Source organism: uncultured Prevotella sp., from assembly GCF_946407605.1.
Taxonomy (GTDB): Bacteria; Bacteroidota; Bacteroidia; order Bacteroidales; family Bacteroidaceae; genus Prevotella.
On the sequence record NZ_CAMJOS010000010.1, the window covers coordinates 1 to 57,671 of the forward strand.

Here is a 57,671-nt window from a genome sequence, read left to right on the forward strand (position 1 = left end):
ATTTCTGTGATTTCCGTGATTTCTGTGTGACATAAATTATCTGTGTTATCTGTGATATCTGTGTGAGATAAAATTTTCTATGATTTCCGTGATTTCTGTGTGACCTTTATGATAAAAGAAATAACCTCTCTGTGTGACCCAGGCGTGGAGGTCTTCGGCCAGCTAACCGAAGCACAACTGCGAAACACCCTCGCCCCCGAGAAAGGACTCTTCATCGCCGAGAGCCCCAAGGTCATCCGTGTGGCCCTCGATGCTGGCTACGAGCCGGTGTCCCTGCTCTGCGAACGACGACATATCACCGGCGATGCGGCCGATATCATCGACCGCTACCCTGATATCCCCGTCTATACAGGCGACCGCGACCTCCTGGCGCAGCTCACGGGTTACACCCTGACGAGGGGCGTGCTCTGTGCCATGCGCCGACCCAAGGAACGGCCTCTCGCCTACGTCCTTGAGGGAGCTCGTCGTGTGGTGGTCATCGATGGTGTGGTCGACACCACCAATATCGGAGCCATCTTCCGCTCGGCGGCAGCCCTGGGCATCGATGCCGTGCTGCTCACCCGTCAGTCGTGCGACCCGCTCAACCGACGGGCCGTAAGGGTGTCTATGGGCTCGGTGTTCCTGGTGCCCTGGACATGGCTCGACAGCTACTCGTCTCTCTCCGACCTAGGCTTTAAGACGGTGGCGATGGCCCTCACCGACAAGTCCATACCCCTCGACGACCCCATCCTGACTACCGAGCCGCGCCTCGCCATCATCATGGGCACCGAGGGCGACGGTCTTCCTACGTCCACCATCGCCTCTGCCGACTATGTCGTCCGCATCCCCATGGCCCATGGCGTCGACTCCCTCAATGTCGCTGCCGCTGCCGCCGTCGCCTTCTGGCAACTGCGGCCCTAACCGTGCCCGCCGCTCCTGCGGTTATCGTGCACTTCCCGCATGCAGTTCTCGTGCACTTCCCGCAGGTTCTCCTGCAGTTCTCGTGCACTTCCCGCATGCAGTTCTCGTGCACTTCCCGCAGGTTCTCCTGCGGGCAATAATAAAAACAATATACAAATGAAAAAACTAGCTTTTTATTCCCTCTTGTTGCTGACCACCACTGTCTCAGCCCAAGACACCACCTTTGTAGTAAAGGAATTCAATCTCTCCGGCCCCTTCGCCGTAACTACCCCCTTCGGCACCGATACCGTCGATGTCAATGGCAAGAAGTTCGACGAGAAAAGCCTCTTGTCCAACCTGCCCCTCACCTCCGAGTCCACCACCACCTTCAGCGGCCGGGTGCTCCCCTCGCTGAAGGACAGCAAGAGCGTCGGCCTCCTGTCGTTCTACCTCAACAACAGCGACTACCTCAAAGGTAAGATAGAAGTGAAAGGTCCCAAGAACTATAAGCTCTTTATCGATGGCCAGGAGGCCGGCTCCGACCTGGCCCTCGCCCCCGAGCACCACACCTTCGCCATCAAGTTCCTCGCTGAGCCCAGCGACACGGATAGCATCAGCGTGACGCTCAATTCTCACCTTTCTTGCGTCCCTTCGGTAGCAAGCGAGCAAAGCTCGAGCGCACCTTTCACCTCTCACCTTTCACCTTTCACCTCTCAATTCTCACCTTTCACCTTTCACCTTTCACCTCTCAAATCCCACCCCTACATGGTCCACGACCTCACCGATGGCAAGCGGGTGCGTGGCGTCTCGCTCTCGGCCGATGGCAAGTTCATCATCGTGAGCTATCAGACCACCGAGCGTGGTGGCAAGAGCCTCTGGACCTATGAGCTGCGAGAGGTGAAGAACCTGCGACTGCTGCAGCACCTCAACGGCAACAAGACCTGGATGCCTCGCTCCATTGCCTATATCGACGAGGAGTGGCAGGGCGACAAGCGCGTGCTTTATAAGGTGGACCCGCTCACTGGAGAGCGCACCCGCTGGGCTTATGACATCCCCCGTGAGAGCTATACCATCAGTCCCACCGAGGACTACCTCATCTTCTTCTGCTCAGAAGAAGGTCCTAAAGAGGATGCCGATGTCTATCAGGTTCTTGAGATGGACGATCGTCAGCCAGGCTGGCGCTCACGCTCTTATCTGAAGCGCTATGACATCAAGAGCGGCCTCTGCCAGCGCATCACCTTTGGCAGCAAGGGCGAGTATCTCTTGGACATCTCTACCGACGGTCGTCAGCTGCTTGTCGCCTCCACCCATTCCCGCTTGGAGCGCCGTCCCACCGATGTCAACAATTACTATATCATCGATGCCCAGACGCTCCGTACCGACACCGTCCTCCTCGATGCAGAATTTCTGGGCGGTGCCGGTTTCTCGCCCGATGCCCGTCAGCTCCTCTTCGTAGGCACCCCCGAGGCCTTCAACCGTATTGGTTGTCAGCTGCCTGCTAACGTCACCCCCAGCATGACCGAGAACGAGCTGTTCCTCTATGACCTCGCCACCCGTAAGGTCACGCCCCTCACCAAGGACTTCGACCCTAACATCGACGGCGAAGTGGTCTGGTCACAGGCCGACGGCATGATCTATTTCCGTGCCGAGTGTCGCGACTACGTCTACCTCTATCAGCTGAATCCCACGACGGGAAAGATTACCCAGCTGCCCATTGCTGGCGACGATATCTACCGTTTCGATATGGCCAACCACGCCACCACCCTCAGCTATCTGGCCTATAACACCATGGCTCCCGCCTCTGCTTACGTCCTGACACTCAACTCAAAGGCGAATTCAAAGGCGGTAGCAAACTCTCACCTTTCACCTTTCACCTCTCACCTTATTTTTGATGGCCGAAGTGCCCTCAAAGATGTCGAACTCGGCACCTGCCAGGACTGGAACTTCACCAACAGCAAGGGCGACACCGTCTATGGTCGTCTCTACCTGCCCAAGGACTATGACGCGTCGAAGAAATACCCCATGATAGTATATTATTATGGTGGTTGCTCGCCCGTGAGCCGTTATTTCGAGTCTCCCTACGCTCCGCAGCTGTGGAACTCCCTCGGTTATGTCGCTTATATCATAGAACCCAGCGGCGCCACCGGTTTTGGCCAGGAGTGGGCCTCCCGCCATGTTAACACCGCAGGTCGTGGACCGGCGGATGATATCATCGAAGGCGTGAAGAAGATCTGCGATGCTCATCCCTTCATCAACCGCGAGAAGATTGGTTGTATGGGTGCCTCCTACGGCGGCTTCATGACCCAGTATCTGCAGACCGTCACCGACATCTTCGCCTGTGCCGTCAGTCATGCCGGCATAGCCAACCATACCAGCTACTGGGGACATGGCTACTGGGGTTATAACTATAGCGAGGTGTCGATGGCCAACAGCTATCCCTGGAGCCATCGCCAGCTCTATGTGGACCAGTCGCCCCTGTTCAATGCCGACAAGATTCACACGCCCCTGCTCCTGCTGCATGGCGATGCCGACACCAACGTGCCGCTCGTTGAGAGCCTGCAGATGTTCACCGCCCTGAAGCTCCTCGGCCGCGAGGTAGCCCTCGTTCAGGTCAAGGGCGAGAACCATCATATCCTCGACTACGGCAAGCGTGAAAAATGGCTCGCCACACAGATGGCGTGGTTCGCCCGCTGGCTTAAGGACGACCCCACGTGGTGGGACGCCCTTTATCCCAAGAAGAATCTTTAATTCAAAAGCGGAAGCCCTTCGGCCTCCGCTTTTCTTTTCTCCATCCTCTTTTTCTTGCAGGGTAAACCCTGCTGTTTCTCATCATCCCTTAGTCCCTTCTTACCGTAAGAAGGGATCTCGACCTACCCCCGGCCCCCTCCCTCTCCAGGGAGGGCATCCAGCTGACTTCGTCAGTTTTTTTGGTATGGCTCACAAAGCTTTCGCCCTACGGGTGAGCCATGTCTCTTTTATCGGCTACCGCTTAATTATTATTTATGAGTAATTCATGGTCATTCGTGTTTAGACGTCTACGGAGCCTAGGAGTCTAAGAGTGCGGTAGCCGATAAAAAGACACCCCGGACCTGTGATGGTCCGAGGGTACCTTAGTGTAAGAGCGCTAGGGGCGCGGTTGGATTCCTCCCCTGGAGAGGGGAGGAGCCGAGGAGGGGTTGAAGCCCCTTCTTATGAAGAAGGGGTTGGGGTTGATGGGAAATATGCAGGACTTTGCCTGCAAAAAAGGGGCTCAGGGGGAAGCCCCCTGAAAAAAAACAAGGGACTGCACTTGGTGCAGCCCCCTCTTTGGTGTTTTAAATGGGAAAGGATTATTCGTAATATTCTATGGTGCGGGTCTGTTCCATGTCCTGACCCATCATATTCGTCTTGCGGCTAATCCAGTTGCCTTTGGCATCATACTTATAATCAGTATACTGCATAACCATCTCCTGGCCACCGAAGTTCATCGACTGTGAGGCGATGGCACCCTTGTCATTATAGGTATAGGTGGTGGTGATGTCGTTGCCCATCATGTTCATGCTCTGGCTCACTACCTTGCCGTCCTTCCACTTATAGGTGACGGTGGTCTCCTGACCGCGCATCGACATCTTTGCCGACTGCAGATAGCCTTCTGCGTCATACTTAGCGTCGGTCATGCCCTCGCGCTGCATCTTACCGTCCTCGCTGAAGGTGGTAACCTGCTGGCGACCCATCATGTCCTGGCTAATCTTCTTGACTGCGCCCTGAGCCTCGCTGAGCTCTGCATCGTGGAACTTTGTCTGTGCCTGCATGGCAAACGGAAGTGCCAGCATGGCAATCATCATTAATACTTTTTTCATTGCATTTGGTTTTTAATTGTTATTAATGTAAGATAATTATCACCTCTTAGACGTATCACATCTCAAAAGGATTAATCCTTTATAACTTTTTTTCATCATTTCTTTATTTCATGAAGAAAGGGGATGATTGCTCACCCCCTTTCCACTCTTGACATTCGGTCTAGTCTGCTCTCGCTCGGCATAGCTCAAACAATTTCTTGCGTCCCTTCGGTAGCAAGCGGTATAACCGAGCGGGCTCTACTCTCGCTTACTCGCAGCCTTCACCTTTCACTTTTCACCTTTCACCTTTCACTTTTCAGTCTCCGCTTGGCGGCGTTGCAGCCGCTTGCGTCACCTTGATGGTCTTTGTATCGCCAGCACCAGTGATGGTGATGGTAGCGGTGCGAGGCGTAGTAGCAGTGTTGGCCTCTGCCGTCACTGTGACGGTAGCGCTTGCTCCTTCACCCTTGCCGCTGACAGGTGTGACGGTGAGCCACTTAGCATTACTGAATACTTCCCAATTAGTATCAGTAGTGACGGTGAACGTCTTACTGCTACCAGCTTTTTCGAAGCTCATGGTTTCTGGAGCGCCAGTACTGAACGACACACCCACATTCACTTCCGTGTCTTGGTTCACAGGACCGGAGTCACCACCACCGAAGACGTTACCCTTGACATCGGCACCGTTCTTGATGTTCACCTCTGTCCATACAGTATTCGAGAATTTCTCTCCCAATTCCGCATTACCACGGCTAGCGCCATAGACCTCACCACCGTAGTGGGCTTGGTAGTCTGTAGGTGTACCGACGGTTCCTGCGATGTTCACACGGTTGAGCGACTCATAGCCTACGCCTCTTGAGCCGGTGGCACCTTTTCGGTCAGGATCGTCTGTTCGAGTAACAGGAATCTTTGGTGCACCCACCGTAGAGAGTGAACCACCACCATAGACGTTACGATGGATGATACCGCCATTGATGTTCACCGTGGTGAAGCGGGTCACAGAACCGGCAGAGGTACTGTGGTCTTCTTCCTTCAGCGTTGATGTCCTTGGATTTGTGCCAGGAGTTGTATAGTTAACTTCATCTCCAAAGTCACCATCATAGTTGATGTCGTACTTGTACATACCGATACCAGAACCAGCACCATAGACATTACCACGAGCCAGCCACTGCAGGTTGTCAAGATCCTCGGTGATGCTTGCGGCCTGTTCCTCCGTGGTTCCAGCAGCTATGGTCTTTAACTTATTCAATCTGTTATCGTAAGTAAATGGCAATCCAATCTCACCGCTAAAGACTGTCACAGCAGCATCACGGCGGATGTGACCATCCTGACCGCCACCATAAACAGAACCCAAGATGAGCGGAGCCTTACTAGCCATACCAGCATTCTCGTTGCTTTGTCCTGAGGTACCGATGATGACTTCCGTCTCGTTGGCATAACCCACGAAGAACTCAGGGCAGTAGAGATAACGTGGCGACTCTAAGACGTTAGGAGCAGACTCACCGCGACAACCGCCGAATACGCTACCGTATGGCAGACTTGCAGATGAATTCCTCGGATACATGCTATTCGAAGGATTGGTTACATCGATATAGCCCACGGTACCGCCAGTAATCTTCACTGTACACTTACCGCTGTTCAAGAAGGCCTGGCTGAAGTAATTACCACCATCCCAGAGTTTGTTGTCGCCAGTCAGTTTCTCACCATAGCCTGCAGTAGAGTAGTCATCAGGACCGCCGGCATAGTTACCCTTACCTACAGAACCCATGTTACCACCACCATAGACATTACGTATCACATAACCGCCATCCATCTCGACAGACGTGTTGCCGAATACCTTACCGGCTGTGATACTATAGCAGGTGGCTTTATACTGATCATCTTTCTTTTCCGGGGCCGTGCCTGAACCGGTATTCGTATCGATTGTTCTCCTTTCTTCAGGTATCATGGTCAGCCAGGTAGAGAACTGTCCCTTACCGCTACCACCTCCATAGAGAGAGTGACCAATCAGACCGTTGGTGAGTGTCACCTTTGTGTCGCCCATCACGTGTCCGTTCTCAGCACCGCCATACACGGCACCGGCAACACAGTCAACCATAGGATTAGTATCTGAGCTACTTGTCGGATTCAGGTAGTTTGTCGGAGTTGCAGTGTTATTTGCCGGATAGTTGATAGTAACCTCCGAAGAGCCAACGTTTGCGCAGAAGAAATAGTCATTGTAGTCACCGGCAATACCCTTACCGCCGCCATATACATCACCATTGTCTTTATCAGCAAATGGGTTGTTCTCATCTTCTGCACTCGTGAGTCCTATACGTCCGCCGGTAATGGTTATGTTGGTCTTGCCTTCATAGCCAGGGAAAAACTCGTACTTATACGGCCAGCTTAGGGCAAAGCTGTTGTTCTCATCGTCGTGCTTGACGATTGTGGCGTAAGCAGCATACTCATTGGTCTTGGGGTTCTTGAATACCACGTTACCGTCAGCCTCTGCAGCTTCCTTGGTGCCACGCCATGCTTTAAGCGTATAGTTGATGATACCTACCGATGCCATCTCACCACCGCCATAGACACTCTTCTTTACTCTACCGCCGTTGATGTTCACATTGGTTTCCTGACCAACTATACCAGCCCATTTCATGGGGCTGTAACCGAAGAATACTGTCGTGTTGTCCGGGCCAGCAGATTCAATAGTAGCGTTGTAGCCTTCATCTGTGATACTACTACCATAGCCACCGCCATAGACATCACGGTTCACGGTGCCACCGCTAATGTTGATGTTAGTCTTGTCACGCATTATACCCATCTCGCCACCACCATAGACATTACTCTTAATCAAGGCAGTTCCGCTGATGTTCACGGTAGCAGTCTTTGCCTGACCCAGCTGCGGCCACAACGGGTTAGGAGTTGTTCCGTCCAGCAGCTCGAGTCGTCCCATGCTACCGCCATAGACGTTACCACCCTTGGTGTGGCTGTTGCTCTCATTAGTAAGAACTTCAATATCATTACCGATGGTACCGCCATTGATGTTAACTGTGATGTGACCGTAGGTCTTGGTCTCATCCACATCGGTTGTCGCAGGATTATCCTTAACATCTTCCGTGAACTGACCATAGTTAGAACTTGTCTCAGCGTTGAAGCCGATACCCACAGAAGCCAGTCGGCCACCACCATAGACAGAGCCCAGCATGGTACCGCCCGAGATGTTCACCTCCACGTTGCCGCCAATGGAACCTGCGGTAATGGCATCACCAGTGAATCCTCGACCAGCACCGAAGACGTTACCATCGACGTATGATGTACCGGTGGTACCAATCAACGTCTGAGTTTTGGTGTTATCGGCAGTGTAGTCAGACTCGTTGATGTTCACCGTTACATTTTCCAACACGTGACCATCCTCACCGCCGCCGAATACGGAACCATAGATACGGCCACCGGTGATGTTCACTTCGGCTTCTCTAATGTTCGTCCAGGTGTTGAAGAAGGTACGTGTGTCACCCTTACCAGCACCAAAGAGGTAACAGGTCACGGGGTGAGCGGCAATCTGTTCCAAGGTACGAGGCACACCGAGTGTTGCCGTACCACCGAAGTTGACGGTACACAAACCTCCAGACTTAGGTATCGTCGGCTCGTTATAGATGTCCTTGTCGTACATACCCACATCGGTATGTTCATTACCACCATAGATACTAGTCAGGATGTGACCGCCGGTAATATCCAATACGGTATTACCTCGTACCACACCTGCTGCACGGTGCCATTTACCAGGAGCGTATGGAATAACACCACTACCGCCACCAAATACGTTGCCGTAGTAGGTGTGACCATCCTTAGCAATACTTGAACCTCCTCTAGCAGAAGCAGATTCCTGATAGCTATCATCATAATAATACTTGTCCTTGCCTTCAACCGTTTGCTTGTATGTTGCATACGGGTCGTGAGGTGCACCGCTGTCCTTGTCATAATCCCAGTGAGCACATTCCAAATCATAATAGACAGCATCAGAACCAGAGCCTGACTTAATAGGAGGCGTATTTGATTCAAAGATATTTAACTCTTTATAGCGCGTGGTTATTTCTTGACCTTGACCAATCTGGCAGTCACCTTCAATCGTTACATGCGTGTTGTACTGTACAATACCATTCAAGCTACCGCCATAGACCGAACCCTTCACAAATGCATTATCGCTGATGGTCACGTCAGTCTTGGATGACAAGGCCAGCGTCTCGATAAATCCGAGATAATCAGCTTCATTAGTATAATACTCCCACGTATTACCAGCAACCATATGCTTGGGCAAATGCATGTCTTTTTCTGAAGTATCCGAATCGTCATAACCTGTTGTAGCATAGTCATAAACCTTTGGCAACACACCCTTACCGGCACCAAACACGTGGCCAGTGTCGTCAGGACCGTTAGCTGCAGTCATCCTCATGTTGTCAGGGCCAATTTCTGCATTGCCTCTGATGATGACCTTACAGTTGCCACTGGTCTTATTGGCCAAAGCAACAGGCACACTGCCAACGACCTTATATCTGGCCACGGAAGCAATCTCACCGCCACCATATACACTACCAAGAACCTTGGAATTGCTTTGGACGATGACTGTTGGATTACCACGTACCAGTGCCGAGTAACCATGAGTTTCAACGCCCTGGCCGGCACCAAATACATCACCATAGATAACGGGCGCGTCATTTGCCTCGACACCGATGGTTACCATAGTGTTCTTCTCTACACGACCAATCATACCGCCGCCATACACGTTACCTGTTCCCGCTTTCAGTTTTCCGTCTTCAAGGGTTCCTACAGTACCGTTGGCAATGGTGACATTTGTACCACCATCAGGATTCGCAATGCCATCGCCATCTACACCCACCATGGCTTTCTCACACTGGAAGGTGTCGGCCTTACCCTTACCGCCGCCGAACACATTACCGGTAATGGTAGCTGCGTTGCGGGCTGGGGTAGGAGTGGATGTCTGCGCAACATCATCCTTGTACCAAGTCCAAGCAGTAGGTGTCTTAACGTCGCTTGTAGAGATATGACCATTCAATGTAGCGATATAGGCTGCTGCATCTTCCATATTGATTGTTGCACCTGCAGCATAGGTACTACCAATGGCTTCATTCACGGCAACGGCTTGCTTAGCTGTAAGCGCTGTAGCGCAGGCAATATAACCAGTGATAGTTTTATTATGCTCATTACATTCAGCCTGAGTGTAGTAAACAGCAGGCGTCTTGACGTCACCTATTTGTTTACCAGTAGGTATTTCGTCACCTTCTTGATATAATACTTCAGGTGTCTTAACAGTAGCAGTAGACCAATAACCAGTTAGTGTTGCATTATACAGGGCTGCATCTTCAGTGTAAATCACGCTGTTTTCTACATAAACGTTTTCACCAGTTAATTTTAAGGTAGTATTAACGGCACTAGCCTGCTCAGCCGTAAGCTTTACACCACTGGGAATATAACCTCTTAACTCAGCATTCTGCTTACTACATTCTGCCTGAGTATAATTAACGGCATTTCCTGTTTGCTTACTTGTGTACTTATGGCCGCTTGCATCTGTGGTCTCCCATACAGGATTACCTTGGGCATCCCATGTCAGCCACTTACCCGTACCAATTTCCACATAAGTATCACCTACGATGTCTGCCAAGTTACCGCCACCATAGATATTGCCAATCTCACCGACAGGAAGTTCTACCCAATACCTCGTTTTTACTAAGGTATGTTTGTAGAGTGCACCCAGAGCATCTTTATATACGTATGTGTTACCACCTTCTGTTTCTTCATAATCGGTAGTAGGCTCTGGAATTACGTCACTATTAGTCTTTTCAACTCTCGTTACTTCCTTTCTCTCGTCGTTAACGATGACATAGTATGTGGTCGTTCTTTCAGAAGAATTGTATTGGGTTCCATTGGCATCTTGCCAGTCATGAGTATCACCAGTTCCCTTGTCTTCAACCTCCACTTTACCATTTGTCATGTTGATATTGACATGCGGGTTGCCGACTACCTTAGCACGATAACCACCACCATAGATGTTGCCAATACTCGTTGCAGAGATTACATTGATGCGTGGGTCCTTCTTGGGATAAGAATTGAGAATAGCATCGAAGGCATTAATCTCTAATTGGATATTCGCTTTCTCCTCCTCAGATAGACTAGAATCTTTTAATTTCTCTTCATCTGCCGCTTTTAGGGTCAGAATATTGGTTTTATATGCCTCATACGATTCCTTAGTATGTGGAATGCGTTGTGCAATGGTTCCGATATCACCACCGTAATCTATGTTCTCAGTCTCATAGACACCATAACCACCCATAGGATAGCCATAGACAGAGTAGGGGGCGAGATAGCCACCGGCATACAGTTCACCGATTCTAATAGGCTCACATCCGCCTTCCTCAATGTTTACGGTGATAGAACCTGCGATGGCACCACTGGTGTTGTTACCACCGAACACACGTTCCAGTGAAGAGCCGTTGGTGATGGTCAGGTTAATGTCACTATTGACGTCAGCATTCTTAGCACCGCCGAACATCTCCTTCACACCATGGGCACATTCCATCTTTAAGTCAACATTACCGTCGATAGGAGCATCCTTACCGCCACCGTATGATTCATCCACGTCGATAGGACAGTCATCATACATACTTTCGTACATTGACAATGCAGTGGTACTAATGTTACCCTTCTTGTTACTACCACCATAAACGTTGTGAATCTTACCACCCTTAATCTCAGTAGTGGCAATACCTGAACCGTAACTATAGTTCTGTTGTCTCAACTCCTTGGTAGCAGCATCTGTGTTTTCAACAGCTGGATATGCCTTGGCTTTTGTAGATCCATCATGTCCTTCGGTAGTTGTACTGACAGTGGTATAATTATAGTAACCCACATTGGCACCTGGGTTCTGATACCATTTGTCATCAAATTCGTATTCATCGGCACCATTACCGCCGCCAAATGCTTCATCAATCTCGTAGGTACCATTTACCTCGAGATACGATGCCGGAACAGGGGCTGCATTACCACCGCCATACACCTGTTTGATGCTGGTCAGTTGACATCCGTCGATGATAACCTCGGTTCTTTCTGTGGTAGCCTTATAGTCAGCTGGCGTATCATCTTTAGCAGGGCCATAGGGCTTGTAAGGAGCCAGGTTGCCACCGCCATACACTGCTATCACATCATACCTCAAAGCCTTGATTTTTGCAATCTTCTCATCAGTATCTGCGTTAGTCTTGATATCAGAAGAGATACCAGTGATAGCAGTCTTTAGAGCCTCTACAGCACTTGCGTTGTCATAGACAGACTGATAACTACTTACATTCATGCTGATGGCTTGTGCCACCTTTATCTTGTCTGCAAGAATCTTTTTAAGATCATCTGTCGTATTAACGCTTGACAGATTCACGTCGTCTAATGCAAACTTGTCTGCAATGGTCGCCTTGCTGGCATCTTTATTCTGCGTAGCATAGACATGCACTAAGACGTGACCCTTCGGTGTACCCTTGTAGTCGTTACAGCCGAAGATACGATTCACGATACAGCCTTTATCTGTAGGATTCAATTCTTTGTTCAGTTCCACAGTGGTGTTACCATTTACATTGGCATCAATGTACTTCGTACCCTTACCGCCGCCGTAGGCATCGTTTGTAATGGTACCGCCAGTGAGGCTGACCTCGGTGTCATGCTTCACAATACCACCTTCGCCGCCGCCATATACGGAACCACTAACAGTACCGCCAGTGACATTCACGAAAGACCAGATGTCGGTAGCGTACTTCGTGGCATCGTATTCTCCGTCGGTAGTGTCAAAATGTGGATTACTATCAAGGTACGAATCACCAGGACCGCGGCTGGCACCATACACGTTGCCACCAATGTTGCCACCCTTGATGTCGACCTTCGTGTAAGTATAGGATTTATGACTGCCTGATGCTGCCTTTAACTCGTCGTCCGTCTGTGCTGGTGTCTTTGGAGGACCAACAGATGCCAAGGCACCACCGCCATAGATGTTACCATGAACACTACCGTTGTTAACTTCAACAGTTGCGGTGCAAGTTACAGAGCCTGAAGAGTTGTTCACCTTGTCAAGGTTACCGTCCTTATAGGTACCGATACCTGAGCCAGCACCAAAGACATGGCCGCTACGGCCTGCGGGATCGTTTTCTGCCGACTGACCAGTGATATTACCATTGAAGATATGCACCTCGGTACTGTTGCGCACATGTCCGTCCTGACCGCCGCCATAGATAGAACCCTTGATAGTGGGGCTATTGGTAGAAATGTCGTCAGTCGAGGTACCACCAACATTGATAATGGTCTTATTGACATAGCCCATGAAGAAGTCGGGCACATACCTGTAGCGTGGCGAAATCCTACAACTTGCAGCGGCCTTACCACGGCTGCCGCCAAACACAGAGCCATAGGGCACGCCATCAGCATCTATAAAGGCATCAGCACCTTGGTCTTCATCAAGTCCAGTGCCAATAGTACCGCCCAGAATATTCACCGTAGTAGTACCGCTGTTCAGGAAGTGCCATGGCAAATCCTTGGTTTCACTTGAGGCAGTAGATGTTGTCCATAGATTACCATCGGCAGAAGGCAGCTCACCATAACCCGCTTTAGAATAATCATCAACACCGCCAGAGTAGTTACCCTTACCCACAGAAGCCATATTACCACCGCCATAGACGAACCAACCCACGTTGCCGTTGTTGATTGTAACTTTGGTGTTGCCATAGACCTTACCGGCCGTCCAGCTATGAACATCTTCTACAAGGTCCTTCGAAGAATCATTGGGATCTTTCTTGTTATGACCTTCGTTTTTAGCATCCCACAGTGTAGATTTGAAAGTGCTAGTACCCTTACCGCCACCGAAGACCGTACGGTTAATCGTACCGCCATGGATAGTGACTTGGGCATCCTCCATGACGTGTCCGTCCTCACCGCCGCCATAGACGGTACGGATAGTGGGCTTCGAATGGTCTTTCTGATTTTCCGTGCCGATAACGACCTTGGACATTCTGACATTGGCATACTTCGCTTCCTCATAACGGTGCTCGGTAATATCGCTAACACCAAATTCGACTTTACCTCTGGCTCCGCCAAATACATAATTGTCAATCTGGGCTGTACCATTGATCGTGACATTGGCTGTACCTGTATTACTGCCATACGTAATCTCCAGAGGCCAGCTGAGGCCGAAGTCATACAATGTCGTTGCCTGCTTAAGATCCGCTTTATCTGCACTTCTGTGCTGGAATGTAGTACCGTCGATGTCATTGGTAATCGTTCCCACAGATCCCATGGAGCCACCGCCATAGACATTATTCGTCACTCTGCCACCACTGACGGTAACATAGGTATTGCCAGTTACAATACCAGCCCATAAGTTATTATGCTCCTCTCCGGCATCAACTACTTCATCGTTATCAGCATCATCCCAATAGGTGTCTGTACCACAGCCGGCACCATATACATTACCACGGGTAATAGTGGCTTTTTCCTTCACTTCGTCATTTGTAAAGGTGTACCAAGGATCTGAACTGTCAGCAATACCAATAGTACCGCTATAAACGGTTACATAAGCATCTCCGGCATTGTGACCATTCTCACCACCACCATAAACAGAACCCTTGATGATGGGACCCGAGCTTGAACCATCGGTGCCAATAGTAACCCTGGATTCTTTAATCCATGCCACCTTGTCGTAGGGGTCTTTATCTATGGTGGTTGATGGATTACCCATCTTAGCCTCTACAGGCTTAGCCACGTCACCTCGTGAAGATCCGTTCACCATACCATTGTCGCGACCGCTGATACCGATGGTACCGCCAGTGATGGTCACATAGGCTGTACCTCCACTGGTCCATGGGGTAAGGGGTACACCGTCAGGGATATAGGCGACTTTGTCGGCCAAAGTGAATGTGCCCACAGAACCAAGGGCGCCACCACCATATACATTATGGTAGATGCTACCACCGCTGATAGTCACATGCGTATCGCCCTTGACCAGACCAGCAAGCGTATGGTCAACATGGCCTTTACCGCCTCCATAGACATTACCCATTGTGGCACCGCCAAACATCACGTAGCCTTCATCCTCCGATCCGTCTTTAGCATGAACCTCGTTGCGACCAATCTCACCGTTGCTCACTGTCACGTAAGTGCTTTCATCCACGACAGCCATCTCACCGCCGCCATAGACACTGGCACGCACCTTGGTGTTAGCACCACTGATGCTGACAGAGGTGTTGCTGGTCACGCTTCCACCATGGTTGTCATTGTCATCGTGCTCTTCCACACCCATGCCACCGCCATAAATACTACCGAAGGTGTACTTCACACTACTGTTACCATTATCAGGAACAGAGACGGTTTCCTTCACTGGTGTTGCTCCGGTAATCTCCGTACCGATGGTACCACCCGTAACGATAATCTCTGTGCCTACAGTCCTGCTCTCGGCAGAGGTATGACTGCCTGTCACTGCACCGAACTCGCCGCCACCATAGACATTACCCATAATCCAGGTATTGTCGCCGCTGATGGTCAGCTTCGTACTCTTCACATTACCTAACTTCGTCCAGTTTGTAATGTCAGTTACATTATCCAACTTCTTGCGGCGTCCCATACCGCCGGCAAAGACGTTACCGCCCTTGGTATGCTTCAGCCGGTTGTTGCTTTCAAGCAAGGTATTCGGCATATTGGCGGTGGCTGTTGTCAGAGCAGCACCCGTTACGTCTGGAGCAATATATTTGTATTCATTCGTATTACCAATCGTACCACCAGTAATGTTGATGGTAACATGTCCGTAACTCGCTGATTCGTTTACATCTTGGGTTGACTCATCGTCCGCCACATCAGCCTTCATGGTTCCATTTGTATTCAATCCTACAGAACCCAGACGTCCGCCACCATAGATACTGCCCATCATCGTACCGCCGCTGATAGTCATGGTGACATTTCCGCCCACATTACCGGCCAGCACATTCTCACCAGAGAATCCACGACCACCGCCGAAGACGTTACCGTCCACATAGGAGGTACCCCAGGTACCGATTACGGCTCCAGGCTTGATCTGCACATCAACATCACCCACCACGTGACCATCCTCGGCACCGCCGAAGACCGAACCGTAGATAATACCGCCAGAGACTTCCACATTCACGCTGCCCACATTCGTCATACCATTGAAGTGTGAACGCGGGTCACCCTTACCGGCTCCAAAGAGATAGCAGGTGAGCGGGTGAGCGGCAATCTGTTCAACGGTACGGGGCACGCCGAGTGTTCCGCCCGACATCTTCACAGTGCAAGAGCCAAGCACGTCAGTGTACTCATTACCACCATAAACGTTAGTCAGGATATGACCACCGGAAATGAGCACTTTCGTATTGCCTTCCACGGCACCTGCTGAGGGAAGCCAATCGTAGTCCGTAACTTTTCCTCCGGATGTTGCTTTCACATAGGGATAATAGCCGGAACCGCCACCGAACACACAACCATAATAGGTCTTACCGTCGCTCGGGTGCGCAGAGCTTCCACCAGGATAGAGAGAAGGTGCATCGTCAGCATACGGGTCATAAGTTTCATACACCCAATTGGGAGATTCGCTTGTACCTGTATTTCTTCCGTAGTCCCAGTGTGAACATTCGGCCAGTGCATTACCAACAGCTACTGGAGTTGTAGTCGGATCAATGAACTGATTCTCGTTGTATGGCTTGGCTTTGCCGTTGTCTAATGATAGATTACCGCAACCAATCTGTCCGCCCTCAATCTTCACAAGCGTATTGCCACGAACACGTCCGTTCTCACCGCCACCATAGACAGAAGCCATGATGAGAGCTGTGCCCTTGATGGTCACCTCGGTTTCATTGACGTAAGTGTGGAAATCAACATCGGGGTCAACGGCAGGATTCTCTACGTCACCTCGACCGGCACCGAACACGAAGCCTACGTCTACGATTTCATTGGCCGTCATACCATTATTTGCTGCAGCATCGGGGCCAATCTGGCCACCACTGACTACGACGGTACACTTACCGGTATTTGCTTTAAATGTCTTAGGCTTACCACCAAGACAACCATCATGGGTAGGATGTCCTGTTGGAAGTGTTTCTCTTGCAGTTACCGTACCTACCGAACCCATGAGACCGCCGCCATACACGCCGTCTTCCACATAGCCATCGAGCATCGTCACATATGTGTTACCCTTTACGTCGGCCTCACAGCCACCGCCATACACACTTTGGTTCACGTTGCCGCCACCTTGATGGATATAGGTTTCGCCTTCAACAATACCCAGATTACCACCTCCGAAGACACCATGTCGTTCAGTACCTTCAATGGTGACACCTACAGCACCAGATGCTAACGTGACACTCTCATATTCATGTGTTGTAGTGTTCTCCTTCGCACAGATGTTCACATAGGTTTTTTCTGTTACATTAGCATTGTTACCACCACCATAGACGTTTCCTGTGATGTTAGCTCCGAGAACAGGGGTAGAAGTATAGGCAATATCGGCATAGGTATAGCCAGATATAAGTTTGCCATCGTTATCAAAGATGGGAATATATACCGGGCTTTCTGCTGTACCATTATTCTTAACAGGTACACCATCACTATTATGCTGCATGATGGCAACTGATGATTCTGTACCGATGTTTACCGTTGTCGTACCGTTTACAGCAGCCTCATCGCCGCCGCCATATACATTACCGATGGTTCCTAATTCATTCTTAACCTTGCATTTAATAGTATACTTCTCTCTGTCAAATGTTGCATTGGTAAGGTCTACCACCTCAATGTTAGGTATTTCTGCTTCAATGGCATTTTTTATTTGTTCATTAGTCTTGCCATCAAAATCCGCTTTATCTCTAGAAAGAACAAATGGAACGTTGTTCTTGTCAGTGGCCCAGAGACCTTTCGTCATGTTGAGGTTCACTTGAGTTGTTCCATTCACGGTTGCTTCACCTCCAAATCCACCTCCAAAGATATTGCCAATATGGGTACATGATTTGACGTTTATGGTGATAGAGCCGTTTGTCGAACCAGTACCTGGATAGGCTGCTTTGTTACCGCCACCATAAAGATTACCTATAATAATGGGATCACAATCATAGGTCTCTTGGATATTAATAGTGATATCACCACCGATACTACCACCACTATCGTTACCGCCATAGACGTTCTTATACTGACCGCCGATAAGGGTCATGGTGACATCGCCACTGATACGAGCGTTGTAGGATCCACCATAGAGATACTCCACAGTCTCACCGAATGATGAAGGACATTTTGCTACAATGAACACACTTTCTACATCGGCATTCTTTCCTGCACCATACACGTTCGTAATCTTCAATGGACAATTAAGGTTCGGGTCTGGATCGAGGTTCTCTTGAATGTGACCGCATAGTCCTTTCTTATTACTACCGCCATACAACCAGCGAATCGTACCACCTTTGGCATTGATGGTACCAGTACCGGCTACACCACCAATCTTTATGACATCAGCACCAGGGTTCGGTCCCCAAGTACCTGATGCATCTTTCACAGGATCATCACCATTACCTCCACCGAAAATCATACCAATCTCAAATGTTCCGTTGATGGTGACAAGTGTTTGGGGTACAGAAGCAGAGTTACCGCCGCCATATACGCACTCGATACTGGTCTCATCGCAACCTTCAATCAGAACCTGTGTGTTCTTACCGTCGGCTGGCAGGTAGTTAGCAAGGTTACCGCCACCATAGACAGAGTGTATCTCATAATATCCATACCGATGGCCTACGTTATCCTCCTCAGGAATGGTTCGTTTAACATTAACCATGATGTTACCCTTCGGCGTTCCGTTGGCATTGTTAGCACCGAACACACGACCGTATTTGGTAATTGGAACATCAGTTCGCTCTTCGCTCCCGTCAATGAAACTGACCTTTTCTTTTTCTTCGGCAGTCTCCTGATGGAACTTAGCACCATTAACAGTAACTGTGACATCGCCATAAACCATAGCCGCAACGGCTGAAACAGCTGCTACCTCAGGTGTTCCAGGAGTGTAATCTGGATCTCCAGGTTCTCCATGAGCTGGTACGGCATCACTGCCGGCTACAGCCTTTCGTCCAAGACCACCACCATAAGCATTACCTACGATACCGCCATTCAGATTGACAATGGTCTTGTATGTAGTACCCGTACTTGCGTCATTCATATCTGTTGCCCAAGTACCTTTTTGGTAATATGTGGTACCAGATGCAGCTTTCTGATTCTCTGTTTCAATTAATGTATAGCTACCGCCAGACTCTGTATAAAGTCCAGTCACTACAGACACATCAGCAGTGAGACCACTGACCGCCTCATAACCATTAGCATTCCAGTTCTCTGTATTCGTATCAGCCAATGCACCGCCGCCATACACATCGTTGACAACAATTCCGCCACTTACGTTGACAGTCACATTCTTTTTGACAACACCATAGGCACCGCCACCATAGACAGAGTTAAGAATGTTACCACCATTGATGTTGACAGTGGAATTTCCACTCACTCGTCCTGCATGTTCAAATATCTCAAGACCAAGTCCACCGCCATAGACGTCACCACCTGTGACTGTGCCACCTGTACTTTTACCAATCGTACTGCTCTCCTTGATGGTTACAGACGTATTGTGCTGTACAAATCCACTCTCACTACCTCCATAGACAGAGCCATTGACTTTGGCACTGCCTTCAACAGATACTACCGTACGGGTAGCTAAGGCCAGCGTCTCAAGGAATGTATGATATTTTGCCCTTGTGTTAAAATACTCCCATACATAATTGTGACTTGCATCAGTATATCCCCAAAGGTCTTTGATTGGATTGTCTGCATTGTTATTATAGACCGCTGAATTATAGCTCATCATGCGCTTGGGCATTTGAGTCGTATCTGATAATGATACAGTATTACCGAGATAGAATGAAGGCACCTTTCCTTTACCTCCGCCATACAAGTGGCCTGTGCCATTATATCCGATTTCTGCACTTCCTTTGACGGTGACGTTACAAACGCCTAAGTTTTCGTCTACCAATGAATAAGGCATTCCAATCTCTAATGCGGTTCCGGAATGACTATCCAAATATGCCTGATCAACCAGATAATATTTGCCCACAGCAGCTAACTCACCGCCACCATATACATTCTCGTGCACCTTAGCAGAGCTCTGAATAGTGACATAAGTGTTACCACGAACCAAAGCAGAGTAACCATGTGTCTCTACACCAGCACCAGCTCCGAAAACATCGCCCTTGATTTCAGGTGAGCCTGTTCCAGAGTCAGGTCCAATCTTCACAGTCGCATCGTTTTCTACACGACCTACCTGACCTCCACCATAGACATTATGGTCCACCGTACCGTTTGTAATGGTGACATTGGTTTTGTATGCGATACCTTTCTCACACCAGAAAGTATCTTCCTTACCTTTACCGCCTCCGAATACATGACCCTTGATGGATGCTGAACTACCAGTGATGTTCACATTACAAACACCAGTATTGTTGTAAGCGTAAGTTGTTGGGTCTGCTGGGTTTATGTCGTCGAGAGGAGTATCTGTCCAATAGAAATTCCTCATGTCATTAGAAATGACATATCTACCCACACAGCCTAATTCACCACCACCATAGACGTTGCCGTTTATGGTGCCACCACTTACAGTAACGTTAGTATTTCTACGAACCAGAGCATATTCGTTGCTTATTGCATCTGCAGAACCACGGGCAGCTCCAAAGACGTTACCGTCTCCTACAGTTCCGCTTACACCCACTGTACCATCACTGATGCTAACTTTAGTAAGACCGCTGGTTGCCACATCAGCTGTACCCACAGAACCCATAGCACCTGCACCATAGATATTGTGAACAACATGTCCACCAGTTATATTAACTAAGACATTGCCTTGTACGATACCTGCTAATGGATTGTAATGTTTTTCTCCGTCATCGACAGTCTGGTCATTATCTGCATCAATCCAGTACTTGTCTGTACCGCAACCTGCACCATAGACATTACCGCGATAGGGGTAAGCGGCACCTGTATAAGTTTTGTCGTCAGACTCATCAGCTGGAGTATTATTATTATCAATAATCTGTGAACCAGATTCAATACCGATAGTACCACCGTTGATGCGGACTGAAGCATCGTTGTAATTATGACCATTCTCACCACCGCCATATACAGAGCCCTTGATGAGTGGGGTAGAGGTCGTGACAGTAGCGTTTGCTGTAGTATCACCAATAACTACATGTGTATCATATACCCATGCCAGTTTGTCGTGAATAGCATCAGGAGCACCCACATCACCTCGTGATGAACCGAACACCATGCCATTTTCATTGCCATCAGTACCAATAGTACCGCCAGTAATATATACCTCGGCCTTACCGGTATTGGCTGTTGCGAGTCCAGTCGGCATGCTTGTACTATTATCGTAAGTGTAAGTACCCACTGAACCATAGGCACCACCACCATATATGTTATGCAGGATAGTACCGCCGCTGACGTTAATACGAGTGTTTCCCTTCACAAGACCAGCCTTGACCTTGTTGAGATCTGTCTGATTGCCTGTTCCATTACTACCCAGACCACCGCCATACACGTTACCATATTCGGCACCACCTTCATTATCAGTACCAATGATTCCTCCCGTGACATTAACCACAGGACTACCATCCATAATAGCTTGGTTACCACCGCCATATACGCTCTGAGAAACGGTACCTCCATTGATATTCACAACCACGGTGCTCTTCGGCGTACCATTCTGATTATTACATCCAAACACGTTGTTGACGTGATTGTTGACATTTGCAGTACTACTACAGCCTTCATACACATTCACCGTGATGGGTCCGTAGACATCTGCATCCTTTAATTGTCCTGATTCGTCATCTCTGCCATAGCCGCCGCCATAGATATTTCCCTTGTTGGAGGTGGGATTAGTGTCACTAATGGTGCCACCATAGAAGTTGACAGTGGTAGTCTTATTGCCTGTTGTCGCAGTTACCCTATCAAGATGTGTATTATCCCAATTATCGTCTTTTGTTGCATTTACCTTACCCTTGGCACTGCCACCATAGACATCACCTGTGATGTTAGCGTAGCCGACATAATTCGGAGATTCATTGGTTCCTGCATTGGTTCCGATGTTCACCGCCACATTGCCGGTGACTGTCGTCGTCTCACCATAACCACCACCAAAGATGTCAGCTGTGATATTGATACCCAATGACTGTTGTGCTGTACCAATATTAATCTCAGCATCACCATCCACATCAGCAGCATTACCGCCTCCGTAGATACCAGCTGTAATGCTTTTTCTTAAGGGGTAATTTACTAAATCATTAGGATTATAATCAGGATTAATGAATTGGTCACTGCTTGCAATAACGACACCTTTTTTGTGTTCTTCAAGTACAGTATTAGTTTCAGTGTCAATGGTTTCTCCGTCAGTACCAATGTCAACCGTTGTACTACCTGTAACCTTGGCTTCGTTACCACCGCCGAACACCTGTCCGATTGTACCAATGGGGCGGTTTGTACTGGGGGTAGGCTCAGTTGTATTACCATGGAACATGTTTATTTCCACATGCGTATTACCGATAACCTCGGCCAGGTTACCACCGCCGAAAATCTTTCCGATAGAAGTACATGACTCCACAAGTACATCGATGGCATAGGGGACTGGGTCTGATTGACCTGTTGGGATTGTATGGTCTACTGCCCCTTCTGTTTCTGAGGTATTAGGAACCCAGTTATCACCAACCTTTTCACATCCATATTTAGAATAAGGTGCTTGGTTACCACCACCATAGAGTTCGCCAATCTCAAGAGGCTTACAGCCTTCTTCTTTGGCAACCACCCTGATCGTACCATTGATACTGCCACCTTGATTATTACCTCCGAACACACGTCCGAACTTACCGCTTGTTACCGTTAATGTGACGTTACCATTAATAGTTGCATTTGCAGCACCACCATAAACAGCATCCACATAGTCATCGGGCATACACTCCAGGATGACGTTAACATCGCCCGACATTTCAGCCTGGCTACCTCCACCGTAGATGTGCTGAGTAACTAGTTTGTCACAACAATTAGGAGTGGGTGTGCTGCCATATTTTGTTGTATAACTAGATTGAGTAGCAGTCTTAACGTCTGCACCATTACGAATATCACCATTACTGTTACTACCACCATATACATCATTGATTGTACCGGCCACCAAGTTGACTTCTGTTTTGCCAGTACCGCTGCTATAGTTAGTTGTGCTCAAGTCAGATTCGCGATGGAAACCTACATGGGCAGCGTAGCTTGCACCACGTTCACCATTACCTCCACCATATACATTGTTGATAATGGTAGAACCTAAAATCCACACCTCTGTACCTGGGACGGCAGCAGCATTACCACCACCATATACATTATCTATACTTGTCTGGTTACATCCTTCAATGATGACCTGGGTGCTTCCTACGCCTGATGTTGTGGGCACATAATCTGCCTCATTACCACCACCATAGACAGCAGCCACATGATAGGTGTCGTTGTTAGAAGCAGCTGCCGTTCTAAATACATGCACATTGACCTGACCTAATGGCGTTCCCACCAAGTTGTTACAGCCGAATATCTGGGCCGTACCAGTATAGGTACGATCAAACTTGGTACCGTCAAGAATTACATTAACTGTTGTAGCAGCCGTTTTACCCGATGCAGTCTGATAGCCGCCACCAAATACATTTCCATAAATGGTGTTACCATAGAGATTGACATCTACCGCATGAATCTCGCCCTCCTCAGAACCACCATAGACGTTACCATAAATATTAGCTGTTCCAGCGTAGCTCGTGACAGCAGACTCCCCTTCGCCCGTTACAGTCTTTGTTCCTACGTTCAGCGTCGTCTTGCCAGTGACGCTTGTTGCAGATCCCTTACCGCCACCAAACAGCACATTGGGAATTGGATTGGGAGCTGTAGGAGCCGTTGTTGCGAAGGCCGAACCAATAGTTCCACCTGTTACCGTCACAGTTGATGTGCCACCTACCGTTCCACTGGTATTACAACCGCCATACATAGCAGTCAATACATTACCAGAGGTCATACTGACCAAAGTATTGCCTGTAACACCGGCCTGGTTTCCACCGCCATACACATTACTAATTCTCGAATTAGTGGCGCTCTCAGTGTTAGCCGTAGTACTGATAGTTACGTTCGTACCTCCTACAGAAGCCTCATTACCACCACCAAATACCTTCTCAACATAAGAACTGCCAGATACTGTAACAATAGGGGTACCTGTGTAATTAGCAACATTACCACCTCCATACACATTACTTATGGTATAAATATCAGGTGATGTTGGGGAGTCTGTTCCCGTCACATTCACTGTTACTGTGCTCTGAGGTGCACCGTTGATATTGTTACAACCGAACACATTGGTGGCTTTACCACCACTGACAGTAACAGTCACTGCTCCATTGACGAGGGCTGCAATGGCAGATACTTCCTCGTTTTCGTTTGTAGCCGGATTATCTTCCACAGCCAATCGTCCTAAACCGCCACCATAAACATTTCCAGTGATTGTGCCGCCTGCAATGGTGACTTGATGAGTGGTGGGGGTATTGCCACCTGTTCCCACGTTGGCCAAAGCTCCACCGCCATAGACGTCATGAGTAACAGTACCTGCATTGACATTCACAGCAGTATTTCCCGATACGTCTGCCAAATTACCGCCACCATAGATGGTGCCTACTGATGAGTTGGACTTTCGCAGATTAATCTGTGTGTTTCCTGATACTTGAGCCAGATCACCACCACCGTATACGTTGCCAGTGACTATAGCAGCATAGTTGGCGGGAGTAGTCTGAGAAGTATAATTTGGGTCTTGTGTAAGATTATATAAGAGCGAATTTTCCGTTTCAAGGTTGCCCATGGTTGTTGCATCGTAGCCGATATTGACCTGCGGACTGGCTTCCACCGTTGCTGATGAACCCTTTGCACCGCCAAAGACATTGGCGACAGTGCCGTGGATGATGTTGACAACAGGCGAGATGCGTTCAGTACCACTGGCTGGCGTATAGTCTGGCTCGTAGGGTGTTACGTTGCCAGCACCATAGATATTATTAGTGACATTTAGCGGACATGTGCCTTCATTGTCAAGAACATTAACGGTAATCTTACCATGAATTCTACCGTTGATATTGCTGCCACCAAAAGCGTTCTCCATAGTTCCTCCATAGAGGTTGAGGGTGACATCGCCAGAGATGTCTGCTGATGCTGCCTCTCTCTCAGTTTGAGTGGCACTTGCTGCAGGAGTTATTCCCTTTGAACCACCAAAAACATTGGTAAAGGTACCACCAAAAACGTTAAGAGTGACATTACCAGTAATGTCTGCCTGATTCGAACCTCCATAGAAACTACCTACGGTCATGTTTCCGTTACAGGTCAGAGTAGTTGTAATATTACCTGTCAGATCCGACATGTTAGCACCACCAAACGATTCGTTGATCATCAGGGGATAATCATTACAGTTGTCCTCAATTGACAAAGCCACATTGGTAATATTACCCTTACTATCACTACCGCCAAATACCTGATTGTAAAGACCGCCTCGTATTTCTGTTTTAGCGGTGCCATAGATATTAGCTCCAGGATTGTTATCACCTGCGCCATTACCACCACCGAACACGTTATAGAAGCGTCCGCCATCGATGATGACGTTGGTGTTAGCAGCAATAGCCCCTGTTCCTGTAGTACCGACATTCGCAGCATTACCACCACCATAAACTGCTTTTACTGTGTTTTCAGAACAGCCATAAACGTAAACCGTGGTACTATGGGGGGTGCTACCAGTCGGTGCCACTGGCGTATAATGAGCGAGGTTACCACCGCCATAAACCGCTTTGATGGCATAGCGTGCTTCACTGCTTTCATCTAAGTCCTCCAAATCAATATTTGTGACGTCGGGGAATTGGTTATTGTTGTCTCCATTTGTATGTGCTGTTTTATACACATTAACAAGAACATCGCCTTTAGGAGTTCCGTTGGCATTGTTACAACCAAACACGGAGCCACCAATAGAGACATTTCCTGTAGGAGTAGTTGATGGAGATACAGGCGCTGTACCGATGTTGACGGTCACATTGCCATATACCTTGGCATCAACAGCTGTGACCGCTTCTACAGCAGGCTGGTAATCATCGTCACCGGGCTCTCCGTGAGCTTCTACGGCATCCGCTGCCTTTCGTCCCAGACCGCCACCATAGACGTCATGTCCGATTGAACCGCCAGTCAGATTGACTGTAGTCGTATAAGTCGCTGGATTAATAGTCTCATCGTTCTGTCCGTAGTTTGTTGCATTGCCGATATTCGTATCGCCTAACGCACCACCACCATAGACATCGGTAGTCACTGTGCCACCTTGGATATTGACAGTCACCGAACCTGATACATTGGCACTCAGACCTCCACCATAAACATTTACAGCCTTTCCGGCAGTCATTGTTACCGTTGTACTGGTTCCTTCGTATGTGGCTTGGTTACCACCGCCATAAACATTCCGGACACCATCCTCTGCAGTACCGTTGATGTTAACCGCAATAACTCCCTTGGGAGTACCTAATACATTGTTGGCTCCAAATACATCACGAGCTTTTCCGGCAGTCATAGTAACAGTGACATCACCATAGACATTCGCAGGAACGTCATTCGCGTCGTTATCAGAATCATCATAACCCAGTCCACCGCCATAGACATCTTGTTTGATTTCACCACCAGTAATATTGACTTTGGTTTCTGTCTTCTTATAATAGGTTTCGTCTGCTTCCGCTGTACCCTCCGTATAGGCAGTGTAGTTGCCTCCCGACATGTAATAATAACCTACTAGGGACGTACCCGCAGTTAAGGTTACCGCATGATATGTTTGAGTGAATGCATTGTTTACCCAGTTATCCATATTAATATGAGCCTTTGCACCACCACCATATACATCACCTTCAACTACACCACTAGAGATGTTCACCGTGACAGATTGCCCCACGTCGGCTAGGTTACCGCCGCCATAGACATTACCTGTGATAACGACGCCTGCCGTTGACGTCATGGGACTACCCACGACTATCACCATGAGGAGCAACCGCCATGCGGTAGACCTTGCAGAACTGTTATATAACTTCCTCGCAGTCATATTCAACTTTCGTAATATCTGGTTGTCTATGTTATGTTTCATATCTTGTTTATTCGTTTTCTTAGGTATTCCGAATTACTTCTTACCTCTTCATTCTTCCTTCTTCCATCACTCCTTGATGTTTACCGTGGTGCTGCCGGAAACAGCACCCTTGTTTCCACCGCCATAAACATTGCCAAGTATCTCAGTGTTACCACTAATATTGATAGTAGTAGAAGCATCAGTAGGATTTGTTGTATTGTTCACAGCACTCGCATCTCCTCCTCCATATACATGACCTGTGGTGTCATCGCCAACAGTACCGATGGTGGTTTTTCCATTCGTGTCACTGGTTGTTAAGTTAAGAATGACTGCTTTTGTGACAACACCAAGATTTTCCAATGAATTCCAAGTATAGCAATACCATTTTGTTTCATTGTCAACAGTTTTAGAATATGTCGGAGAGGCTTTGCGCTCAGACTCGCTCATTCCATTCAGGTCGTTAGTCCACTCATATACTTTACCGTCATCTTCTATATGACCATCGGTGATGATACCGGCATTGTCAATAGACGGGAAACTCTTATTAGCTTTGTCATGCACTTGGAATGTAGGAATCGTAGCTGAAAATCCTGCACCAAAGACTTCGCCTTTGACGGTGGTATTCTTAAGCGTTGAGGTAACAGTTCCGTCAACAGTAGCAAGATTACCTCCACCATAGAAGTTATTCTCCACAATACAATCAGTCAACGTGCTCTTCACATTACCAGTAATAGTGATTCCAAACTGAATCCATCTGATAAAGCCACGCTGAGTAATTTGATCTACGCCACTCGCATTTGGCACGCCGTTGGATTGATTAAACACCTCAAATTCATATTCTGCATGGAATCCTTTGTTGGTATTTCCGTCATCGTATGCTGCTGTCACACCATTTTCTTTATTCAAAGGATTAAAGTTTTGCCAGTTCCAACTACCGTCCCACGTACCAATATGGCTAGAAGCTTGGTCACCGTCATTTTGTAATTGTCTGTAATAGCTATTACCTCCATTTCCGCCACCATAGAACACACCAAAGGTAGTACCTGTTGCATCGGTGGTCACCGTCTTTCCCGTCATATTGCCAACTACAGGGCCACCACAATATTTATCCACATGGCTGTTATCAATAGTTACTTTGATGTTTCCTCCGATAGGATTTGAACCGTTAATGCCGCCACCATAGAACTCTCCAATAATAGCATGGTTTATTTCAAAAGTAACGTTACCATTTATTTTTTCGTATCCAGAGCCGTATATCTTACCGAAATTACCACCATCAATAAAACAGAACGGATCACCCTGATCGTCTCGTGGGGTAATATCTGCTCTATATAGTCCAGATAAATAGAATTCTGGATAATCACCTCCTATTACATTGACAGGACAAAGCTTGACTTTTGCCTTATTTGTTTCAGCAGTATTGGGGTGAGTTCCAGGACCAAAACGGTGAAACCACAAATGTCCTCCGAGAAGGAAATAGCCAGTTCTATTTCCGTTGCCATATCTTACGGACAACTGATCGAATTCGCCGCCATTGAGAATTACAGGAACATCATTTGCAATTCTGTTATTGCCTCCATCTTGTCCACAGTCCCATTCAAACTGAGTAGTACGCATGAATGACGTTTCCGTAATCTCAAAATGTCCCTGAGGTACAAAAATACCGATAGAATATGCATTTTTATCATGACGTACAGCAAGACCAAGTTCAACAACTGGCAGAAAATCGAAACGCACAGGCTGTATACCAGGACGGTCTGTATTGGTTCTGAACTGTAGCTGAAGACAGTAGTCTGGTTCGTTATCAAAATCAAAGTCAGCACTCATAATGGTAAAAGGATGCCATTTGCTGTCCAAATTATAACCAATGCTATTTGCAGCGCTTTTATCACCACCATTCTTTACTTGATGGTTTCCAATCAAAACAATGGCTTGGTCATACACGGTTGGATATGTAGAAGATGTACCGAGGGCCTTAATAGCATTCTGAAGGTCATCATAAACATCTACGTTTTGGAATTTATTCTCTACCGTGCCAGCAGGAGCAAAATTTGTAGATTCTGTTCTGTCTGCTTTTCTGTAGCCTCCTGCAGTAACCTTTACACGGTCTATACTATAGCCTCGGTTAGCCAAATATACCGCTTTACCCCAATGGGCCGTGATAGTGATAGACTCCACGCCTTCAGGAACATAGAAGTATCCACCTTGAGCGTATATACGACCATTGTAACTGTTGCGGTCCGCAAAGTTGTAGTTTACAGCATCGCTACCACCAGAAATCTCCCAGCCTGTCACAACCCAATCGGTATAATTCCCAGCATACTTTGCTGCGTGGTCGGCTCCATTAGGATCACCAAACACGTCATTATAATAAGGCAACTGTATCTTTCCATAACAGTAATCATTGTATTCTGTATCCATCGCTGTAATATTGATGGATTTACTGGTTGAACCCGTAGGATGTTTTGTACCTGAATGATGACTACCCGCATTGATAGTAACAGAGACACTTCCCAATATCTGTCCTTCAGTATCAGGAGCCGCATGTTTTCCCCAATGACTGGACGCATTATCTCTATTAGTCCATTGTTTGGTTGACGGATTAACACGCCTGTCTTCGTCAGGATTGATAATGGAAGGATATTTTCCCCACGGTTTCAAGATCGGATAAGGCGCTATAGCAGGATCAAGTACCCATTTAGCGATACCAACATCAGACACGTCAACATCAGTCGGTACCGTCTCATTTGTTCCATTCACCCACCATGTACAGAGTTTCTTGTTGCTATTGAGAATGCTTCGATAGTACTCAAAGCGTGTCAGATTCTTCTCCTCGGCAGGCCATGAACGGTTATAGCCAGTTGGAGTGAATGTAGCGGCCTTACGATAGTAGCAGTAAGGGTTGATGCCATCGTCGGCATCATTATTGATAGAGTTATTACCATATACGGGATACTTCTCCGTACCACCTGTGATATCACCGTAAAACATGCAGTTTACAACAATTGTCTTGAGACTGCTTTGTGTGGAAGCCTGGGCATTATTACCAACAATACCTGCTGCCATGGTGCCGCCACTAACGATGGCAAAACTGTAGCAGTTGATGACACGCGATCTTTCATCAAGCAAACCAACGATGCTTCCCACATTGCCGTCACCACTGATAGTACTGGTACTGCTAATAGCAGTAACATTACCGTGGTCATCTTTTGTTTCGGTGAGTGTACCCAACACACCGCAGTTATAAATGCGTGAGTCACCCTTCGCTTCGTTACAGATAGCACCGACGTTGTTCATTTCATCATCTCCGCCAATATCTCCACTAATAGTAACATCTTTCAGAATGACATTCTTAATGGTTGCACCATCTGCATAGGCTACCAAAGGATAACTGAATGTCCTTGTAACCAAATTACCATCGATGGTTCCTTTGAAAGGATTGTCAGATGTGCCTATTGAGCCCAATAACGTGAAACTATTGGCAAGAATATAGTTGCCACTCATATCGGTTATTTGATTTGAAGAAGTAACTTCTGTGGGAGGCAGAAATGTGGCCTCACTAGAATTGATATAACCAGTATGTGTAGCAATGGCTCTGATAGTTGTTGCGTCTCCTTTTGCAAATGGTACAGTATAAGTTGGTGATGAAGATGTGGCAGGGTCACCATTGGTCATATAATGAATTGTGGCTCCTGCGGTAGCACAAGTGATGGTGACAGTACCGCCACTGACAGTGATAACAGGCCTTGCACATTGAGGAATTTCATAGGTGGCCACCACAGAAGGGAAGGCGTCAGTTGATCTTTTGGCAATAGCCTTGATGACTGTCATCGTTGTCGTTTGGTCGAGACTGACTGATGTCGTACCTGTTCCTGTATAGTTTGTAGTTGTAGGTGTTGTTCCATCTGTAGTATAATAGATGGTTGCATCCGTCTCTGTAGTAATAGTAAATGTATTGGTGGTAGTGTAATTATTGGTGATGGTCGGTTTGTCGACAACCGCTTTCTCAAAATACCATTTACAATCATCTGTACTACTGTTCCACAAACCAATCAGACCTTTTCGATAATAATCATTGTTTGGTGTTCCGTTATATTGGTCTTGATTACCTCCAGAAACGGACAGATAAATATATGCCGCAATATCGCTATCAACGGTTTTCGGCATTATTTCCATAGGTCCAGGAAAAGTCCCAGTAATTGTAAATTTAGCATTGTTACCAGGAGTAGTCAGTGTTTCAAGGTGTACTGACTTTCGATATTTTAACTGCTTATAAGGCGGTTCATAGACTAAATATTTACCTGTGGAGGCATGGATGATATTGTAATAACTAGTCTCATTAGCATCAGGGGTAATTATCCAAATAGAATTATCAACTTTACCAGTTTTATAAGTTGTGACAAACGGCTTTTCTTGATCGCCATAATTATCGCCCGTATAATCGTAATTACTGCCGCTAATATTTGTGGTACAGTATTGATTATGGAAATACGCATCGGCATAATGAGTTGCCTGCGGATTTTTAGCCGGCACCCAATACCAGTTATTTATAGATGTTCCGGAATTATAATTACTTTTATTGGCAATATAATAAACTCCCGAAAGGTCCTCACCCCAAACACTCGTGGCTCCCATCACCATCATCACCATGACGACGAGAGTGCGAAGGAATAGTGCACAGAGGGAGTGTCCCTCTGTCACTTTGTTATTATTCCCAGTGTGGGAATATTTTTTTCCCAGCGAGGGAATGTTTTTTTCCCAGTGTGGGAATAAGTTTGCAAGCTCAAACGGGGTCTGTTCCCCTGTGAGGTTTGGGAAAATTTGCGCCCACACGTAGGAAATTTTATTTCTACGTGAGAGAAAAAGTTTTTCTACGTGTGCCTTCAAAAAACGGTATGTAGTACTATTCATGCAGTTCATATCTTGTATTAACTTTTCAGTCATATCTTGTATTATATCTTCGTAATCTGTTATTAATATACTGCAGCCTGACAGCGCACAAAGGGGCTGTCTTGCCATACTCTAGCCATACTCCAGCTATACTCTAGATATACTCTAGATATACTCTTGCCATACTCTAGATATACTCTACCCATACTCTTGCCATACTCTTTCAGTATGCCTAGAGTATGCCTAGAGCCTGCCATCACCTTGAGTACACTAAGGCTGCTCCCTTGTGCTATTTCACAGTCTGTATCTCTTTCACTCAATAACTTTTCAGTCATATCTTGTGTCATTTTATTATTGCCAAATTGCAAAATTAGTTATTTATTCGTAATCTTCCAAATGTTCTGTGTTAAATTTCTTACTACCTCACTGTGAGCTTCTTCAGCAGCTTGCCGTCGGCGCTCTGCACGATGTAAACACCAGCATTGCTGAGACGCGTCTCCACCGTCTGGCCCGGCTCGAGGGCGAAGGTGTTGATGGTGATACCATTCATGGTGAGGATGCGTACGTTGACGGTCTCCTTCAGGGTAGACTTGACATCAATCTTCAGGCGGCTGGTCTTGACGATGAGCTTGCCAGTATCGTCGATGTCGCCATCGCTGTATTCCTCGTGTGGCATATCGCTATTCTCATCATTAGAGAAGATGATGCTGCGAGTGACACGAGAATTGTTAGTTGCCTTTTCGAAGTAAGGACGGAAGGCATACAGCGATGTCGTCACCTTATTCGTCTTATTTGTTTCGGCATCGGCATCCAACTTGTTGTATGCATTACTTTCACTGTTCATGACGTAATTGCCAACAGCCAGCTCTTCGTTCATGTAGCTGGGCTTGAAGGTGTAGCCATTCTTAGTGACTCCGCCCATCTCGCTGTCGCTCACACCGATGCTGATGCCAGTCTGCGATGCAAACGTGATGGTCTGCTTGTCGAGCTTGTCGGGTTCTGGGGTGTCAGTGTGCTGTGCCTTGAAGCTACCACTCAGGTCAAACTCATAGTAGGTCTGGCCTGGGAATCCGATGAGGTAAGGCGTCTTTCCTTGCAGCAACGGGTAGCCAGAGTGTGTGTGAGCCGACTGATAATAGGTCTGATATGTATCCTTGTTGGCATCCTTCTGGTTGGCATTCTTGTAATAGTAATCCCAAAGGAAGGTATTGGTGTAGTTCTTGTCACCACTCGATGCATCTGGATAGGTGAAGTTGGCCTTAGAAATCTCAGGGTCTCCACTTGTGGTGATACCTGTGAACTCTCTGAGCCAGTACTCGTGACCAATCTTAGAGTGGGTATTGTTCTCACTCTCGCGACTGCCGCTATAGAAGTGGGTAATCTCACCCTTCTGGTCGGTGGTAACCAACTCGGCAGTGAACGGGATGCTGATGCCCTGCCAGCCCTTGGTGCGGTCAACGAATTCACCATCAGACGGTGTGCGCTGATACCACATACGCTTGTTCGAAGCAAATGTGTAGCCCATCGGTGCATTGAAGTCCTGCTTATCAACGAGCAGGTGGTCGCTGGTAGCAGTGAAGTCGTTCTGCACCAGGTGACCGCGGATAGACGATGTGTTAGCCTCTTCCACGATGCGATAGCTGGTAGGATACTTATAATAGGTGCTGTAGGCCGGATCAACGAAGTAGTCGTTCAGCACGGTGTATGTCTTCTGGTTGGCATACTCGGTGGTCTTGGTGGTAGTAGCCTGAGGAGCATATACCAGCAGGTTCTGAGTCTCGTCGCAGTTGACGATGCTCTGCAGACCATCATCATCGAGCAGCGGCAGGTAGAACCAGTTTGTGGTGTTGTCCCAACCTAGTACGTATGTTCCAGTTACCTCATTGGTGTTGTTATGTCCGGCAAAGTCGATAGCCGTCATGTTTGGATGAGCCTCCTTAGTGCCATCCTTAGACTTTTGTGCCAGGTAGGCATCTGGGTTGAAGTGAGCCACATTCATCTTACTGCTGCGGTAGTAAGCCGGAGCACGATAAACACGGTTGGCTTTGCTGGTCTGCGACAGGCGTCCTGTGTTGTCCTTGACAACGGCTGTCGGCACATCCTGATGAGCCTCTATAGCCCAACCATAGGTCAGCTTCTGTCCGAAGAACAGGTAGTCGTCCGGATAGATGGGGTAGTAACCAGATCTCTCTACGTCCTTATTCGTGTCAGGATCTTTCACTGTTTCTGTATAGTAACGTTCATCCTTTGATGTCGGGATGGATCCTGCTGCATAGAGGAAGTCCTCGTTGGCGAAGCGGTCCTCGACATACTTAAAGCCACCATGTCCTGATGAGCACTTTGTAGGAGCGTCAGCATAGACCTTATACGGCTGCAATGTCAGCGTGTTATCTTCATTGACGGTGAAATAACGGTCCTCCCACTTCGTTTCGTCTACGGTTCCCGAGGGCTGGATAGCATGGCGCTTGTGCAGGTAGAAGTTGTTCAGGTCGTAAGCCACTTCACCATTATAGAAGGCCTCGTCTGCCATTTGTGTTGCAGTACCGCGGTCGTTAGTACCTATGTTATACAAATCTTTGTTGCTGTCTGAGTAGTAACTGTTAACAACCTGATAGCCGCTGGTACGTGTTGGGTCGCCAAATACTGGATATGGCTTTGTACTTAATGGTGTTGTTCCTGTTGTCTTCACCCAGCAGCTCTCCACGTAGCCGTCGCCTGTGTCGGCAACGCCGGCACCTGTGAAGGAGCCCATGACGCCGAGGTTATAGACGTTACCGCAGAGTTTGTTGAAGAGTGAACCCGTTGTGCCCGTGGCGGGGTTGAGTCCACTGATGGTGTGGCCGTCACCATGAAGCGTACCTTCGAAGCACGGATCGCTGCCAGAGGCGATAGGCGTCCAAGGATTGTCTTCTTGGATGAACTCGGGCACACTTGGATTCGTTTCAGCGTTATAAGCAGGGTTGGTTACCCACTTCTTGCTGTGGTCGATATCGGTACGGAGGAAGAAGTCCAGGTTTGCTCCACCCTTGACTTGACTAGCGAGTAAGTGGTGATCCTTAAACTTGCCATCATCAACTAAACCATCATTATTGCTATCGGTCGTTATCAGACTCAGATCGAACAGATCCTTCAGCAGGTCGAGACCATTCTGGCCGCTCTTGCTGTAGTCGTTGATGTAAATCTTCGGATCACGCTTCACACCCTCATGGTCAATGTACATGTGGTGAGTCTTGTTGCCATCCGACATCACATTGGCCAGGTCGTGGTAGTTAGCCACACTGACAGGCACGGCATTCGAATAGGTGCGGCCCAGATAGCTCTTGGCGTAGTAGGCCACATACCAGTCGTGCTGATACCAGTAGAGCGGGTCGAACGTCGGGTTGTAGTCACGTCCGTTGACATGGCTCTCGGCATCGCGCTGAGTCTCAAACAGCTCCCATCCGCCACCTGTCACCTCGTAGGCACCCGGCAACACGTTCGGCTCACCAATCGTGATGAAGTCACCAGGCAGGATGATGTCGGGCTTGGTGATATCTTCTACCACAGGCACGCCGCTCTCGAACTTGATGTGGATATTCAGCACATGGCGTTCGCTGACAGGTGTCACATTACCAGAGTTGTCGCTCTCTTCATAGTCGTACTGATAGATGACGGTGATAATCTTATCCTTCGAGAGGTTATAGATGTTGCTCTCACGGCTTACATACAGCGTACTGGTCTCGGTGGGCGAGATGCCGTGGAAGGTGAAGTTCTTCTGCTTGTTCTTTGCCTCCAGTTCATCATAATTTGTTGCATTAATAACCAAACCGATAGGCACTACATCATCGGTGGTATATGCCTCAGACTTGATACTTACGCTATTACCATCTGCGTCATAACCCTGAGTTCCCGTTATACCAGAAATAAGTTTATTATCACTATCTTTCAATCCTTGCAAATTGGTCACGGCAGTACCATATGCGTCTTCCACATCATCTACTTCATAGCTCTCACGGCAATAGTAATAGGTATTGTCCTTCTCTCCTTCTGGGAAGGTCAGCACGGTAATGTTGCTTTGGTCTGTCAGACCAGAGAATGTCTCATAAGTGATGGTTGAACCAACAGCGTATGGTGTGTTGCCAATCTGGAAGGAGTTGTTCACCACATATACTTTATAATAAGTAGTGGTAACAGCACTTTCGCCCTCACCAGTAGTCTCCTCTACTAACTTACCGTCCTTTACATGGATAGCCACATAGTGGCGCTGCTCGTTAGGAAGCTTTTCGTATTCCTCGCTGGTATACTCGTGGTTAGGACTTAATGTGATGGTATTGTAGGTGGCTGTTTCGCTGCCTTTATAAGTGGCGGTATAGTCCAAAGCTCGGTTAAGAGAGTATCTGGCTTTATTACCCGTTGTCTCATCCTTCACTTGTGAAGATGTCGTATAATTACCGTCGTACTGGTATTTCTTGCCTTCCTCCTGAACGGTCTGGCCAGTAGAAGTCTTAGTGACACCATAGGTCGGGTCTATCAGCAGGTCAAGCGCATCGTAGTTGAAGATGAAATAATCACGGTCGCTCTCTGACATAGAACTCCAAGCCTCCAGACCACGATAGTTCACGTCCTTACCATAGCTACTGCCACCATATTTACCATCTTTCGTACAATAGTAAGCAGGAACCAGATATGAAGTCAAATCATCTCTTAAATTAGCTAATTGCAACAATGAAGACTTCTTGTCGGATGTAAAGTCTCCAGAGGTCGCTAATGCCTTGATGGCCTCAGTTGTCATTGCACTTGCTCCGGTATACAATGCATTCATTTGGGCATTGACACCATCTGTTCCAGTGAGATAGCTCAGAGCCTGAGTCTTCGACATCTTGGTATCCCTATAGATAAGGTCTGTCTTGCTGAGCTGGATGGTCTTGGTGCAGATGTATGCCTCGTCACACTGAGAATTGGTGAGATTGTTGTTTGACTTCTGAGTGGCAGAGATGGTAGCGCCAGGATTCAGATGACGATTGTCTGTACCCTCAGTTATTGTCACATCATCGATAATGATATAGGCCTTTTCAAAGTCTGCCTGATTAGCAGGTTTGGTGTCTGTAGTATAAGGATAAGCATCTTCAATGCTCTTTGAAATCAGGTCGCCCACCTTGTAGTCGCTCTGTCCAAGAACTATACTGGTTGCTCCTTCAAGTTTAGACGTGTCTAGTCGATAGGTAGGACCATCTTCGTAGGCGTCTTTGTCAATGGAGGTGTCTGTGTTATATACCTTCTTGGTAATCTTTCCTGTAAGAGAGTTTCCAGTCTTAGGCGTGTACCAAGTATCCCATGCTCCAGGATTGTTCACCTGATAGGTGAGCATGTAACCTGTGTCGTGGCCCAGGTCGTTAGAAGGACGGAAGATGTAATCTTTGTCGGCAGTGTTCTTGTCGGCATCCTCGATAACCTCGCCTTCTGCATTCTTATAGGTATGGGTACCGAAGTTGTTGAACTCACTTTCGGTCATGACGTAAGTGCCCGGAGCATAAATCTTCGGTTCTCCATTCTCCTTCTCGTTGTCAATGTTCACTGCCACGCAGTTCACGTAGGTGTTCTCGATAAACAGAGCACGCTCGGATGCCGACATTAGATACCAATCCCAATAGCTGATAGGATCGTTCAGGCTATAGGTCTTATCGCCAATGCTAATCTTCTTGTCGCCAGTGAGCTTCACGCCAGGCTGTGAGTAGTAGGCATAGCGGTTGGGCTTTACATCAAGCAGCTTCATGGAGCCGTGCGATGCTGCCGTGATAGTCAGCGGGATGTCAACAGCCTCGCTGAAAGCATTGGGTGAACCGGTGTAGGCTGAGATATACTGGTCGTAGACATAGACAGAACCCTTGATATACCAATAGTGGGCAGGCACCCTGTTGGTGCCTAAATAGCGGTTGCTGATGTTATAGCAGTCGTCGATAATGGTCTGGGTGCTGTGTACAAAGTTACCTGAGGTTTCCCATTCCTTCTGATTTGGATCATCAGCATCGCTGGTTGTGGAAGGTTCTGAGTACTCATAGTCCCAGTGGGTGACAGCACCGCTATTCAGTGCAGTCAGTGTGGTGTTCTTATGGCCAGTCTTGCTGCGCACACCGTGAATGTTCTTGGCATAGACGAAACCACCACCAATACCGGTTGATACGTTAATCAGGTCAAGCTCAACAACACCGGTGATGGGACCCCATACCTTTTCATAGAGGCCGTTGCCAGTGCTTTCCTCGGTGGTGATTTCCAGATATACGCCTGAAGCCAGGGCCACCTTGTTATGGCTGTTACCGTTGTTGCGCTTGCGCTCATTGTGGTGCAATTTCTTCCAGTCGTAGAAGGTCTGGTTAAGCGGTGTGCCAGTAATATTCAAACCGGAAATAGAGCGCAGCTTATACAAAGCTTCTACTGTGTTTGCAGTAATTGTTTCACCACTGACGGTAACACCAGGAATGGCTGCGGCAGCGGTCAAAGTTTTTGTTTTATCATCAGCTGTGAGATCACTCTTTAATGTAATCGAGGCTCCTGTCGGGTTAAGGTCTGGTCCGTACGTTTCAGTATTTTCATTATCTGTGGTACGAATAGCGCCATAACCGTTGGTGTCGCTTTCGCCACCGAAGTCTACATCGCTGGACAGCGCACCGAGATAGTTCACAATATTATATATACCGAAGTAGTTGCCATGCTGGTAAGCCTCGGTCCCTTCTGCATCACCGGCAGAGGAGATTTTCTTATTCAGCGAAACCTCACGAACACGGTTGATGGTGTAGTTGGTCAGGTCTACCTCGTCGGGCACACGGTCACGGGCTCCCTGCATCACCATACGGCTACCCCAGACGCCACAGAAGTCGGCACGCTGAATGGTGTTCATAGGACGACCGGCATAGACGGGCAGCACACCGCTCTCTTCCCAGAAGTAGGGCTTGTCTTTACCATCAACAAGGCGACTGTTAGGCATCCATTCGTCATTAACTTTCTTAAGAACATCTATATTATTGTACTTGATAGATACCATGACAGGTGTCTGGGTGCCCTCTACATATATGATATTACCCTGATTGTCTTTCTTTTCTGTGAGGAACAGGGTCAGCAGTTCATCGTAGGTGATAGTAGAAGCCTTAGTGGTTGTGCTGCCCTCTGTAGTAGATTTCTTATAGTTGGTGCCCTCCTTGTCTGTACAGTTTTCTATACAGGTGAATTTCAACTCGTAATAGTCGGCCTCACGGGCTGGCAGGGCTTTATACTGATCAATGGTGATCTCCTCAGCAATTGAGTAGTAGTCGGTACCGTAGTTGGTAATGTTCAACTCACGATAGCCGTCAACCAGCGTCAGGTTTCCATCGCCGTAAAGACCACCCTGGTGGTTGGTGCCCAGTGAAATCAGGTCGCGGTGATAGACGTCGTTGATAGACGCAGTGGCGTTACCAAACACAGAGGCGACGTTGGCATTGGTGACTGACTTACCAGAAGGCGTGTTACCACCGGCAAACACTGCATTGTGGATGATGATACCATAGGGGTCTAAGTTGTCCCATCTGCGGTCTGCATTTTTCTTGCCAAGCGTGTTCAATGCGGCTGTGGGAACATAAGAGCCAGAGAGATAGGTACGGTCAAAGGTGATGCCGTCAGCCGCTGTAACTATGCCATTAGCATCAATACCTGCAAGTTGGTCAGAAGATTTCAGATAGTCTAAGTCAATTTCTGCCACCTCCTGGCCTTTGGCATATTTGATGCCAGTAAACGACAAATCGGCAAACGACATACAATGTGGCTCAATCAGCACCTTACAGTCCTCAGTGAACATTCTCTCATCATCACCTTTTTCATTCTTTTCAGTAAAGAACCCTTCGTTGTCAATAGTGGCACCGGCAGGTACTTGGGCATCATCGGCCCATTTATGCTTATAATAATAGCCTTGATAGTTATAATCCTTATGGTTTGGATCGAGTCCTGCATTGTAACGTACTCCGACACTGACACCCTTACCAAAGCTGCCATCAGCATTCTCATAGGCACTATACACATATCCGATATCACCACCGCCGAAGACGTTACCGTCGCCATAGTCCAGACGGGCGGCAGAACCAATCTCACCACCATGGATGTGTACCTCGGTCTGACCGAACACACAACCGTCGGCATGCAGCTTACCATAGCGTCCCAGGTTGTCGTAACCACGACCGCCGCCAAAGACATTGCGATTCACATGGCCGCCATACATCTCAATATGTGTTTTACCAGGACGGTAGAGACCTGACAGTGTGCGGACAATGTCCTCACCATGCTTTGTCTCAGTGATGGCACCACGACCTATGGCTGCAATCTCACCGCCACCGAAGGCGCTATTACGGATATGACCACCGAGAATCTTCACGTGAGTCTTGTCCACACTACTGTTATCGACATAACCGCCGCCGAAGACGTTACCAGCATCGTCCAGATTGCGGTTGGGGATAAACTCACCTGTGGTCTGGTCTTTATAGGTGTCGTCGATAATCTTCTCCTCGTAGTGATCCTCGATGGTTTCGTCTGTATCAATAATCCATCCCATCTCGTTCTGCTTCTGGTTGGCATTCAGGTGCACATAACCAATATAACCGTTGTTCACGGTGATATTGGTAGTACCAAACACAGCACCACCCTCGCCGCCGCCATAGGCATTACGCTGAACGGTGGGCTTACCATTGGTGAAGCTACTTCCACCGATGTCACCGATGACCACGTGGGTCTCACCGTCGATGTCACGCGCCGTGGTGGTGCTGATGTCACCGGCATGATAGCCTACACCACCTTCCCAGCCGCCGCCATAGACGTTACGTACCGAACCGCCCTTGACATAGACATTGGCTGAAGCGGTGAAGCCATAGGGATTGTAATCTTCACTTTCGGAGTCACCATTGTAAGTACCCACACCAAAGAGGTCGTAAATAGAGCCGGAAGTTCCTGCGGCATAGAGGTCTTTCTTGACTGTACCGCCGAGCAGGGCAATATAGGTGGTGCCATAGACGTCGCCACTCAATGCGGCTGACGACTTACCATAACCACCACCATAGGCATAGCCGCTAACAGTGGCACCCTCATGGATAATCACGTTGGTGTCGTATTTCTTGAACCTCTTTGCCTTTTCATCAGAAGAATAGTTGCTGTAGTCGCGGTCGTCCATATCAGCTGTTCGTGCCAACTTACTGTTTGCAAGGTTGGTGGCTGTGTTGTCGACATAATCCGTGTAAGCAAGCTTACCACTACCATCTGTTGCAGTCGGAACGAAGTAGCTACCTAAGGTCCAGGCATTCTTCCAGTCGGCAGCCCATTTTGCTTTCAGTTCGTCAGTATTCGGGATGCGGACTCCATTAGCAATGCTCCATTTACTTTCGTCATTCCAGTATGGATCATCTTTTGCGATCTGGTCAGAAGGACCGTCCTTATACAACTGCATGTACTTCTGTACACTCTCGTCGTTGAGCACATGGCCCATCATACCGCCACCATAGACCTCATAGACGCTGGCACCGGGCCAGAGGTTCACCTCGGTATACTCCGCCCAGGTGTCCTGACCCAGACCGGCACCAAACACCGCGGTGGTATATTTTGTGTTCAGGTCTTTATAAACTGGTGAGTAGATATTGACCTTGGCATAGAGCGTACGGCGCTCGTTGTTGTTACCGCCATAGATGTAACCCATCACGGTGGCTGTAGAGCTGTTGTAGTTCACGTTCGACTCATACACATCGCAAGGAGGCAGAATCTGGGTACCATAGGCACCTCCGAAGATGTTTCCATACTTCTTAAGATGCTTGGTCTTTCCTGGGTCATCATCTGTATCGGGCTCGGTGGAGTACATCGAGATGGTAGAGCCATTGGGCACATTGATGACCGTACGACGGGTCACACCTTCGTTGTAACTACCACCGATGACATTACCAATCTGGCCGTGTAGCAGGTCAATGATACACGAGGCTTTGTCGAGGTCGAAACCAGCTGCTGTCGATGTGGCATAGTCATATTTCATACCCATGCCGTTGTAACTGCCGGAACCGAAAATCTCGGTGGTCTTGAAGTTCGGTAAGGTATTCGGGATATCGACAAGCACATAACTGCGGTCCTGAATCTTGTCGCCGTCGCGGTTGCCGGGGAAGCCGGTGCTACCGCCAAAGACGCCATGAACCTCATTATTGTCATCCTCAACAGGACGGAGATTCACGAAGGAACTCTCTTGCACGGGCATTGAACAGCCTGCGCCATAGAGATCTGTGTTGGTATAGTCATAATAGCCATAACCACCACCGAAGATGGTATCTACACGGCCTCTCAGATACTCCACATAGGTAGAAGGCGCCTTGATCACATCGGGAACGTTATCGGGGTGCTCTGTGTCGTAGCCATGAATCATGGCCTTCTTCTGGTCGTAGTTCTCAATGCGAGAGGTGAAGTCATAGCCCTCTCTGTAATGGCCCTCGATAGTGCCACCGAAGTCGTTACCGCCATAGACGATATCTCGAACCCAGGGGAAGCCGCTCTTATAGTCACCGCTGCCGTTGGGCTGTCTGCCGATGTACACCTCGGTATGTCCCAAAATGTTGGCATCGCTGGCACCACCGAAGGCATCGTAGATACGTCCGTTGCCCAGGTTCACATAGGTGTTGCCGCAGACGTCACCTTCGTTACCGCCACCATATATATATTCGGTCTCAGCCAGTTCTTCAACATATCCCTCGTTTGAGGTGGCTCTGGGGCGGCCGTTCAGGTTCACAGTACTGCTATAGCGGGGGTCGAACTCATAGTTACCTTCGCTATTCTTCTTGCCTACGACACCTTTCTCACCACCGCCGTAAACCTGGAAGGCATAGCCCTTGTGCAGGTTCACCGTGGTGCTGCCCCATATCTCGGTATCCTCACCATAGCCGGCACCGAATACTGACAGGGCTACAGCCATCACGTCGTCGCGCTGGTCAAGCAGTTCAACACCAGAAGCGGGATAACCATAGATACCAGTGCCTGTGCCGAACACGTTTTCTTTCTTCAGCACGTCCTCCTTGATGTTGATGACCACGTTGCCGTTCACATGACCACTGTTATAGCAGCCGCCATAAACGTTACCGCCCAGCAGACGTACATCTTCGTCGATGGGGCTGTTCGGGACTTCGACGAAGTCCTGTTCATCGCCTTGGCTATACTGGCTACCGTCAGCGGTAATGCTTCCTCCAGAGGGTACGGTATGCTTGGTATAGTTATTAGCTACATAGGTGTAATACGTGCTACCTGCTGCAAGTGCCGTCTCGGCAGCAATTCTGCTGTACGTGACCTTGTCATCAACTGTTTCCTTTCGATAGTATTGATCAGAGGCGGTTACTGTAATGCCACCAGTTGGTACCGTATGCTCTACGTATGGAGTATAGGTGTAATATACAGTTCCTGCAGTCAACTCCGTACCTGTTTTATAAGCGGTATAGGGATACCCCCACTTGTTGGTGTTCCAGATGAGGTCTGTATTGTTATCGTTCCAGCGCAGCGGCGTGATGGTCAGGTTTTCAAGGTTAATCTCCAGACGGTCCTTGATGGCGCCACTTTCTGATTTGGTATCGGTGAAGAAGGTCGAGCTGGTGGCGCCACGCTCGTCTTTGGCTCCCAGCACACCACCCTCATAGTCTGCGTTGTAGGTGCCAGCAGCAACGTTGGCATTGTTACAACCACCCACGAACTTGTCGTAGATGTTCAGACCGTGGCTGATGCTATAGCTATTGTGGCCAGGAATAGCCATACTACCTACATTACCACCACAGAAGAACGAACCCACATAGCTTGAGAATTCGTCGTAGGTGTCCTTATCGCTCTGGGCATCACCGTCGAACACAACGTCGGGCAGCTTAGTCATCACCACGCCGTCCATATACTCGGCAAAGGTGTCAGAGCTGGTCAGGAAAAGGGTGCTGTAGTCGCCATCGCCTCCCGATGTAGAAAGAGAACCGTCAGTTTCTTTCATAATGGCTCCATCCTTCACGCGGCCGGCATAAAGCTCCAGAATGTCGTTGTTAAGCATACTGGTACCGTTGTTGCCGAGAAACACATTATCGGCAACAACATGAGAGCCGAACTTGATTTCCATCATAGGACTCGTAACCTTTGAGTCCATTGATGCACTGTTACCACCGCAATATACGCCACCGTGGATGATGGTGCTTTGAGCTCCGGGGCCATTACCCTTCAAACGGATAGACACCTGCTCGGCATTAGGACGGAATTTGTTGAGGGCTTGGGCTGATTCCAATTGGGTAAATGTGGAACCTTCCGACTTGTCCAATATCTTATTAACATCGTAGTAGAAGTCCTTATACAAATCCATGGCTCCTAAGTCGGCATTATCGGTATAGGCATACGAGCCGTTGCCGCCGCCATAGACATCGCCATAGACGGTGGTATAGATACCTATGGCATTGCCACCATAGACCGTACCCGAGATGTCGTTACCACCATAGACATTGGTGATTTGACCGCCCCTGACCAGTGTACGAGCCGCCAAGCCAGTGGGGAAGTTATAGCCCGGCAGGTTACCCACCGTGATATCCTCTCCAGAGGAATCCAACGGTCTGACGTCAGAACGGCGGCAACCGCCATAGACGTTATAGACTGACAGCGCATTTTTATAATAAGGTATAGGATCTATTTCCAACAGCAGACCCGTAGGACTGGTCATTCGACCTTCGTTACCGCCGGAATACAGGTCACGAATCAAGCCTTTTTGCAGGTTCCATGTCGGGCGGATGGCCATGTCAGCCTTGTTGTTACCACCATAGACTCGGGCGAAGTTAAAGTTGGTATTGTCAAGGTGTGCCTGGAAGGTCTTCAGCTGAACTCGTTCCTTCAGATAGTTAAAGGTGTTAGCTGCGTACCATTTAAGAGAATGCTCAGCTTCGGACTCTAAGTCTGAAATTTTTTCAGAATCTGATGACCACTGTGCTTGAGCGTAATTGGCAATCAACGTACTAAGACCCTGACTTTCGTTGCGGATGCTGATGGTGGTGTTATCCGTCACCGTAGCATTGTTACCACCGCCATAGAGGTGGGCTATACAGCCACCCTTGATTTCCAGATAGGTCTTGCCCAGCACCGGCAGGTAGGTCTTGTCCTTGTCAACGGTGATGGTGGCAATCGGTTTATCGCCAACCTTCTTAGGAATCAGATAGACATCATAAGTCTTGGTCTCGCTGGTTCTCTTGGAGGCGTCTTCCTCGTATTTATATTCACCATTGCCGCCGCCAAACAGACTGCCGACGACAACGGCGTAGTTCTCAATAGTATCACCAGACTCAACCTTTGATGAGCGGCTGGTACGAACATAGGCATTCCATGTCTCATCGACGATATTCGTCTCAGGATGTGCCTTCTTATAGTTCTCCTTGGCCTTATCCTTTGTTCCTGCAGTAGTAATCTCTGCGGCTGTAGGCTCAGGAACGACGTCGGTCAGTCCCCTCGGGTTATCTTCCGTCTTCACAGGAACGGTCGATGAGCCGATGGTGCCGGCAATATCGTTACCGCCATAGACATTGGTGATGAAGATGTCGCCAGAGGCCTCCTCTCCGTCGATGTTGACGTAGGCACGGCCTCCCACGTCGGCCATTCGGGCTCCGGCATAGACGTTGTTCAGGTCACCGTTCTTCACCGTCACGTTGGTGTTGCCCTTTACCTTACCCTTGTTGCCGCCGCCATATACGTTACCACCAATCTTAGGCGCAGTGTCCTTAGACACAGGCTCCTGTCCCAGAGCAACAACTGTGCTCAGGAGTCCCAGAATCAATATGGTGATAAACTTTCTCATTTATCTTTCAATTTTCAACTTTCAACTTTCAACTTTCCGCTCGGCTTTGCCGCTTGGCTCGTCCAAGAACTTTCAACTTTCCACTTTTACAGTTGGATTATCCAGATCCGGTTCCGACAGCATATACAGATACGTCGGCTGAACGGTCAGATTGATTGTATATCTGTGTCCGCGTTTTGCTGAGGTCTGACCAAGGAACAACTTAGTGATATCAAGCGTGTTCGTGGCCTTACAGTCCTTGCGGATGAGGTTATTATTCAAGTCATAGACATCGTAGGTGGTGGTCAGTTTCACCTTGGTGACTGCGTCGGGCATGAAGCTGCCCTGGAATGTCTTGTAGTCTGTGTTCAACTCCTCGCCGTCCTCGTTGGTATAGAAGGTGCCAGTGCCCGTCTCGGTGCCGCTAGGCGTAAAGACGATATTGGTGAGGGGGTTGTCGCCCGATGCGTTGGCCTCAATTGTGATGACTGCTTTCATCTTTTTCTTCGTTGGCGTGTCACCAGTGAAAGCCTGCAGACTCAGCTCCTTCAGCTTGATGGTGCGCAGGGCGTTATAGTCACGGTGTACTCTTATATTGAAGCGCATGGCGGCGTAGAGGTGGTCAAACAGCAGATAGACGTAGTTGCCGCCAGTACCGTCAGTGCCCGTGGTCCGGGCTTCATACCTGAAATCACCGCGCTTCAGTCCTGTGACGCTGTAGTCTGTCGGGTCAGCCTTATAGTCGTCCTTGCCGTTCTTGGCACCGATAATCACGCAGAGGTCATAACCCATCACGGTGTTCAGCTGCTCTAATGTCAGCACAGCACCGTCGGCATAGGTCTTGCCCGCACCCGTCAGATGCTCAATCTTTGGCTCCACGAAATCCTCGTGAGGAATGTAGCCATAGAGGTAATAGCTCGTTGCCTCCAGGTTCTTCTTGCTCACGCGCCATTTGCCGCTACTCTTATAGAAGAACTCCTCTTCCATATTCTCTTTATAGTCATTGTCCGACTCTCCATCCTTCTGCTCTCTGGCGAAGAACACGCTGATGGGCATGTCTGCCAGAATCTCGTCGATGCTATAGTCCGAGGGCGGTATCCAGCCTCTGGTAATACCATTGGCCTCCTCAAAACCAGACACATAGCCGTTGACCTCCAGCGAGGTCATCTCCGGTGCAGTCTCGTCGTCAGACGAGCAACCCATAAGAAGTGAAGAGTGAAGAGTGAAGAGTGAAGAATTTGCTACCGCCAATAGGAGGCTATACCTGATATTGTGAGAGCATAGCTCAACTAGATGCCGAGTTGCTCTCTGCATCTTGTCAACTATAGTAGCTATGTTAATTCTTTTCTTCATTCTTAACTCTTAACTCTTAACTCACCAATTGTACACATCATGGTCCTTTGTCATCTCTGTCCAGGATGTAAAGGCCGACTGTACCAGCTCTATCTCAACGCCACCCTGCTCGGTAATCTTAAAGATATAGGTGTAGCTGTATCCGGGCTTCCACTGCATAAACTCGGCCGGCACCACTGCCGTCTTATCCTCAGTGTCCTTAGCCATCCTGATGGTCATCGTATAGCTGCCCTGAGGATTGTTGGGGTCAATAGGCAGTACCGTGTACCATTTCTCTGTGCCATCGACGATATACTCCTCAGTGAAGGCTTCGAGCGTCTCACCTGTTTCCGGAGTGGCCTCTGGCGTCACACTATATGATTCTTCTATCTCGTTTCCAGTCAACGGGTATCTCACCGTGAAGCTGCCTATCAGGGCAATCTCCTTAGTGGTGTCCGTCGGCTTGAATGACTTTGTCTTAATCTTGTTGCCCTCCTGTTCGAAAGAGTAGGTAAACATAAACCTTACTCTCGCAAAGGGCTTCATAAACTCCAGCTGCACGGGCTTCCCGAACAGACGGGTGGGGTAGTCCGCCTCATTTCCCGTTGAGAACCACAGCTTGCTGAAGAACGGCGTTGCCGCAATGTTGGCAACCATCTTTTCCTCGGCAGTGCCATCACCATCTCTTACTGATGACGCATTTGCCGTAAACTCAAACTTATAAGTCTCATTATTGGTCCCGTAGGCCCCAGTCAGTCCTCCAGTTACTCCAAAGAACCTATATGCCTTGGCTCCCCAGTCCCAGTACTTGATGGTCTGTTCCGGGTCGCCACCCGTTTCCTGTGCCACATACTCCCAGCCGTTAGTGTTGCTGGTTGTGGTGGCGGCGCTGCCGTCAATCCAGTTAACGGTATAGCCTGGGAACACCGTCTGGTAAGTGCTGTATGGTGTCCCGTCCGGGCCATCGTTCTTATAGCCCCACACCTTAAAGGTGGTAGTGCTCTCGCTCAGCGGCGTAGCGGCTCGGGTCATCCCATAAGCCCTGGCTCCAGCGCCTCCGTTGTTCACCGCCGTTTCCTCACCCTCTTTTGCAGAGAAGGCAATCGGCGTGCCAGTTACGGGCACATCCTGCTCGTCCGAGTCATCGGAAGAGCAACAGCTCCAGGCCATGCCCATCAGCATCACCATCGCCATCCAAATGATATGTCCGTATTTCTTCATATTCTTATTCTCTTTTTGTTTTCTTGTCTTATTCTTTTCTTGTCTTCTTGTCTTACATCTTCCCTCTTCCCTCTTCCCTCTTACATCTTCCTTCTTCCATCTTACCTCTTCCTTCTTATTCTTTCGCTTCTCCTTCCCGCCCGCCGAGGCTTAATCCTCGGCGGGCTAGGGGAGAGCGTTAGAGATTAATCAACGACCTTGATAATCTTATAATACTTTTTATTGCTGTCAGAGGTATCAATAAATTCAAAGGCATAGATACCTGCTGATGTCGGTGTGAACTTAGCACAATTGTTGTTAGTTCCATCAATGTCAATAGCATCTCCTGTGGGAGAGTCTGTTGCTAGTATTGATGAGACGGCAGTGAGGGTTGGTACACCGGTAGTAGTGACTATCAGCGATTTCATGCCTGCACCAGTGACTGTCCAAGTTGTTGGTGTGGATTCATTATCCTTAGTACCATGTTCCAGTGCATTAGCGACACTTGCTTCAGTGATCTCCTGAGTAGCAGCACCATCACCTGTAGTATTAGTCACAAGATAGAGTTTAGCATTGGTTCCAACAGTCAGCGTCTGTAAAGTTCCGCTCTTATCAACCACAACATAGATGTTGCTGCTCTTCTTATATTCGGCAGTTGCTGCAGCTGTCGGATTAACACCCTTAGCGTAGGTCGTAATGCTGGGAATGCTAACTGTTGTAATAGTCTCCTGACTGCCATCCTGAGCATCGGTAACTGTGGCATCAAGAGTAATGGGATATAGACCTATAATGGAACCTGTAGTGGTATTTGTATTATCGCTAATCTTAAAAATATAGGTATACTTGTAGTTGGGCTTCCATTGTGCATAAGCTGCAGGGATAACGGCTGTTGCTCCAGTACAAGTAATCTCTTCACCAGTTTTGTCACGAGAAACAAGGGTGAAATCCATCTTCAGATTCAGAGCATTTGAGTTTTGAGGGTTTGGAAGGACAGTAATGACGTCAGTGGAGGTCGCAGCATTAGAAGTACGACCGAGATAATTACCTGTTGCTTCTTCATATTCCTTAGTAGCATAGTTTGATAATGTAGAACTGAACGTATTGATTTTTGTATCAGTTGTTGGAGCAGGGGAAGTCGTCTCTAATGCTAATTGAGGCTTGCCATTTGTGTCAAAAGTAATTTTATACTGACCACCTATAGGAATATTGCTTCCGTAGAGGGCAGGAGTTGTTGTAGAAGTTCCTGTAGCAGCAGGATAGAATTTTACGTCTTTCACAGAATATCCTGGAATTGTTTCATAGAACTTAAGTTCTACTTTTGACAAGAAAGATAGAAACTCAAGTTGAACCTCAGTAGGAGAAGTTGAAGAAGGTACGATAATCTTCTTATTGGAGATGTAGCATTCGCCAAGTTGATTTGCAGTACCTTCCAGCGTATAAGTGGATGCAGCAAGTGCAGATGCTTTTGCATAAGTCTTAGGATCTCCTGTTCCTTTTCCCAATGAATATGCAAAGAAATCATACTGGCTAGCGTTGTAATCCCAATACTTGATAGACTGATCAATACCAGTTGCTGTTGCATTACTAGCAACACCATTATTATTTAATACAATTGGGGACGTAGTTCCATCTGTTGTAGTTCCATATGGTAGGTTCTTGTAGTTTACATATTCCCATCCAGCAGAGTTGGATTCTGTTGTCAGTTGGGTGTTAGCAACAAAGTTAACCTGATAATTATCAAATACTGTCTGAGGAGTACTACTAACAGTTTTATAACCGAACAAAACGAAATTATTGTTCAGTGAAGTTGCGGCACTAGAGCCTCCTGCTCTCGTTACAGTAGCTGTTTCCATGTTGAAGCTAATAGCTCCACCATCATTGGTTAGTAGGCTCTGGTCTCCTACATAGCTTTCGTCTGTGCAGCCTGCCAGGGTTGTCAAGGCGATTGCTGCGAAGAATAGTTTCTTCTTCATACTCATTACGTTTAGTTAATATTGTTGTTATTTCTTTTTACTATTTTGTTACTTACATCTTTTTTGCTGGATCACTAAGAAAAACTTTTTCTCTAACTAGGGAATTTTTTCTCCCTAACCTACGCGTAAAAACGCCCTTTTCTCATAGAGTCCCTCATTGTTAATTTTTTTCTTTTGTCACACAGATATCACAGATAACACAGATATGAATTCGTGCAATTCGTGAAATTCTTGCGTCCCTTCGGTAGCAAGCGAGCAAAGCTCGAGCGCGTGGTTCTTTTTCTTTATCTGTTTAATCCGTTCCATCTGTGGTCGTTGTTTCTATTCGTTTTAATTTGTTGTAGCGCTGAGGCCCGGACTCTTACGCGTACCTTATTTATATATGGGTCAGTCTTTCGGGTTCCACCCTTGCGGCCTATCCCTTTCACCCTTGGGAGGTATCCCTTTCAAACTTTCCCATTTTCTGTTCTATTTTCTTGTTCTTTTTACTTTTTTCTTTGTAACCAAGTGGGGAGTCGAACCCCACTTGGTTTGGGGAATCCCTGCTGATGAGTCGCGCTCGAGCTTGCTCGCTTCGCTCTGCGAAGAACCTCGACAGGGTTGTTTTTACTTAACCAAGGGAGTCGCGCTCGGCTATGCCGCTTCGCTCAGCGAAGAACCCCACTTGGCTATGAAATGATTAGTTAACTACCTTGATGACCTTAACGCCATAAACACCATTATTCTCAATGTACTTGGTATAGTACTTGGTGCCTGGTGCAGCTGTTCCTGAGGCAGCAGTATAAGCAGAGCCATCATATGTGTATAGACCTGTTACATCATCACCAACAGCTTTTGTCACTTCTTGGTATTTGTTAACGGGACTGCTAGCAGCTGTCTTGGTATAAACGAAAGCATATGTTCCTGCAGAAGCAAATGCTTTCAACTTACCTACAGTACCAACTGTTAATCCAGTAATCTTATTACCATCAACAAGAGGAATCTCTGTTTCTGTAAGGCCGACACCATCTGTAACAGGAGTTAAAGTGATTTCATTGCGGCCTACATATGTTTCACTTGTGTTAGATACGTATGTATTCAAAGCATCCAATACTTCTGCCTCTGTAGCACCTGCTTTCGATACAGTATAAAGAACAGCCTTACCAGTCATGTCAAGAAGTGTTCCATCCTCAGTTACTGTCACATAAACAACATCACTTGTTTTGTACTCATTGTTAGTTGTTACGTTAGAAGTAACTGAATAGGTGGTAATACTTGGAGTGGCAACAGTAGTGATGGTTTCTTGAGTATTTTCTTCAGAGTCAACAACAACAGCATCAAAGGTAATAGGATAGAGACCTTCAGGACCTGTAGCAACATCTGTTTTACCATTGGTGTTGTCGGAAATCTTAAAGATGTAGGTGTAAGCATAGTTGCTCTTCCACTGTGTGTACTGAGCAGGAACCAGTGCTGTAGCACCATGAACGGTGATTTCTTCACCAGAGCCATCAGTAGATTCCAATGTGTAGTCAACTTTCAAAGTAAGAACAGAACCTGACTCATTTGGCAATACAATAGAATATTCACCAGCAGACTTACCAGTCTCTACAGCCCAAGTAGGCTGTGCAGAATTACGAGCAAGCCAAATATTACCAGTTGTCTTCTCATAGTTTTCCTTTGCACCATAAGTCAGAGTACCATACGTCTGGTTGGCTGTTTTTGTTCCCTCTGAGGCAAAAGAGATATGAGCCTTGTTGTAGTCCGCATCGCCTTTATTGGCTGAGCCGACAGTTGGGAAATAAACAGTACTAGTACCTGTAGAAGGTAGCACAGCACTTGCAGCATAGAGAGCTACAGTTCCTGCAGCTGTTCCGCTGGCTGAAGGATAGAACTGCACATTCTTTACTGAATAGCCAGGAATGGTCTCATACAAACCTACGCGAATCTTGGCAACGAGGGCGCGGAAAGTGAGGTTGACTTGCTGTTGGTATTCAGGAAGTCCCGTTACCTTTGGATTATAGGCAGTAACCAGGTCAGAGATGTAAACCTTTGCTAAATCAGATGCGCTACCTGTAAAGGTGTAAGCAGCAGAAGTCAGAGTTGCATCGTGAGCAAGAGAAGATACCGTTGCAGAACCGCCGCCCAAAGAATAGGCCCAGAAGTCATACTGCTTGGCTGCATAGTCCCAGTACTTGATAGTCTGCGCTTTAGCCTCTGTTTTGCCTGAAAGTATAGCCTGACCTACATACTCCCAGTTTGCAGTATTAGACAAGGTTTTGTCTGCGGTATTCTTTGTCCAGTTAACGTTGTAGTTATCGAAAACCTCAACAACAGAACTTCCAACAGTTTTGATACCCTCAACAACAAAATTATTGTTCAACTTACCAGCAGCATCAGCGCCAACATGATTGCCAGCACGGGTAATAGCTTTGGCACTAGAGTTAAACATAATGGCTCCACCATAGTTCTCATTCGGGTTGGGGCTATTGCTTTCCCCCACGAAGGTGTCGTCAGAGCAACTGGCTAACGCTACGAGAGCAGTTGCGAATAATAAATACTTTTTCATAAGCAAATATGTTATTAGTTATTTTATATTTTTTCTTTTTGCACGTTGAGGCCCGGCCTTTCCGTGCATGAACCTTATTTATAATAGGAGTCCATCTGGGAGTCGAACCCAGATGAACCTATAGAGAGTTTTATTGCACCTTGATAACCTTGACGTAGTATTCACCATCGTTCTTGGTGTACTTGTCGAAGTAGGTCTGACCAACGATAGCGGTTTCAGTAGCGCCACAAGCCACCTTAGCGGCAGTAGTGTCTTGGATGAACCAACCCTTAACCTGCTGAGGCAGAATGACACAGTAGATGTATTTGTCATTTACTGAATCATAATAGTAGTAGGCTGTACCATCTTGAGGAGTTGCATCGGTGTTTGCAACATAAGTACCAGGAGTAGTACCCTCAACAAAGAGAGAGCCGCCAAAGTCTGCATAGTTGACATTGTGGGCAGCTGTATAGCTCATGCCATTGTTGGTGGTGTAATAATATGTCACCTCAGACTTTGCATAACCGCTGGCAATGGTGTTACCTGCAGCATCCAGATAGAGGTTGTTCACACCCTGTCCGATGAATACGTTCGCCTCTATACTATAATTGGGAACAATGTATGAGAAGTACTTCACACCCTTCTGAGCATCGAAGTATTCAGTAGTGATATCGTCGCTTGCATCACCAGGGGTACCATTATCGTCAACATGATGGTAGCTATAAGGAGCAGCGGCATAAGCATAGCGATAGTAACCAGACACACCACTCAAAGAAGGTATGCTAATTGGCTCGAAATAGTCAGTGGTTGTAGTAGAAGCCGTCTTTGTATATACGAAAGCATAGGTCGTGTTGGCAGCTGGTCTGAAACGCAGAGCCTGGTCGGTACCAACAGTTATTGCATTGCCGTCAGCTCCGAACTGTACGCTGTTGGTAAGGGCATACTTGTCGGCTGCATCAATGTTAGTGATGTCTGCTACAGCAGTTGCCTGAGTCAGCACGAGACCGCTACGTCCCTTGATGGTACCAGCGGCAGCATCGTCGTCCTGCATCTGCAGGGCGTCAACAACCTCAGCCTCGGTCTTGCTTGCGGGAATGGTGTAGAGAGCAGCCTTGCCAGTAAGCGTTACAAGAGCATCACCTTCGTTGACGGTAACAAAGATGTCCTGACCATTAACGGTATACTCGTCAGCGTTAACTACAGTAGACTTCTGCTGATAAGTAGTGATGCTGGGAGTCATCACGGTGGTGATGGTCTCCTGAGTAGCATCGTTGTCCTCTGCATTCTCAACTACAGCATCGAAAGTAATGGGGTAGAGGCCTGCCGGGTCGCTGTTGACAGTTGCATCGTCAGCTTGAGTGGGGTCATAGACGCCAGTGCGACCGTTGGTCTTGTCACTAATCTTAAATAAATAGGTGTAAGCATAGCCCGGTTTCCATGTCGTGTAGATGCTGGGCACCTGGGCCTTGGCGTTCTTAACATGAATCTCTTCACCACCTCCATCGATAGCCTCAAGAGTGAAATCAACACGGAGGTTGAGGTTTGCACCTGTTTCATTGGGAAGATAGATGACATAGTAGTTGTTAGCAGCATCACCTGCGAAAGAAGCAGTGCTCGAAGTTCGTCCGAGGAATTTTGTTCCTTTCTTCTCACCTTCCTCAGCAATAGTGTAGTTCAATCCGCCCCATTTAATAGTGGTAGTCTGAGTTACGCCTGATTTGGGGGCAAATGTCACGTGTGCTTTGTTGTCATCTGTAGCTGAAGAACCATCTACAGAAGGGAAGGTAACGGTGTATGTACCCTCGGTGTAGATATCTGCACCAGCAGAGAAAAGGGTTGCATCATCAACAATCTGATCGGCATCCAATACACCACCTGTTTTTGTTAGAAGTCCACCCTTTGTGTAGAACTTCACATCTTTTACACTATAGCCAGGAATGGTCTCATAGATACCAATACGTACCTTGGTTCCGAGCTGACGGAAAGACAGCTTAACAGGGTCATCGCCATATTGTGCCTTTTTCACTGTAGTGAGGTCTGAAATATAGCATTGGCTGAGGTCATCGGCAGTACCTGTAAAAGTATAAGCTCCGGTAGCTGTAGCGTTGGGATCAATAGCAGAAACCAAAACCTGTCCGCCTGCGGGATTGCCTTCGAAAATAGCCGTCTTGGAACCTGTTGACCATGCAATGAAATCATACTGGTCAGCATAATAGTCCCAGTACTTAATGGTCTGGCGAGTAATGCCGTGATCAATGGCAGGCTTAATACGTCCCTTGCCCACATACTCCCAGTTAGCCACATTACTCTCTGTGGTATGGGCTGTGTTTTCTGTGTATTCTACCAAATAGTTGTCAAAAACAACAACGCCATCGGTGGCAGCAGTGGAACTACCTTTCTTTCCTGCTACTACAAACTTATAGTTAAGTTTTTCAGCAGCGTCCTTGCCGATGTAATCGGCACGGGTCATACCTTTGTTCAGCGAACTGAACACAATGGGCCTCTCTACTTCCGGGTTAGTAACGGGAGCATTCTCGGCAAGCTCATCGCCAGTGCAGCTAAAAAGCGCTACGCTTGTTAGGGCTGCGAAGATTAAATAGACTTTTTTCATAACTGTACAGTTTTAATTATTTGTTCTTTTTTTTCTCTTTTTGTTCTCTCCTTTTTGACTCTTGACTCGTATTCATTGGTCTTAAGCCACGTTATTCTTAGTTTTTATTGTCATTCCTCCTTCATGTTTGTTACATTTCAAATTCGTGGGTGCCGCCGTCCTCGTAGTCCTGAACCACGGCATCGAAACCGGAGCCGCCGGAGCGGGTGGGTATCGGGATGGTATCTACGTCCAGCTCCACCGTAATCACACCACCTTTATACTTATTGCGTATCTGGTCGGTGACGTCGAACACGAAGGTGCTGTCGATACCGTTGTTGAACTGCATGGTGAAGTCCATATAATGGCGGTGGGCATCGCGAACTTCGCTGGCGCGGCTGATGCTGTTGGCCTTGATGCCACAGATGCCGAAGGTCAGGAGGCGACCACCAATGATATCAACCAACTCGTCTTGTTTCTTGCACCCCTTCTTCAGGTTGGCGTTGAAATAGACGGTGATGGCGTCGTTGCCGGCACGTCCGGAGTTCAGCGTCGTGCTGCGGGCCATGCCTGAGAGGTCGGCAGTACCGTCGATGCTGGAGATGCGACCGTTGTTGTGGTGCAGAATCACCTGGGTTAAATATATATAGGTGATGGGCTTCAGCACCATCTTCAGCGTTCGTACCCAGATATTGCGGTCCTCGTCGTAAACAAAGCCGTCCAGGCTGCGATTGATCTCGATGGCCTGCTCGTAGGCAGCAAACAGCGGCTCGGGCTCGTAGAAAGCATGGGTGTAGCGAGGGGCGTTATAGCGACTGCTGTGCATGCTCTGGTTGGTATAGGCGGTGACAGAGTCGAGAGTTGCATCCTCGTCGATGATAAGGCTCTGCACACCGTCGCTGGTCTGGATGTCGTTCCACAGCAGCAGGTCCCAGTAACCGAAGTCGTACATGCCCTGATAGTGGGTGCCGTGGATAGAGTCGACAATCACGCCGGTATGGGGTGCCAGCGGCGTCTCGCCAGTATAGTAGCGGCGCACCTGGAATACGGAAGGCGTGGTGTAGCCTATCTCGCCGAACATCTCGATGTCGTTGGCGTCCCAGCCGTAGTACCACTCGGTTTCCCAGTGGTATTCCACGCCGAAGTCCATCTCGTAGTCCCAATATACCTCGAGGTCCATATCAACCATAGGCAGGTCCATCGTTGCCTCCTGAGCATCGTAGAGGTGCAACGGCGGCTCGGGGGTGCAGCCCATGAGGCTGATGGGTCCCAGGAGGCCAATGAAGCCAAAGAGTAATCTCATCGTCTTACTCATGGGACCTCCTTTCTTTATTACTCAGACTCAAACCGCTGCTGTGCACGTTCTTCTTGCGATACAGCAGGTCGTAGCTCAGGGTGATGCCAACGCGGGTGGGGCCCAGCCAGTTCCAGCGGTACTGGCGCTTCTTGAAATACTCGGGCTTCTGACTCCATTTATAATAATAGAGGTTGTCGCGGAAGGCGGGGTTCACGGGGTTCTCGTACTGGTAGGGGTCGTACTTACAATGGAAATAGCCCAGCTGCACACCCAGCTCCAGCTTCCAGTGACCACTGCGGGTGATTGGCATCACATAACCTGCTCCAATGCCGGCTCCGGCACCTTCGCCCACCCAGCCGCGGTTCTCGTCGAAGCAGATGCCGAATACCGTACCGTGGACATAGCCCTGCAGGTAGAAACCTGTGTAGGCTTTCTTGTTATAGACCTCGTTCTCGCCGTAGACTCCCGTAGGTGCTTTGGCTCCCTTCGTATAATAGCGGACCTCGGCCTGCCAGTTTCTTCCCTGGAAATACTTATGGGCGTCGTAATCCTGCCACCAAGGCATATCCAACGAGGCACCATAGGTGAGATGACCGCTCTGGGGATAGTACTCTAAAGCCAAATTGGGGATGGGGCACCAGCGGTCGTAACCTGGCATATAGGCGAAGTCCAACAGCAGGTTGGTCTTCACTGCCAGCATCTTCCTGCGGGGCTCTTCCGGACGCTCGGGCACTTCTTCCCAGATGGTGTCGCCTTCAAGCAGATCGGTGGCCAGTGTGTCTGCCATCAGTGTGTCGGGCTTGATAGGCTCGGGCTCTGGCAGTATAGGTTCTGGCTCCTGATACTTGCGGAAGAACAGCATGATGCGGGCAGAACGCAACTGCGGGTAGTAGGTCCTTAATAGGCGCCTCCACAACTTGCCCTGGCGGGCATTCATCAGGGCTCTCTTCAGACGATCGTGGTCGTTGTTGGGCAGGTACTTGTCGCACAGTCCCTTCACGTATTCGTAGTCGGGATCGTCGATCTTCTTCATGGCAATGCAGAGCGAACGATAGTCCTCTATATCGTAGTCCAGCGTGATGCTCTCGGGGGTGAGGGCCTTCTTGCTGCCTACAGAATCG

The 57,671-nt window shown here is 48.1% G+C and carries 13 protein-coding genes and 1 pseudogene (1 of these 14 running past the window's edge); 2 read left to right on the forward strand and 12 right to left on the reverse strand.

Annotation, left to right across the window (positions count from 1 at the left end; all coding sequences use genetic code 11):
- The first annotated feature begins 108 nt into the window (after positions 1–108).
- Both Q0R57_RS06075 and Q0R57_RS06080 read left to right on the forward strand, forming a co-directional pair.
- Positions 109–900: an RNA methyltransferase gene (locus Q0R57_RS06075; RefSeq protein ID WP_294744698.1), complete on the forward strand. Its 792-nt coding sequence runs from the start codon at positions 109–111 to the stop codon at positions 898–900.
- 156 nt (positions 901–1,056) lie between these two features.
- Complete coding sequence (locus tag Q0R57_RS06080) at positions 1,057–3,627, forward strand: prolyl oligopeptidase family serine peptidase (protein WP_294744701.1); 2,571 nt, start codon at positions 1,057–1,059, stop codon at positions 3,625–3,627.
- 581 nt (positions 3,628–4,208) lie between these two features.
- On the opposite strand, the gene Q0R57_RS06085 is transcribed toward Q0R57_RS06080, so the two are convergent.
- From Q0R57_RS06085 to Q0R57_RS06135, 12 genes and pseudogenes are all read right to left on the reverse strand, one after another.
- Positions 4,209–4,718: a hypothetical protein gene (locus Q0R57_RS06085; protein WP_294744705.1), complete on the reverse strand. Its 510-nt coding sequence runs from the start codon at positions 4,716–4,718 to the stop codon at positions 4,209–4,211.
- Between the two features lie 295 nt (positions 4,719–5,013).
- Positions 5,014–26,970 (reverse strand): BACON domain-containing protein, encoded by a 21,957-nt coding sequence (locus Q0R57_RS06090; RefSeq protein WP_294744708.1) that lies wholly within the window; start codon positions 26,968–26,970, stop codon positions 5,014–5,016.
- A 66-nt stretch (positions 26,971–27,036) separates the two neighbouring features.
- The gene (locus Q0R57_RS06095) at positions 27,037–31,893 is read right to left on the reverse strand and encodes a chitobiase/beta-hexosaminidase C-terminal domain-containing protein (protein ID WP_294744711.1); all 4,857 of its coding nucleotides are present in this window, start codon (positions 31,891–31,893) and stop codon (positions 27,037–27,039) included.
- 364 nt (positions 31,894–32,257) lie between these two features.
- Positions 32,258–45,655 carry a T9SS type A sorting domain-containing protein gene (locus Q0R57_RS06100; protein WP_294744714.1) on the reverse strand — a complete coding sequence of 4,466 codons (13,398 nt, stop codon included), beginning with the start codon at positions 45,653–45,655 and terminating at the stop codon, positions 32,258–32,260.
- Between the two features lie 72 nt (positions 45,656–45,727).
- Complete coding sequence (locus Q0R57_RS06105) at positions 45,728–46,837, reverse strand: hypothetical protein (RefSeq protein WP_294744717.1); 1,110 nt, start codon at positions 46,835–46,837, stop codon at positions 45,728–45,730.
- 171 nt (positions 46,838–47,008) lie between these two features.
- Entirely contained in the window at positions 47,009–48,187 is a 1,179-nt protein-coding gene (locus tag Q0R57_RS06110) for a hypothetical protein (protein WP_294744720.1), read from the reverse strand.
- Positions 48,188–48,372: 185 nt separating this feature from the next.
- Positions 48,373–50,139, reverse strand: a complete 1,767-nt coding sequence (locus Q0R57_RS06115; protein ID WP_294744723.1) for a hypothetical protein — start codon at positions 50,137–50,139, stop codon at positions 48,373–48,375.
- Positions 50,140–50,818: 679 nt separating this feature from the next.
- Positions 50,819–52,567, reverse strand: coding sequence for a hypothetical protein (locus Q0R57_RS06120; protein WP_294744726.1), 1,749 nt, complete (start codon positions 52,565–52,567; stop codon positions 50,819–50,821).
- A gap of 63 nt (positions 52,568–52,630) precedes the next feature.
- A pseudogene (locus tag Q0R57_RS14740) lies at positions 52,631–52,684 on the reverse strand (lipoprotein); the annotation flags it as partial.
- 130 nt (positions 52,685–52,814) lie between these two features.
- On the reverse strand, positions 52,815–55,274 hold the full coding sequence (locus tag Q0R57_RS06125) for a hypothetical protein (RefSeq protein ID WP_294744728.1): 2,460 nt from the start codon (positions 55,272–55,274) through the stop codon (positions 52,815–52,817).
- Positions 55,275–55,404: 130 nt separating this feature from the next.
- Positions 55,405–56,556: a DUF5119 domain-containing protein gene (locus Q0R57_RS06130; RefSeq protein ID WP_294744733.1), complete on the reverse strand. Its 1,152-nt coding sequence runs from the start codon at positions 56,554–56,556 to the stop codon at positions 55,405–55,407.
- Positions 56,557–56,560: 4 nt separating this feature from the next.
- Positions 56,561–57,671: the 3' portion of a DUF3575 domain-containing protein gene (locus Q0R57_RS06135; protein ID WP_294744735.1), read on the reverse strand. The gene runs 428 nt beyond the window's last position; 1,111 of the gene's 1,539 nt are visible here — the last part of the coding sequence; the start codon falls outside the window, past its right edge; the stop codon is at positions 56,561–56,563.

Bases quoted from the DNA above. Each gene is read 5' to 3' on its own strand.
- Q0R57_RS06075 (WP_294744698.1), top strand. From the start codon at position 109: ATGATAAAAGAAATAACCTCTCTGTGTGACCCAGGCGTGGAGGTCTTC.
- Q0R57_RS06080 (WP_294744701.1), top strand. From the start codon at position 1,057: ATGAAAAAACTAGCTTTTTATTCCCTCTTGTTGCTGACCACCACTGTC.
- Q0R57_RS06085 (WP_294744705.1), bottom strand. From the start codon at position 4,718: ATGAAAAAAGTATTAATGATGATTGCCATGCTGGCACTTCCGTTTGCC.
- Q0R57_RS06090 (WP_294744708.1), bottom strand. From the start codon at position 26,970: ATGAAACATAACATAGACAACCAGATATTACGAAAGTTGAATATGACT.
- Q0R57_RS06095 (WP_294744711.1), bottom strand. From the start codon at position 31,893: ATGACTGAAAAGTTAATACAAGATATGAACTGCATGAATAGTACTACA.
- Q0R57_RS06100 (WP_294744714.1), bottom strand. From the start codon at position 45,655: ATGAGAAAGTTTATCACCATATTGATTCTGGGACTCCTGAGCACAGTT.
- Q0R57_RS06105 (WP_294744717.1), bottom strand. From the start codon at position 46,837: ATGGGTTGCTCGTCTGACGACGAGACTGCACCGGAGATGACCTCGCTG.
- Q0R57_RS06110 (WP_294744720.1), bottom strand. From the start codon at position 48,187: ATGAAGAAATACGGACATATCATTTGGATGGCGATGGTGATGCTGATG.
- Q0R57_RS06115 (WP_294744723.1), bottom strand. From the start codon at position 50,139: ATGAAGAAGAAACTATTCTTCGCAGCAATCGCCTTGACAACCCTGGCA.
- Q0R57_RS06120 (WP_294744726.1), bottom strand. From the start codon at position 52,567: ATGTTTAACTCTAGTGCCAAAGCTATTACCCGTGCTGGCAATCATGTT.
- Q0R57_RS06125 (WP_294744728.1), bottom strand. From the start codon at position 55,274: ATGAAAAAAGTCTATTTAATCTTCGCAGCCCTAACAAGCGTAGCGCTT.
- Q0R57_RS06130 (WP_294744733.1), bottom strand. From the start codon at position 56,556: ATGAGATTACTCTTTGGCTTCATTGGCCTCCTGGGACCCATCAGCCTC.